This is a genomic window from Streptomyces sp. NPDC048600, assembly GCF_055587025.1.
In genome coordinates this window covers 283,212-340,882 of sequence record NZ_JBVJGZ010000007.1, presented here as the reverse complement: position 1 = coordinate 340,882, position 57,671 = coordinate 283,212, and the positions used below count along the sequence as shown (strand labels likewise).

Below are 57,671 nucleotides of genomic sequence, written 5' to 3'. Positions count from 1 at the left end.
CCGTGGGCTCCGACGGGACTGTAAAGAAAACGGCCCTGTCTCACTTTCGGTGGTCACCCAGGGTGACTGTTGTCCGAGGAGGATGCGGTGGCGGAGCAGAGCGAAGCCTGCTCGTCCGTGCATCTGGCGCGCGATGCGCTTGGTCTTGGTGTTGACACCCTCGGTGGGGCCGTTGCTGTATGGAAGCGTGAATGCGGCGTTGACGGCGTCGCGGTCTCGCTCCAACCCGCGCGTGAAGGCGTGCAGGTGAGGCAGGTCGGCGTCACAGACCTGGGTGACCCAGCGTGTGAGCGCGTCGGCGTTGTCGGCGTGAGGCGTGAGGAGCGGGGCGAAGTCCCGCACAGTTGTTGCCAGTTGGGTCATTTCGGCGCAGGCGGCGGTCAGTTGGGCCAGGAGCTCGTGTTGCTGGGTTTTGAGGTTGTCGGGCCTGGTCAGCAGCATCCGGGCGAGTCTGCGCGGGGAGATGTGGCTGCGGTCGGCGTCTGCGCGGCCCTGGTTGATGTACTTGTGTAGGAGGTTGAGGCGGCCGGTGAAGCCGAGCGCCTTGATCTCTTCGAAGAGGTGCTTGACGGGGACGCCGGGGTCTTCGGCCCGGCGATTACGCAGGTGCTGGCGGTAAGGATCGACCAGGCTGGCCCGGTACTTGGGGACGCGGAGCATGCGCTCGGGCTGGTCGGCTCGCGCGTAGCAATTGACGGTGTTCAGAGCCAGTTGCAGGCGGCGGGCGCATTCGAGCAGGCCCACGCCCTGGTCGAGCAGGCCGTGGACCTGGTGCCAGCGTTCCAGGGTGGTCTGGGCGCGGGGCCCGTCGTAGATCGGCGCCTCCAGCACTGCGGCCCAGCAGGTGCTGTGTGCCTTCACCTCGCTGAGGGCGCCTTCGCACAGGTTGTGCCACAGGTGCCACCGGTCGGCGACCTGAACCGCTTCGGGCAGTGCGCGGCGGATGGCCTCGGCGTATGTGGTCGAGCCGTCGCGGCACACGACCTCGACGCCCGGATGCCCGCGCAGCCAGGCTTCCAGCGTGCCGGCCGTGCGGTCGGGCAGTACGTCGATCCGCTCATGGGTCTCGGCGTCGATCACCAAGGTGGCATAGCGGTGCCGTCGGCGCAGGGCGAAGTCGTCGACACCGATCACGCGGGGCACGCGCCCGGCGGGCAACGGAATGGCACCAGGACGCGCAGGGCCGTGTGACGGGACAGGCCCGCCGCGAGTATGACCAGCAGACGTGATCCCGCCCGGCCCGCTAACTCCTTGACCACGGCCTTGACCTGCCTGGTCAGACGGGCCGTGCGTCTCTGGTAACGCTCCAGCACGCGGGGCACCTGCTCGCGGAAGGTGTGCCGACAACCGTGCGTGGGACACACCAGACGCCGCACCCGCACGCGAACCACCACCCGGCGCTCGTCGACCGGAACGTCGGCCACCGTCCGCCAGTGATAGCCGTGCACTCGTCCCGACGCCACCCCGCACACCGGGCAGGCCGCGGTCTCTCGCCGCGTCCGGGCCCGCACCACAATCCGCTCGCCATCGTCAACCACATCGTCCATGACCAGTGGCGACAGACCTGAAAACACCATCTGCACAAGCTCGTTGACATTCATCACGCAAAGTCAACGAGTCCCTCAACGCTCCGTTACCACCGAAAGTGAGACAGGGCCAAGAAAACGGTGTAACTCCGATCATGGAAGAGTGCACCTGTGACCAGCGAGAACATAGCCACGGCACCCGAGGTGGGAGTCGCGTCGGCGAGTGTTGACGACCAGTTCCTGAACGAGCTCGTGGCTCGGGCTCGGGCTCGGGCTCAGGCCGACGGCCTGCAGCTGACGGGCGAGGGCGGCCTGCTGCAGCAGCTGACGAAGCGGCTGCTGGAGTCCGCTCTCGAGGGTGAGATGAGCGATCACCTCGGCTATGACCGGCACGATCCGGCCGGGAAGAACGGTGACAACTCCCGCAACGGGAAACGCTCCAAGACGGTCGTCACGGACGTCGGGTCGGTCGAGATCGAGGTTCCCCGGGACCGGGAGGGCTCGTTCGAGCCGCAAATCGTCAAGAAGCGTCAGCGTCGGCTGACGGGCGTTGACGAGATGGTGCTGTCGCTGTCCGCGAAGGGCCTCACCCACGCCCCGAGTGGCGGCACAGCCCTCGCGCCGCGCGCCGACGAACGCGCCCAAGCCCTCCAGTTGCTCACCGACCCCGCCTGACCGGCATGAGCACCGATGAACTGGACGCGCTGAAAGCCAAGTTGGCCCCCGCCCAGGCAGCCGCGGCTGAACAACACCGCTACGTGCTCCGCAAAGGGCGACGCGTCGCCACCACCGGCCGCAGCCGATCACTGCTCTCCGATGCGGACGAAGTCCTGCTCACCGTCACCTACGCCAAGTCTGTCCACAGAAGGTGATGGGCGACCTGCTCGGGATGAATCCCGTCACCATCGGGCACGGCATCAAGGCCACCCGGAAGCTGCTGGACGAACGGAAAATCAGCATCACGCCCACCGTCGTGCGCTACTTCACCCGCGCCGAGGACCTCCGAGCCTGAGTCACCGGCAGCGGCCCGGCCGAGCACGCTCCCGCGACACTGACCCGCCAGGCGCTGACGGACCCGATTCTGACCGGTATGGGTCACGAGGCACTGCATGCCCTGCTCGAAGAATTGATCGTGCCCTATGCCGCCGCGATCGAAGAGCGCCGCCACCGCCAGCGCGGCGGCAACCGGCGCCCGGGCACCCGCGGCGGCGTCTTCCGGCAGAAGATCACCGACGGCGACCGGATCCTCGCCACGATCCTCTACCGCCGCCGCGTCTGCGGCCTCGACGCTCTCGCCGAGCTGTTCGGCGTCTGCCGCAGCACACTGTGGAACGCGATCCGTGATGTCCTGCCGATCCTCGATGCCCGCCACACCGACATCACTCCCGCCGACCACCGCCACCCCACCGCAGCCGACCTGCTCACCTCCGTCGGCGCCGATAAGCACCAGGTTGTTTCTTGACGGCTTCACGGTGAACGACACAGGTCTGGACGATCGTCGCAGGCCAGACCGTGTTCGCCGAACTCACACCGGCAAGAGAAGACTCCGAACCGCCCGAGACGAATACCTCCTACCAGGCCATCGTGCAGGCCTTCAACCAGTACCCCGACCAGGAGTTCCGAGCCCGCGAGCTGCACGAACTCCTCGGCATGCCCACTGACGAGGCCGCCGTCAACGTCACCCGCGCCCGCCTCGGACGCCTCACCCGCCAAGGCTGCCTCACCCAACCCGGACGAGGCCGCTACGAGAAACGGACTTAACGTCCACTGAGTTCGCTGCAGAACCAAGTCGAGTCACAGGCGTCGTCACCCCAAAACCGTCCCTCGCGCCCGACATTTCAGGCAGGATTGGAGCCTGCCAGGTCAAAGCGACTGAGGATCGACGGAGGAGCGCGTTGTGCGGCTGGAGCTTCGAGTGGAGGACGGTGGCGAGGGTAGGGATCTCGCGCGCTGGCTTCGGAATGACCCGATTGCCTCTCATGCCCAGTTCAGTGCACTGCCTGCCGAACCCGAACAGGGCGAGATGGGAGTCGGCGATGTCGTACAGGTCGTCCTGGACGACGTCTCGGGGCTCGGTGGCCTTGCCATCGCAGTCGTCGCGTGGCGGGACGCCAGGCGTCAGGGCCGGAACAGGGCCACCCCCACAGTTCGGATCCACTACAGGGATGCGACGGTCGACATTACCCACGACGACCCGGCCGAGGTCCGTCGCATCGTCGACACGCTGACGGCGTCCGGTGACGACACCGTCGACGAGGGTGCAGCGGGCTCGTGACCATGCCGGACCCGGCCGGTTCCCGGGCGATCCTCATCGGAGTGCACAATGCCGTCGACGGCCTGAGCATGAGCGCGCTCCCCGCGGTGGAGCGGAACCTGGCCGCCATGCGCCGCATACTCACTGACGGCACGGTGTGGAACCTGCCGGACCAGCACTGCTTCTCGGTACCGGAACCCGCCTACCCTCATGAGGTCCTGAACGAGGTGCAGCGCGCAGCCACCGAAGCGACCGACACACTGCTCCTCTACTACGCCGGCCACGGATTGTTGGTGGGCGACTCGCAGGACCTGCACTTGGCACTCACGGGCGTAGACCACGAGGACGATTGCCTGAGCTACGCCAGGGTGCGGACCCGGCTGCGACAGTCCGGAAGCCGGGCCCGGCGCACCGTGGTGATCCTGGATTGCTGCTACAGCGGCAAGGCCTTGAGCGGCGAGATGGGCACCGCGGCGGAGGAAGATCAGGGGAGGGTGTCGGCAGAACAGCAGGAACTGGCCAAGCTGGTGGCTGACAAGGCAGACATTGAGGGCGTCTGCGTGCTCACGGCCTCCGCCGCCACCCGCAAGGCGCTCTCGCCTGTGGGTGAGCAGTACAGCGCCTTCACCGGTGCGCTCCTTCACGTGCTGAGCCACGGAGTACCAGGTGGTTCGGAGTACCTCGACATGACCGCGATCTTTAGCGCCGTCAAGGCGCGGCTCGCCCTGCGCCCGGACTTGCCGGTCCCACAGTTCGGCACTCGTGAGCACGGCGCTGAAATCGTGCTTGCGCCGAACCGCGCGTACCACCCGCTGGAGCCACCGGACCGGGAGGCCGACGGCAGTACGGAGGCGCGCCCCGAACATGCTGTGCTCATTGCCGACCGCGGCCCCGCACTCGTGGCCGCCACGGGCGGGATGAGGAAGCGCAACCCTGAGATCCCTGGCAGCCCCTCGTGGCCGGAGCCTGCGTCCACGCCGCCCGGCTCGCTCCCTTCGGGGGTCACCGAAGCCCTGTCCCAGTTGCGCTTGGCCATGAAGAAGGACATCCGTGCTCGGGTGGAGGCACAAGAGCTGAACCGGCCGAAGCCCCTGGCACTGCGCTGGCAGGACCGAACCGCCCTGTTCCTCGGCCCGAGCCGGCCTGGCTCCGCCGCCTACACGGCGAAGCCTCTGGCAGGTGAGCTGAAGGCGTACAGTGCGGACGACCTCGGAGCCAGCGGGCTGGCCCAGGTCTTTACTGCCGAGGGCCCGCAGCATCTCGTCATCCTCGGGGCTGCGGGGAGCGGCAAGACGACCCTGGCCACTCTTCTCGCACGGGAGCTGCTCAAGGAACACAACGCGGTGCCCGTACTGGTATCGGTGGCCGGTTGGGATCCCGGCGAGCTGACCTCACCCGTTGAGGACGATTCAGCGACCGACTCCCACCAGCGCACCACCCGAGGTCGCACAGCCGAGGATTTCAGCACCTGGTTCGCTCGCCGCATTGCGGAGATCTGCCCGAGCGTCAAAGCCTACTGCGATCCGATGGACCTGCCACACGTCTCCCAGGTTATCCCCGTCCTCGACGGCCTCGACGAGATGCCCCCTCATCTGTACGCTGCGGCGATCACCCAACTGGACCGGTTCGACGGCAGGTTCGTCCTGACCTGCCGCAGTGCTGAGTTCGAAAGGGCGATCGGGCGCGTCATCCTGTCCAAGGCCCGGGGCATCGAGATCAAACGCGTAGAGCCTGAGGCAGCCATCCGCTACCTGGCCGGCCGGGAGCTCAACGCCCGGCAAGACCGATGGAAGGAGATCAGTAAGGCCCTTCGCTCCCAGAAGGAGGGTCCGGTCGCCGACGTGCTCTCCACCCCGCTGATGATCTCGCTGGCCTGGAAGGCCTACGAACGAACGGACACCAGCCCATCCGAACTCGTTGACTTGGGCGACGGGGCGACGATCAAGCACCATCTGCTGAGCCGGTACCTGACATCTGTCTACTCCAAGCCCCGCGAGTTCCGTCGTGCCTCTCGATGGCTGACCTTCCTTGCCGGCGAGATGGGGCGCCGCCAGGGCCGGGACCCAGAAATCTACTGGTGGCGGCTGGCCCGCGCGGTTCCCCACTGGGTGATCGTTTTGTTGCATGCCCTATCGGCCGTCGTCGTCGGGGCCGGGGTCGGATGGCTCAGCGTTGCCGTCGGTGAGGACTCCCAGCCTCTTGTTCCTGCGCTGTTCGCCGGCGCTGTGGCCGGTGGATTCGTGGGCTCGCTGTCGGGGCTGATTGCGGGACGGACGGTCCATGCGACCGAGACGCCGCGCTCAAGCGCAGGTGCCGTGGCACTCGCCAGCGTGCGTCGCGCAGTTGGTGCCGCTGCCGTGACCTGCGCGTTGAGCGCAGTGCTGCTTCTTGGGTTGCTCTTTGCTCTGCCGTCCGAGGCCGCCATCATCAACCACACGCTGTGGGAGTGGTGGGCGGACCTGCTGGTCAATCAGTTCAATGAGGTGGTAGGTCTCAGCGCCTACACGGTGCTCGGTATCGGGGCCGCAGTTGTCGCCACGCTGCTGGACTTGGCGCACAGTGGCGCTCCCCGTCACAGTGCGCCTCGTCTCGCCGGCCTGTTACCCGCGTTGGCCCGGGCACTCGGGATCGGCGTCCTGGTGGCTCTGGCTCTGCCCGCCATCACGGCGGCGGTGACGGGAAGCGTGGACCCGGGGGAAGTCTTCTATCCGTGCTTGGTGCTGGCCTCGGTCGTCACCGTGGCACTCGGGCTGGGGCGATGGCTCGCAAAGCCGATCGTCGCCGTCGAGGACCGCTCCCCGGTATCCGTCCTGCGGACCGATCGCAACGCTACGCTGATCATCGCCGGGGTAACGGGCGCCGTTGCGACACTCGTGGTCGCGGGCCTCATGGCGGGGAAGTCGGGTGCGGGCACTACGAGCATCGCATTCGGGGCCGGCATCGCGACAATCGCCGCATACGGCTCCGGCTCCGCATGGATCACCTTCGTCCTCGCTCGCGCATGGTTGATCGCCCGGGGTAAAGTGCCTGTCCGCCTGCTTCGAGCACTTCGCAGAGCTCAGGAGGCGGGGGTGCTGCGACCAGCAGGCGCCGCTTACCAATTCCGCCACGACGAGGTACGGAAACATCTCGCTCTTGCCTACGAGCGCAGCGAAGCCCCGTCCTCCACGACCGCCCGGTCGTCCAAGACCGGAGGCACTCGGCCCAGGCTGTCTCGTAGGCCCCGGCTGGACGCAGCCGCCCGATGTTCGGCAGCCCTGGTCGCCATGGGCTCTCTCGTGGGCGCCTCACTGTTCGTACGGTCGCAGGCCGTCGGTCAGGTCTACTCGGTCCCCGGACGTGCATCCGATGTCTCCGACCTGTGCCTCTCGCCGGACGGCAGCTACCTTGCCGTGGCTGAGTACGGCCTCGAACAGCCGTGGATCTACCGTATTGCCGATCATCAGGCCATCATCGAACCCGGTTCGCCGTCGTCGGAAGACTCGACGGCGAACCTCGCCTGCGACGGCGACAGCAGATCGGTGGTCTTCGCCGGCGAAGACGGAACAGTGCAGCGCTACGACCTCGCAACAGGTCGGTCGGCGGATCTGCCTGCTGCCAACATGCTGCCGGTAAAGTCGTATGGAAGTCCCCGGATTGCACTGAGCCCAGCCCAGGGGCTCCTGGTAATCGGGACCAGCACTCAGAGCGGCGACACCGCGATCGTCGTCGGGGGCCTAGACTCGCGGCGCGCAGCCACCCTGGAAACGACCTCCGAAGTATCGTACTCCAATCTGACGCTCAGTCCGGCCGAGCGGGTCCTGGCGAGCCTGGGCAGCGAGGGGCGTGTCTGGCTTTGGGACCTGCGAAAACCCCAGCCGAGCCCTGTCCCCCTTCAGGAGGACCTGGTCGGAGTAAAGGACTTGGCGTTCGCCCAAGATGGCACGACGCTGGCCACGGTTGGACCCGGCAAGGAAGTACGACTGTGGGATATCCAAACCCAAAAGTTGATCTCGCACTGGTCCGAGCGAGACACGGTGAGTCAGGTCGCCATCAGCCCCCGGGGCGACACTCTCGCTGTCGGAGACGAGTCCGGCAACATACGTGTCTGGGACCTGCGTAGCAGGCCGTACTCCGTCAAGGCCACACTCCCTGTCGGCGACAGCGGCTTCATGGTCATGGCCTTCGATGGCGATGGCCGCACCTTGGCTACCGCAAACCTGGGCAGCGACGTGACGGTGTGGTCACTGCCGTAGCCGGGCTCCGGTAGTGAGCCCTTTCCAACCTGCCGGTATGGTCAGGTAGTTGGCGTGACAGACGAGTGAAGCGCCTGGTAGACGGGTTCACGACCAAGATCACCCGCTCCGCCACAGGCTTCACATGCTTGTCTACCCGTCCGGACTGGACCTGTCCAGCTCCGCATCTTCGTTTCCTCACCGCGCGTCTCCGTGAACGTCGCCGCGCGATCGGCAGCCGGTGGCGCCGGCTGAACGCCGGCCGACAGGGCTCACCCTCGCCCACTTGCGCAACGGGCATCCGTACGCCCAGCTCGCGGCCGGATTCGGCATCGGGACCACGACCGCCTACCGCTACGTCAGCGAGGCCGTGCAGGTCCTGGCCGACCCGGCAGGCCGACTGCTGTGGTCCTCACCGGCACTGCCCGGCGCGACCCACGACGTCCGCGCCGCCCGCGAGCACGGCATCATCGGCACCCTCGCCGAGGCCGGCATCAAGTGCTGTGAGTTACGAGCACCCTTGGGCCGGGCGCCGCTTCCCGGTCGGCTGGTGAGCACACGGCGAGTTGGAGTACCACCCTGGGGGCCCTGGCCTGGTCGCGAATTTCGTCGCAGACACTTCCCTGTACGCGGGCCGGTACCGGCACCCAGTTCGCTTCGCTTCGTGCGCATTCGAACCGAGATGCACCCCATCGACATCCCGAAGTTCAGGGAGGAAGGCTGACGGAGCCGCACTCCTGGGCAGCACCGCTGGTCTGGCAGTCCGGAATGTCAGCGATATAGTGTATTACTTTCGTTCAACATTTGCCCCCACAGGTACTCCAGGCCAGCCAGGGCGTTTGCATGATGTGAGGCAAGTTTAGGGCTGCATGGCGGCCCGAGTGGCTCGTGCACGTGTCGGCGCCGCAAGCGGGGCAGGCGGCCGATCCGATGGCGCCGGGCTCGGGGGACACATGGCGCGTGGACGCGGTCAGCGGACAGGTGTACGACGGCACCGGGGTGCCGGCGAGGACTGAATGACACATGCCGCTGTGCTGGGAGTGCACGGGCGGCGTCGCCTCCAGGGGTGAACGGCGGTCCCCGCGCCCAGGGCGCGGCACTCGGATGCCTCGGCCTGTGCCCCGTCTCCCCAGGGCCCGATCACGACGCCGACACCCCGCGCGGCCGCGCGACCGGTCTCCCGTACCAGCGTCTGGCGGGGCTGCTCTCTGCGAGGAGACACAGCAGCGGGTGGAAGCCGAAGCCGCCCTCGTAGGTCGGGCGGCCTGCTCGTTCTCGGAGTCGCAGGCCACCAGCGTGGCGTCGAGGTCCACCACCAGGCCGGGAAGTTCTCGGCCGCCGGCCCGGACAACAGGTATGCCCTCGCCGACCTCGGCGGCCTGCATCCAGGGCGCACGCGAAGGCGCCCTGCCTCGACGGTCCCGATCCTGCGCGACGGGTGCGGCCCGGGGACCGCTACACGCCCTGGGGCACCCCGCCGCAACACCGTTAGGGCCCATCGCGACGAACGCCTCATCGTGCTCGCAGGCGCCGTGCACGTCCTGACCGTCCCGCCCCGACCATCAGGTCAGCAGCGCCCCCTCTCGACGACGGCCGAACGCTGGTTCTGGATCACTTTCCGTGCCAGTGCCACGGAGGGTCACCACGGCCGCAATCATGGACGGCCTCACGCTGCGAGGAGGACTCGCTTGCGGAGCAGGTCGAAGTTGGCGCGGCCGAACATCTGCCGCTTCAGCATCTTGATCTTGTTGTTGTGGCCCTCGACCGCGCCAGAGCTGTAGGGCAGGCTGAGCCCGGCGACCACGGCGTCGAGGTCCTGGCCAAGGCCGTTGACGAAGCCATGCAGGGCGGGCAGGTCGTCAGCCTGCACGTGCTCTATCCACTGACTGAGGTCGCGGCCCCGGCGATCGTTCATCAACTCGGCGAAGGCGCGAATGTGTTCGGCGGTTCTGACGAGGGCGGGGCAGCGGGCGAGGATCTGCTTGAGCCGCTGGGCCTGGTCGTCGTCGAGGCGGTCGGGGCGGCGGGTGATCCAACTGGTCACGTTGCGCACGGACGGCGCTTTGCGGGGCGGATCGTCGTGCGGGAAGGCTTCACGGAGCCGCTGCACGTACTTCTTCACCACGCTCTCGCCGCCGGGATAGCCGCGCTCGCCAAGTTCCTCGAACAGTCGGCGGGCGACGGTGCAGCCTTCGGCCCACCGCTGATGCAGGTAGGGCTTATATGGGTCGAGGATGCTGGTCCGGCGCGTCCACCGTCCGACCAGGAGCTCGTCCGCGGTGGCCGCATTGGCGAGCCGACGGACGGTGTTGCGGGCCAGGCCGAGTTGGCGGGCGATCGGCCGCAGCCCGAGCGCCTCACTCAGCAGGGCGTGGACTGCTGCGTGCTGTTCGCGTATCCGGTCGGACAAACGGCCCGATTGTCGTGGCTCATCGGGGGACCGCGGCGCAGGCTCCGGCTCCATGGGCTCGGCGGCGCGGACCGGGGCAGTGTTCTCCGGATCGCGCAGCAGGGCGCGGTGCTGGATGACCGTCTTCTCGACGGCCTCGGCCAGGTTTTTCCAGATGTGCCACCGGTCCGCGACGTGAATCGCGTCCGGGGCGCCGAGTCGTCCGGCTTCGGCGTATGCGGTGGACCGGTCACGGCAGATCACCTCGACGCCGGGATGGTCCGTGAGCCAGGCGGCCACCGTCGTGTGGGCCCGGTCGGGCAGCAGGTCAACCGGACGGCGCGTGTCGATGTCCACCAGGATCGTGCCGTAGTTGTGTCCCTTGCGCAGAGCGAACTCGTCCACTCCGAGCACCCGCGGCGTGTGCACTTCCGGCTCAGGCAGGCGGCGTATCAGCCGTAGGAGCGTCGACCGGCTCGCCCCGACCGTGAGCGATTCCGCCAGGCGGGCGCCGGCCCGGTCCGCCAGCATCACCGCTACCCGTTGCAGTACTGTCTGCAGCCCGCTGCTTCGCCTCCCATGCCGGAAGGTCAGCCCGTCGACCTGCTCGGCGAACGTGGCCTGCCGACAGGCACGGTCACGGCAGCGGAACCGCCGGACCTGTAACTCGATCACCACTGGACGCGCGACGACTGCGGTGTCGGCGAGGCGTCGTACGTGCCGGCTGTGCACTCGGCCCGACGCCGTCCCACAGCCAGGACACGCAGCCCGCTCCGCCGATGCACGGGCCCGCACGACCACCAACTCGCCGTCAGCCACAACGCTTTGGATCACAACGCCTTCGACCCGGTGGAACCACAGGTCCTGGAGGAGAACATCACGCACGGCCGTCCATGATTGCGGCCGTGGTGACCCTCCGTGGCACTGGCACGGAAAGTGATCCAGAACCACGATTGAGCCGACGCCGACACCCCCGGCTCTGCCAGTCGCGTGAACCGCCGTCACTCGAGACGGCTCACAGCGCCCGGAACGGCTTCGCGTCGGCCCATTCCCAGTACTGATCACCCTGAAGCCGCACACCCGTCCGGATCACCCGCTCGACGTCCTCGAGCGTGCTACTCCTGGCCGGCGGCACATCGATCGCCAGATGACGGTCTCCGCTCCACTCGCAGGACAGACCGCGGCTGCGCACGGCCGCCGAGATGCGAGCGACCCGGTCCATGCTCTCCGCCGCATCCCCCACGTCCGGCAGCACAGCCCTGCGGACTCTGTGACCCGAGGCGGCAAGCACAGCGGTCACCCAGTGCCCCGCGTCAACGGCGACCTCGTCCAGCAACGCCACGCCGTAGACCCGGAACGGAACGCACTGCAACCGATAGCGTCCGGAAACCAGCGGCTCGAGCCACACCTGCTCCACCAACCCGGAAACCCCGAACGGCGCCAGATCGACATTCGCAATACAGTTCCGGACTCCGATGCCTACGGGATCCTCGTGAGTCAGGTACTGAATCTCGGCCATACCACTCCCCATGCCCGTGCAACAGTCCATCCCGCCCGGTACGACACCTCACCGGGAGAGCTGCAGCGGCGCCCTCCGCCGGCACGCCGCAACGATCTGGACGGACGCCCTCTCCAGGCCGCCGACCAGCCACATCGTCACACAGCCCCTTCCCTTGTGCGCCTGACGATCGCCCGCCCGAAGCCGAGCACCGGGCCTGCTCCCGAAGCCCCCGACGAAGCGGCACGAACCGCTCAGGCGCGCACAGTCGTCAGCCGCGCACGAAACCGGCCGGACGCCTGAAGGATTCCTCAGGATGAGGCGAAGAACCCATAGGGTTCCAGCCTCTGCCCGGCGCCGCCCAGCCACTCGCCCGCATCGGGATCAAAAGGCACCGGTACATCCCCCTCAGCCTCCGCGATGAAGGGCATGTCCACCGTGTCCCAGACGAACGCATGAAGGAAGGCGGCGAAACCGCCGTCGAAACGGGCCAGGTCCGATCCGCGGCCCGGCCGCCCCGCGATGGTCCAACGGTCCGGGTCGTCGCCGGCCGTCACCCAGTACAGTCCGTCACCGCCCGTCGTGAACCCCCAGGGAAGCCACCCTCCGGGCTCGGGCAGGAGCGGCACACGAGGCGCCGATCCCGTCACCCCAGCCCGGACACGTGCATTCCGGCGCTCCTGAGCGAGATGCGCGGCCAACTCGGTGTTGCTGTTCGCGACTCCAGGCACGCAGACGATCAGGTATTCGTCGAACCCTCCCGGTCCGAACCAGTACACGTACTCCTTGTAGTCCGACGGAAGCCGGACCCCCAGGGCAGACTCGGCACGGTCCCAGTCGACGTGGAAGCGGCGCGGGGCGGTCAGCCCCGCATCCCGGGCCAGCCGCTCAACCCTCACCGTGCCACTCCCTTCCCACCCCTGATGCGCGCCGTGAACACCGGACGCTCATCCGGCCGGTGCGGGCACTCTAGGCGGCACCTTCGGACCCGCGGCATCCGGGCCCCCGACCCCGTGCGGCGGGCAGCGGGCAGCGGGCAGCGGGCAGCGGGCAGCGGGCAGCGGGCAGCGGGCAGCGGGCAGCGGGCAGCGGGCAGCGGGAAAGTACGGGCCACACTGTCCCGCCGTCATGACCGGGCAGTCAGACCAAACACCGAGGTCCGGCGTTCCGCCTGCCCTGCCTGGTGCCCGCACACCGGCGAAGCCTTCACCCCCACCGACCAGCACAGCACGTCCACGGCCAGGCACCTCTTCCTGCCCGGCACCTTGTTCGCGGCGTCCCGGCCCGCGGTCGTGGCCGGGACTCCTGCAAAGGCGTGGATGCTCTGCGTGTCCAGGGCCACCAGACTCGGGTCGGCTCATCGCTTCCGCTTCTCCCGCCGCTGCCAGCGCAGCAGGTCATGAATGTCCTGGCCGGTGCCCCTCGTCGCGCCAGAGACAGAAGTAGTACTTCACCGCTCCGGGCGGGGCATGTCATGGGAAAGGAACCCCCCATGACACCCCGTGCGGTTCTGGTAGAGGATCGCGTTCACGATCTCCCGCATCGCGTACTTGCCCTAATGCCCGCTGACCGGCGGATGCCGGGCCTTTGATGCCGTGATCACGGGTTCGACGAGCTCCCGCTCTCGTCGGTGAGATCGCTCGGGTAAGGCTCGCGGATGCTCATGCCATAACTCAGGCGAACCCCGAACTCCTGACCGGCAGCGATGCCTCAACGTCACACCGTCGAGCGATGACAAGACCGACGGACCGCCACATCCCGCACTCTGACAGCCGTCATCGCAGGAAAGCGGCATGTGGTGTGGGTACCGCGGCTTCTGCCGTTGGCCGCGAGGTCCCGCTGATGCGATCGTGGCATGGTACGCACGCAGCACATCGAAAAAGGGGTAGCACTGCTGTGCCGGACTCCAGCCCCCTCGAGCTCATCCGCCTGGCAGATGAGGAGCAGAGCGTCTCCCTGCGCATCATTGAAGGGATGAGCTTCTCCGGCTCCGACCGGTTTGATGCCCTCCGCGCAGAGATCGTTCTGAGCACCGCATTCGTCAGTGGTCGCGTCGAGCTGTACGTCAACACGTACGACCTCGACAGCTGGGCCGAAGCACTCGACTCGGTTGAGGCCGGACGGAAGGCGACCTGGCTGGAGAGCGGACGCTCACCACGGATCATGATCGACCCCACAGAGCACACCGAGAGCGGGTGCACAGAGGTGAGCATCTACGACGTCACGGGCTCGCAGGTTCTCGTGACCGTGCCCATTGCGACGCAGCCCGATTGGGCCGAGAAGCACCGTCGCCTGCTTGCAACGGTCAAAAACCGCTACCCGCTCCAGATGTGAGACGTCGCGGGAGGGCAGCGTGAAGCCCCTCCCCCGACGTCCGCTATGGCCCCGTCAGCGCGTTTTTCCCAACGATGGACTCGTTTGTTCCCCCGCTACCGAACGCATACAGCTGGGTCTCGTACGGAATGGGGGCATCGCCCTCGTACCGAGGAACACACAGGTAGTAGATGCGTTCACCGGCGATGCCTTCGGCGTCGCACCACCCCGCTGACCCGCTCCCAGAGATCGAGCCACACGAGCCCCGACCCGGGGTGGACATGAACCACCCGCACGCCCGGCCACTCCGGCATACAGTCGCCGCTGGCCTTCCGGTCATAACCGTCCCGGCAGTAGAAGACCGCGTCGCAGGCGAAAGGCAACAAGGCGCGGCACAGCGCGTGCGCGGCGGCGAGGACGGAGACGGCATCCTGCTGCCGGCCCCGCCGACCCTGCCCCTGGTCCGCGAAGCGCTCCACACCCCTGGCTCCCTCCCAGCGCCGACTGGGGTCCCCACCCGAGCGACCGGACGCCCGCTGAGGACAGGCGACCGATCACCGCCGCGACTGCGGCGCCGAGCGCCGTAGCAGCCGCCGAGTCGGCGTAAGTACCGGCTATGGATCCCGAACGAAAGCGTGCCGCACGCTGGGCAGGCCGCCGCATCGCCCGCCACCCCGCCCTGAACGCCAAAGTCGAAAAGGTACGCGGCGACCGCTTCCGCGCCGAGGCGCTCATCACCGACCTGGTCCATCACGCCACCACCTGCCGCCCACCCGACCCGGGAGTCGCCTGTGCCGACGACGGGTCGAATTCATCGCCTTTGAGGAGCAGGTCCGCGCAGCCCTTCGGAAACCGCCGCGCAAGGAGCCCGACCTGGCGCGGCGGGCCGGGCGGGCACCGTGCGACAGCTGCGCTACCGGCAAGTGCACCCGCGAGACCGTCTACGCGATCACGGACCTGACCTCGTCCGAAGCCTCCCCGCAGCGGATGTCCCAGCTGGCCCGGTCACAGTGGACGATCGAGAACCGGCTCCATCACGTCCGCGACACCACCTTCGCCGAGGACGCCTCGAAGATCCGCACCAGCCAAGGATCGGCCAGCCTGGCCACCCTCCGCTACCTTGCGATCAACGCACTGCGAGACGCGGGGCACCGCAACATCGCCGCTGGACTCCGCGAGGCGTACTACGAACCGTTCAACCGACCGCTCAAGCTTCTGGGCATCAGCTGACGAGCACCCAACAAGATCACCGCGACTTTGAATCAACCTTGACCGCCCGCCCGCGGCCGAGTTCCGGTCGGTGCAGCACTCGAGCCGCGGTCACGAGTGGTAGGTAATATTTACTACCACTATGCCCGGACTCAGCTCGTCAATATAGGGGTTGAAGAATTCGACGTACTCGTCATCCGTCAAGGAGTCTGGGGAGACCCATTCGCCGTCGAGGGTCAGGAGAGCGTCCCGCGCGAGGCTCTCAAAGGACTTGCGCCGCAGGAACCGTTCACGTCCGACGGCGAAGTCTCCCACCGCTCGCTGCCTGAAGCGGGCATGCAAGACGGGGTCTTCCAGCACCGCACGCATCAGGGGCTGAGCCGCGTAGCGTTGCCACGCTGGCCCTGGACGCCGGTCCGTTGCTTCCGGCTCCTCGGTGATGAAGTCTCCAGAGTCCGAGCGGGAGGAAAGTCTGCGGAAAGACATCGACGTTGCAGACCTCGTCCAAGTCCTCGCCGTCGCTGGGCAGGAACGACGCCTCGAAACCCTCCATATGGACCCGATACCAGGGCTCGTCCCACCCTCGCTCGATCGGTTCAGACGATGTGCTGCGGCTCATCGCGCGAGTGTCCCTGGTCGGGGCATCGATCTCAACCGAGATCCTCTGCCCTGCTGCCGCTGCCCGCGGCCAGAGCTGGGGACGTTCGTCCGTACGCAACTGGGGAGAAAAGTCCGTACGCCGACATGGGCCTCCGGCCTTCGGGTCCGGCATGACTTCCCCCCTTGTTGTTGATGATCCGGGGGGTGGTGTCACCGGGTCCGGAGGCATCGACGGACCCGGTGATGAGGGGCTTGAGTACCGGTTTCACCCGAGCCGGAAGAGCTCTCCGTAACGTGGATGTGGCAGCTCGGTGCCCAGGCAAGGCCGGACGAAAGCGTGATGGAGGGGCTGGCACGTGATCGACACCGGCGACATCGACGTCTTCCTCGGCCTGGACGTCGGCAAGGGCGAACACCACGCCACCGCTGTCACCCCGGTCGGCAAGAAAGCCTTCGACAAGCGGCTGTCCAACACCGAGCCCAAGCTCCGCGAACTGTTCGCCAAACTCCAGGCCAAGCACGGAACGGTACTGGTCGTGGTCGACCAGCCCGCCTCCATCGGGGCCCTGCCGCTGGCAGTCGCCCGGGACATGGGCTGCCCGCTCGCCTACCTGCCGGGCCTGACGATGCGGCGGATCGCCGACCTCTATCCCGGCGAGGCCAAGACGGACGCGAAGGACGCGTTCATCATCGCGGACGCGGCCCGCGCGATGCCCCACACGCTGCGGCCGATCGACGGCGAGGACGAGACGATCGCCGAGCTGGAGATGATCGTCGGCTTCGACGACGACCTGGCCGGCGAGGCGACCCGGGTCGCGAACCGGCTGCACGGCCTGCTGACGCAGATGCACCCGTCGCTGGAAGGAGTGCTGGGGCCGCGGTTGCAGCACCCGGCCGTCCTCACGCTGCTGGAACGGTTCGGGTCCCCGGCCCAGATACGCAAGGCCGGCAGGCGGCGCCTGGTCACGCTGCTGCGGCCGAAGGCGCCGAGGATGGCCGAGCGGCTGGTCGAGGAGATCTTCGCCGCCCTGGACGAGCAGACCGTCACCGTTCCGGGACCGAGGCGGCCGCGTTGATCGTCCCGAGCCTGGCCGCCTCGCTGACAGCCGTGCTCGACCAGCGGAAACTGCTGGCCGGGCGGATCGAGGAACTGCTGGAGGCCCACCCTCTTTCCAAGGTCCTGACCTCGATGCCGGGAGTCGGCGTCAGGACCGGAGCCAGGATCCTGATCGAGGTCGGCGACGGCAGCACCTTCCCGACCGCCGGCCACCTCGCCGCCTACGCAGGACTCGCCCCGGCGACCCGGAGCTCGGGCTCATCGATCCGTGGCGAACAGCCCTCCCGGAGAGGAAACAAGCAGCTCAAACGGGCCTTCTTCCTCTCCGCGTTCGCCGCCCTGGGTGATCCAGTCTCCCGGGCCTACTACGACAAGAAGATCGCCCAAGGGAAGCACCACACCCAGGCCCTGCTCTGCCTCGCCAGACGCCGGGCCGACGTCCTGTTCGCCATGCTCCGCGACGGAACCTTCTACATACCCCGGACATCCGGAGCGATGTGAAGGCAGCCAATCCCGTCAGCGGACCCCTACATCTGGTGGACCTCCACGGAGAACCCTTCTGCCAGTACGGAGTTCAGGTGCTCCGCATGCGCACCCAGCCATTGGCGAGCGCCAGAGAACTGTGCCGTCAGTTCGACGAGCACGTAGTCCTTGGAACCATCCGTCGACCCACCACAGACACAGCAACGCAGGCGCTCGCTCACCACGCCCGTCCACTCCGGTCCGTCCCCGCCCACTGCCACCGCCTCATCAGCATCCACGGGGCACATCGTTCCAGACGCCCTGAAACAGCACCCATCCACCTTGACCAAAGAGATAGGGGCACCCCCGGACAGCCAGCGGAAACCGCTACCACGCCCTGAACGTCACAAAGCAATGATGACAAGGGTTTCCCTCTTGCCGCCGGGCTCCAGATCCGATGTCTGGAGCCCGGGAGTTTGGGCACCTGAGGAAACGTCATGATCGATTGGCGCAGCGAAGCTCATCCCTTGAACCCTTAATGAGCCAATACCAGAGAGTCCCGTCTCATATCGAGCCATGCCTCACCGCCGCCTGTAACCAGGTCAACCCGCAGTGCTGCAACGATTACACGACATCACCCTTCCGAGTCAACAATAAGTTCATCTAGCCTGTCCACAGAAGCGGACTCACCGAGATCTTGAGCGGCGTTCACCAATCGTTCGTAGTACGCGGACGTAATGGGGAGTTCATCCTCGTAGATCCACGAACACATGGTATGGAAAGCCAACTCCTCCTCTCCCACTCGCATCAGGTGCAGCACATCACTGATGACCCCCTCTGAGACCAGAGGAGAATCTTCGAGGAGCTGCGCAATCACAGCCCTCACACGCTCGTATTTTTCCACAACCGCACACTCTATTTCGAGGTAGGAAATCCAGTTAGAATCCTGTCAGTTAGAGGCTCATACCTCACCTCTATTCGCACACCACGGACCGTTCCGAAGATGGCCTGAATAGCGGGTTCACCCTTTCTCGTGCGCAGGGTTCTCGCCGCATGTCTCGCAGAGCCAGTCTTCCATGTATACGTACTATTCGGATTAGTGGCGACATCGGCGATGGCATCGAGGATGTCATCGTCACTCCACCCTTCAGGGAAGTGTGAATTGCCAGGTTCGCCGCCGTGACGGTGCCCGTTGAGGATGTGATCGATGCGATCTTCGGGGACCAGGGCACGCCCAGTTCCACAGCTACTGTTGTGAACTAGAACCGGCGTAACCCCCGCCAGCACATAGTACGTGTGCAAACCCGCCACGGTCAGGTCGTACGTCTGCCCGGACTTGCGCAAGTGCTCAGCGTTCTCGACGAGTGCGGTCTTGCCGTCGGCTGTGCGCAGGGTCGCCCCCGCCGTGAGGTCACCGGCGTTGACCCATCCGTTTTGGCTGGGGCTCCAGAAGGGGTGGTGGTCGGTGGCGGTGATGCTGGAGTCGCCGTCGGGTGTGCTGATCGTGAGTTGCGTGTAGTGCTTGTCGTCGTCCTTGATGATGGTCGCGACGACTTCTCGTGCTTCTGTTTGGCCGGTTTCCGGATCGGTCGCGAGGACCATGTCCCCGACGTCGACCTGATCGATCGGCTTGCGGGATCCGTCGGCCATCGCGACCAGCGTGCCGGCGACGAAGCTGTGCCTTATCGGACAGACTGCCAAGGCCGCCGCGTCGGCGTGCTTGCCCTTCCTCAGGAGATTGGCCGTCTTCGCGATCTTCCCGACGGGGATGAGGCCGGCCACGGTCCACAGGCAGCCGCGGACACTGCCGTGGACGCAGTCGATCGCGTCTTGGATGCCGAGCAGTTCCAGGAGTGCCTGCGGGCCGCCGGGTCGGATCCAGCCCAAGTCATGTGCGGCGGCGCAGACGGGGCCGCTGGGTTCCATATTGCACTGGCCTTCTGACCATCTCATCACCTGTGCCTGGTAGTCACCGCGCATGCTCTCGTACCCGGCCCAGGTGTCCAGCTGCTTCTGCGTCGGCACCTCTCTGTCGGCCAGAAAGATGGGTGCGGGCTCGCCGTTGTCCTGGTTCGCGGTGGCGCCTCCACCTCCGCCTCCGGAAGCAGGGGTGGAGCGTACGGTGCCGTCAGGGTTGAGTCCGCCGTTGGGGTCGCCTTGGGTGCCGCCGTCGGGGCGGGTCCAGCCGTTGCCGTCGTTGCAGCTGTCGCACCACAGGCCGCTCGGATCACTGCCGGTGATGGGGTTGTTGTTGCTGTAGGCGTATCCGTTGATCTGCTGTGGATCGGTGAGATCCATGATCGGGTCAACGGATATGAATCGGGCTGTCGTGGGATCGTATTCGCGGGCTCCGAGGTGGGTCAGGCCGGTGGTCTGGCTGTCGTCGGTGCCTCCGACGTATCCCTTGGTGCCGGTCCAGCTGCCGGTCGGGGTGCCGCGGTCGCCGCCGAAGGGCAGGGTGCGGCGCTGGGAGAGTGCCAGATCGGTCGTCTTGATCTGCAGCTGGCCGGTGGCGAGGTGGTCGGCGAGGGTGATGGTGATGGAGCCGTCGTCGGACTGGACGGCCTGGTTGCCGCTGCCGAGGTCGATGTAGCGGGTCGCCTTGGTCGTGGTGGCGCCCTTGGGCAGCACGACCTCGGTGTTGCCGACGTACAGGGTCGTCTCGTTGGGGCCGCGGGCGATCAGCCGGTTGCCCTCGGTGTCGTATACGTACTCGGTGACCTCGGCCGGCTTGCCCTCGACGGGCTGGGTGACCTTGGTGACATGCCCCTCAGCGTCCCACTGCAGCGTCTGGGTGGTGCCGCTGATGACGCGGTCGGTGGTGTTGCCCGTGTTGTCGTAGAGGTAGCTGGTCTTCGAGGTGCTGCCGTTCGGGCCCTGCTCGTTCACCTCTGTGAGCGTGTGCGGCTGCGGGCCGTCGGCAGGCGGGTAGACGTAGGAGCGGGTGGTGTTCTTGGTGGTGTCGCCGCTCGGGTCGTGCAGGGTCTCGGTCTTTCGGTTGCCCGTCTTGTCGTAGGTGTAGGACTGCCAGTACGGCGCCACGCCACCGACGGCGGTCGTCGACGGGGTGGCCGAGCAGGCGGTGTCGCCCTCGGTCCACGCCTCCGTCAGACGGCGCAGGTGGTCGTAGGTGAAGCACTGGGTGTCGGTACCGTCACGGGACACGTCGGTGATCGACCGGATACCGCCCACTTGGTCGTAGTCGAACGTGCTGTGCCGGTCGACGCCCGCGACATCCTGCCGGTCCACACGGGTGGTGGCCAGGCGCTGGGTACCCCACTCGTAGGTGTTGGTCACCCAGGCCTTCTTCGCGCCCGCTGCGGTGGATCCGTAGGCGTACTGCAGTGGCTTGCCGGTGTTGGAGTAGGTCGTGTCGGCCTGGTATCCGTTGCCGAGGATCGACACCGGACGCAGCGCGGAGTCGTAGCTGTAGCTGTACGCGCCGCCGGGCAAGGAGCCCGCCGCCGAGTACGACACACCCGAGAGCAGGCCCGAGATGTTGTAGCTGGTACCCGCCTGGTAGGTGCCGGCAAGGGCGCCTTCGCTCGTCGGGATCGTCACAGCTGTGCGCACCGGCCGGTACAGCTGGTCGTACATCGTGACTGCGCTGGTGTACTCGTCGCCGTCCGCGTCGTACCGCGTCGCCGAGGCCAGGCGGCCCTTGGCACCGGCGACAGTGTCGTACGTCCACTTCGCGCGCAGTTTGCCGGTGGCGCTGGTGTCGCGCAGCTCGGTCTGACGGCCGAGGAGGTCGTAGACCCGGTGCAGGACCCGGTTTTCGGAGTCCTTGGTGGTGATGAGCTGGCCGCGGTCGTCGTACGTGCTGAGGGTGTCGCCCTGGTCGGGGTCTGTGGCCTTGGTCTGGTTGCCGAGCAGGTCGTAGTAGTAGTACCAGTCGTTGCCCGCCGGGTCGGTGACCTGGGACAGCTGGCCGGACGGCGTGTACTTGTACTTGGTCGCGTCGTAGGTGGCGGTGGCGCTGCGCGTGTGGTGCTGGCGCAACTCGACGACCCGGCCGCGGACGTCGGTCAGTGTGGTGGTGGCGGTGCCGCCCGTGGGCGGGATGACCGTGGTGCGATCGGCGTTGTAGGTGGTCGTCGTGGTGCCGAGGTCGGCGCCGCCGTCACCGTTGCCGGCGATCCTCTTGGTGGAGGTCTCGCGGTTCAGGCCGTCGTAGGTGTGCCAGGTCTGCGTTTCCACGCTCAGCGCGTCGGCCGGCTTGAACAGCTCCCGGTTCGGGGCGCCGGTGGTGTAGTAGGGCGCGAACTTCCTGGTGGCCAGGCCGCGATCGTCGTAGAACGTGTCCGCGATCAGCCGGCCACCGTCGGGACCGATGTCCTGGCTCTGGCGGGCGCGCTGCAGGCCGTCGTACAGCGTGTACGAGGCGACCTGGGCGCCGCCGTTGTTCAGAGTGAGGGTGCGGACGGCGGTCGGTTTGCCCTCGTCGATGAAGTAGTCGAACTCGTACGACGGCGTCTGGCCGGTCTTGCGGTCGGCGAGCCAGACCTGGTCGGCGCGGCCCAGTGCGTCGTAGGTGAAGTTCTGGGATTTGCCGTTGGTGTCCGTCTCCTGTGCGGGCAGGCCGCGCAGGGCTTCCAGCGTTGTGGTGGTCGTGTGCGCGGTGGTCGAGTCTCCCGCCTTGGCCGGCGGCGTGGTCGTCGTGACCGTCGTTGGGAAGCCGGTGGCCGGGGTGTAGGAGATGGTGGTGGTCAGACCGTCGCTGCGCGCGGTGCGCACCGGCGCGGTCGTCTCGGTGGCGGTGAGGTCCGCCGTGATGTCGGTGGTCGACAGCGCCCGGCCGTAGGCGTCGAACGTGGTGCCGGTCTCGAGGTAGGTGCCGGTGGTACCGCTGTGCTTGGTCAGTTTGGCCGTCGCGGTTTCGTCGCCCTTCGTCGGCGCGGCACCGTAGGCACCGCCGTCGTAGGCGCTCCGTACTTCGGAGACGACCTGTTCCTTGCGGTCCGGCGTGGTCGCACACGAAACCGAGACCGTCTCCACCCGTGAGGACACGTTGAGGAGATTGGCGGTGGCGTTGGTGGCGTACGTGGTGCGGGTGCACAGGTCGTCGGTGGTGACGGACGTGTCGCCCTGGTCGTCCACCTGGGTGACGCGGCCGGCGACGGTGTCGTGTGCCGTGGCGGCCAAGGTGGTACGCCACTGGCTGCCCGCTCCGTCGTCCAGCGACGTCCAGGTCCGCGACTCGCCGGTGCCAGTGAAGTTCGCCGTCACTGTGCCCCAGGAGCGGACCTTCTTCGCGGTCTGGTGGTACCAGGGCCGCTGGACGGTCTTCGCCAGTATCTTCCCGCCCGGGCCGGAGTACGTGGCGGTCTTGTAGGTGTAGCCGGACGCCGATTCATGGTCGGTGATGGGGTCGCCTTCGCCGGTGTCCAGCGTGACGCTTACGGACTTCGTCCCGCCCGAGGAGTTCAGCCGGTCCCCGTGCATGCCGCGCAGGAAGTAGCTGTCCTGCTGCGTCTTCATGTACGCGGCGCCGCCCTGGCCGCCGGTCTTGACGCGGACGTGGCCGTAGCCGCGCCACTGCGACCAGGTCTTGTGCTTCTCCTTTGTCAGACCGTCATCGTCGTCGTAGTGCCAGGCCGCGCCGTCCAGATACTCGTAGGCGGTCACCGCGTCCGGCGCACCGCCGGTGCGGTCCGTGGCGGTGACGGAGGTGACGACGTACTTGTTGAACCAGTGCTGCTCCGGAGCCTGGGTGTCCGAGCCGCCGAGCATCTGCGGGAAGCAGCGCGTGGTGTTCGTCTCAGGGGTCGGGAGGGAGCCCGCGGTGCAGGCGGCAGCGGAGTAGTTGGCGTCGACCTGGCCGCCGTGCTCGTCGGCGACGGTGGACAGCCGCGCCTTGATGAACGGTGCGTAGCCGTCCCCCGTGGTGTCCATGCGGTTGGCCAGCTGGGTGTAGGCCAGCGTCGTCTTCGGCAGCGTGATCGGGGTAGAGCCGGTGTGGCCGGTGCGCTGGATGGAGTCCAGCAGCAGCTGGTAGTCGACGTCCGCCTGGCCCCAGCGGTGGGTCAGGGCCCAGGAGTCGACCTTGCTGTACGTCGTGCCGGTCAGGACGGAGGTGGCGATGCCGGTCAGCCGCTTGCGGGTCCAGAACGTCGGCGAGTACCGGCCCTGGTCACAATCCGTGCCCGCCGCGCAGTTCATGTCCCAGGGAGTGTCGTACCAGTAGAAGGAGTCCGTGGAGATCGACGAACACGTCGTGCTCGCGTTGGGTATGCAGCGCTCGGAACTGGTGAACTCCACCTTGGCCAGAGCCTGGCCGTAGAAGGCGCGCAGTCCGTACTCGGCCCTCTTCAGGTAGCCGCCCCGCACGTACGGGGTGTCGTCCGTGGCCTTGAGGTTACGGCCGTAGGAGTTGGTCTCCTTGGCGTAGTAGTACGTCATGAGGTTGCCGTGCGTGTCGACGACGGCGTCCAGGTTCCACCGCCACGCCTGCTGGCACCACGATGCCGCGAAGGTGCTGGCCTTGCACGGCTCGCCGGTGTCGTCGCCGAAGACCGGCACAGTCCACGACGAGTTCGTCTCCTCCTTGCCTTCGGCCCACCCGGAAGGCCGGTTGTAGCCGAAGTAGTAGCGCGTGCCGTCGGGGCCGGTCACCCGCCAGTACTCTCCGTCGTTGTCACCGTTGGCTAGTGATGTGTTGCGCAGCCGCTTGACGAGTGTGCCGTCGTCCTGCTTCAGCTTGAACTCGTCAGTCACCCCCGTGGGGACGAGCTCGCCGCCCTTGCCGTTAAAGGCGATGTAGGCGTTGTCGTAGCCCCAGCACAGATCAGCCGGCTTGTTGATCCCGTCGGCGGCCGTCTGCCCGTCGTCCGCGCAAGGCTTGTAGCGCCGCTCGATGAAGCCTGGCGACAGCTCGAAACCATCCCCGACCCACGAGGACTGGTTGTTGGTGTTACCGGTACGGCCGTCGACCGAACCGGAAGAATACGACAGGCCGACCTTCGGGGTGAGCCCGCCAGGCACCTCGGGCACCGGGATGTCGTGCGACCAGCTGAAGTCACCGGTGTTGAGGTTGGTGCTCCAGGTCGCCGACGGCGACAGCGGGGTCGCCTTGTAGTCGCCGGTCTTGCCCGCGTCCCCGGCGGCCGCAGCCAGCACAGTAGGCGAGCTGCTGCTCACCGACACCGATCGGGCGGTGAGGGTCTGCGCCTCGGTGTTGTTGTCCGTGGGCAGCGGGGTGGCGGTGCGGCACTTGGGGTTTGTCGGCGTCGTCAGCGCACAGGACGGCAGCTCCATCAGCGTCAGCCGGGAGGCGTAGGCGCCGCCGAACGCCTCGGCGAAGGAGGCGTACTTGACGGTGGCACCGACCGTGCCGGAGGACGCCTTGTCCTTGGCCTTCAGCGTGAACAGCATCCCGTCGACCCCGGCCTTCGCCGCGGCCTCACCGCTGAGAACCTTCGCCTCGATCGTGCCGCCGGTCGCCGACTTGGTCCGCTGCGCGGGGGTGTTCAGCGAGACCGGCAGCCCACTGGCCGCGACCGCCGGACCCGCCTTCGCGGCAGGCTCCTCGAGCCAGACAAGGGCCGAACCCGCCTCGGGCCAGTCGGCGTTCGGCGCCTCCCGGGGCGTCCGCGGCCCCTTCTGCACCGTCCGCGGCTTCAGCTTCGTGACGGACGTGCCCGCCACCGGCGTGTCCGGCTCGGACACCCCGGGGCGTCCCTTGCCCGCCGCCTCGGCGGTCGGCGCGAACGCCGTCGCCTGCAACAGCGTGGCGACCATCACCGCCGCTGTTCCCAGGGCGACTCTGCGCCCCAGGGCTGCTACGCGCCTGGAGCGCGCTCTGCCATACATGAATGAACTCGATTCCTCATCGACAAGCGCCCGGCATGCCGAATTCCGGGCGCGGGACAACCACGAACGCCAACTTGCCTGCAGACAGGAGGGAGGGGACCGGAAGGCTCCGAGCCCCTCCCCTGCCGGGTCAGTCGCTCGGCACCCGGGTGGGGATGTCGAAGTAGCTGGCCGACAGAAACTCGATCTGCTCCTCCGTGAGCGCGCCCTGGAACACCCACACGTCGTCCACCGCGCCCGGGAAGTACGAACCCGCGGCGGTGCCGGAGCCCATGCGGCCGACCTGTAGCGACGTGGCCTTGAACGTGAGCGCGTTCTCCGCCCACGGGACCAGGTCCTCGCACCCGGCGACATCCGCCTCGCCGTCGCCGTTCTCGTCCTTACAGGCGACCTCGGCGAGGGTGCCGTTGACGTAGAGACGAGCCTCTTTGGTGAAACCGTCGTAGGCCAGGGCGATGTGGTTCCACTGACGCGCGTCATAGAACTCACCGTGGTTGACCTGCACCACGGTGGCCGTCTGGGCCGGGTCGTCGGTGTCGGCCATCGCCAACTGCCAGCGCCCCGGACTGTTCTGCGGATCCTGGGCGTCGGGCACGAACCGCACAGAGAACGCGGTGCGGTTGGCGCCCGCCGAACTCACCAGAGCAACCGGGCTGCTGGGCATGGCAGCAGCCTGCGCCCACGCGGTGAGGGTGAAACTGCCGGACGTGTCGACCGGGACCCTGTCCGCGGTGGCGTAGCCACTCGTGCCGTCCAGATCCATCGCAAAGGAGTCAATGGAACCGGGAACGGTGGCCTTGACGGCACCGCCGCGCAGGGTGAGATTGTTCGAGGTGGCGGTGTCGCTCGGTGTGGTGGCAGGCGTGGTGGCGGAGGTGCTCTCGAACTTCCACCGGGCCCTGACCTCCGGGCGCTGCCGGAACATCTGCTGGACCTCCTCGGCCGAGACCGGTCGGTCCAGCACCCGCACGTCGTCGATGGTGCCGGGGAAGAAGAGCTGTGGCGCTCCGCCGAAGGTCACCGCACCGATGTACATCGACTGGTCGGCGTAGAAGGGGCTGGTCTGCGTAGCGGTGCCGGCCTTCACACCGTTCACGTACAGCGTGAGTGTGTTGGCCACGGTGTCGTGCACCCCGACCAGATGCGCCCACTCCCCTGCCCGCGCCACCGCGCCGGGGGGCTGCTGCGCCCGAACGATCGTCGCGTTCGTCGAGTCGGCCGAGTACTGGGCGAACACCCACTGCTGGGAGACTGAGGAGTAGTAGAGCTCAAGTCCCGGACGCTCCTTGCCGGCCTGTGCCACGACCACACCGCTCTGGGTGGTGCGGTCCAGCTGTGCCCAGGCGGACACAGTGAAGCTACGGAAGGTGTTCACATGTGGGGCAGAAGTCTGCCCAATCTGTCCGTAGCCGGAGATGCCGTCGAAGCGCGTGGCCTCCCCCGCGATCCCCTCCACGCCCGTGGTGACCGTGCCGTGATACACAGCCGGCAGCACGCCGCCGTGCCCGGCTATCTCTGTTGCCCCTGCTTCCTCGTCCATGGCGAACACCGCGAGCGCGGGCTGCCCCGGGTCGCCGACGGTCTGCTTCGCATGGAGTTTGCCGACCTCGTCCGCCGCGAGCCACCGGTTGAAGATCTGCACGTCATCGATCACGCCGGGGAAGAAGCTGCTCGAGACCCCGCCGAGTGAGGTGGCACCGAGCCGCAGGCCGCGACGGGCGTCCCAGGGTGTCGACCAGGCCTTCTCGCCAACCAGTTGGCCATTGACGTAGAGCCGCAGCAGGTTCAGGTCAGCATCGTAGGAGCCGGCCACGTGCGTCCACTGGCCCACCGTCACCGGGGCAGGCGTGGCGGCCTGGGCTCTGATCAATGTGGCGTTTGCCGTGTCCGCGGAGTGCTGGCTGAACACCCAGCCTGCGGCCGACGAGTAGTACAGCTGGAAGCCGGCCTGGACAGATCCCGGCTGTGCGGCCACCACCACCGATCCGGTGGGCTGCTGATCGAACTTCGCCCAGGCGGCCACGGTGAAACCCTGCGCGGTGTTGACCGGGGAGAGGTCGGTGGTGGCATAGGCGTCCGTGCCGTTGAACTGCACCGCCTTGCCCGTGACACCATCCACGCCCGCGGTCGCGCCACCGGTCAGCCTCAGCGTCCGCGGCGGTGTCGATCCTTGCGCCGCATTCGATCCCGCACTTTCGTCCATCTGCCAGGTTGCGCGGTCCGGCTGACCTGCCTTCACCCGGAAGTGGTAGGTGAAGGGTGCGCTGTTGCGGCCGGCGGAGTCGAACGCCTGGGCGGTGATGAAGTTGATGCCCGGCTTGGCCGGCAATATCTTCACGATCTCCGCCGCCCCACCGGAAGTCGTGATCTTGTTGGTCGGCTTCGGGTCCTCGTTGATGCCGTACGAGTACGAGGTCACATCGGCATCAGCTGCGTCGATGGTGAACGAACCGTACTGTCCTACGCCGTCGTACCAGGGGGCTTCAGGGTCAGCCAGGTCGGTCTTGGGATATTCGGCCGATGTGACGGTCGGGGCGGCCGGCGCGTACTTGTCGTACACGAAGTAGCAAGCCGACGGGTCGCCGGCGTAGGACCACGCCGAGTACTGCGCCCCGTCATACACCCGTGCGTACCAGCTGACCGTCTTGCTGTCCGGGATGCTCGAGGGCAGACCGATCTTGAACGACGACCCTGACGCCTTCGATGACGTCCGTGCAGGACTCCAGGAACCGCCGTCCCACTTGGCCTGGAACTGGACCGAGACGCTGTCGCCGTCCGGATCTGTGACGTTGGTTGCGAAGATCTGCCCCAGCGTACGCACGCGCGGCGCATTGGAGGGTGTCTTGCACGTGCCGCCGTACTCCATCGTCAGCTGGGACATCTTCAGCTGAGGCGGCGGACGGTTGTACTTCACCCGCAGATACGCCTTGTCCGAGAACCGCTTCCACGCATAGGCGTCGGTCTCGCTCGCCGCCCGCAGACCGAAAGTCATGGTGGACTCACGGCTGTTGGCCGCCGCCTGCACCGCCGACTTCACATCGAACTCGGCATCCGCCGCGCTGCAGCCCGAGAAGCCGTAGGCAAACGAGTCCGAGGCCAGCTGTTTCACCCAGAATCCGGAGGCGTTCTGCGAGTTCCAGGTCGTGGAAGTGGAGATCCCCTGCGTCTGCCACAGTTCGACCGCACGGTCCGAGCACGAGGCGGACCAGGTGTTGCGCACCACGAACTCGGCCGACAGGATCGACTTCCCGGCAAACGCCGACACGGGCATCCGGTAGAAGAGCCGCTTGGTGTCATGCGGCTGGCAGTAGTACCAATTGCAGTACCCCATGCCGGCGTCGGACTCGCCGTTGAACTTCCACTGCGGCGACGACGCCCAGTACTTCGACGCCATCGTCCACGCCGAGGCACGCGGCGAGTACCACTGCGGATCGATGAACACCGGGTACTCGGTGTCCACACCCTTGAGCACGCCCTGATCGGGGGTGAGCACCAGCTCGTCACCTCCCGCCGGAAGCTCCACGCCCACCGGGGCCAGTTTGCCCGACTCGCCCGCTCCCGGCTCATCGGACGCACTGCCTGCTTCCGCAGTGAGGGCACGCGTCTTCAGCGCCGTCGAGGCTTTGCCGTTACTGGAGTCCCACATCATCGGCTTCGGCGCCTCGAACACAGTGCCGTTGGCGCCTTCGTCGACCGCGTCGAGACCGCCCCGGGCGTTCTCCTTGATCTGCAGCCCGTCGGCCTCCAGTCCCAGACGCAGCTCGGCAAGCTTCGGGTTCGCGGCTGCCTCGGCAGACTTGACTACGAGCAGCTGCGTGAAGCCGTCCTCCTGAGCGGTCATGCGCAGGTCGACGTCTGGCAATACGTCGGGATAGGTCGCCACGGCACCTGCAACCTGCGGCTGCGGCAGTGCAGAAGGCCACGACAGGCTCATCGCCCGCCCAGCTCGTTCCAGTCGCACCAGAGGATCGTCCGAACCGCCGCCGGAGAACTCGAGATGTACAGTGCTCGCCTTGGGAACGACAGCACCGTCGGGGTTCGTCATCAGCTCGGTGTCGACACGCTTCCAAGCACCCTCGCTCCGCGTCCACCTCGGCCGCAGATGCTCGCGCGCTTCCAGGTTGCCGTCCGGAGTTGCGAATACCTCGCTGGTCTCACGGCGCAAGGACAGCACCTCGACTGGCGCGCCGGTGTCCCCGGCCTTCGCCAGCGCTGCCGCCTCATCCATGACGCCCGACGGCGCATCAGCGGCGGCTGCAGAGGCCGTCGCCGCCACCGGTATCGGCAGCACCGGCAACGCTGACAGCGCCAGCGAGGCGACAACACCACCCAGCAACACGGCTCTTGTTCTTCGCGACCAGCATGCAGACGCCCCGCCCCACCACAAATTCACAGTTCCCATCCCCAGAACACACAACTCACAGATGCAGAGAGTTAATTGGCGGTAGCCAAATCCGGTCAATCAGATGTGGGGCAGGTCACGGAAACATGTCTGGATATACACTGAACAGCCGAAACGCGTCCTCGACCGCTCGTCAGTCGAACGGCCGTTCGCGGCCTATCTGCCGCTCCAGCCTTCCTGCGCCGCCAGGTCGCTCCCAATGCCGCAGGCCGAGCCGAACCCGGCGAAGGCAACCACTGAACCGCGCCGGGGGGAGCGCTTCGGATCCGGTGGAAGCCCGCTTAACGAAGCCCGAGGTCACCACGCCGCCACCGTCCCGAACGTAGTCACCATCACAGAACCGCCGTGCACACCATGAAGAGGGATTCAGGCAGGCGAAGAGTCTCTCTTGCCGTAGCGTAGGAGAAACATTGGCGCCCCGGCCCGCTCAATGTGAGGGCGGCGGTACGACCGCACCCGGTGCGGCGCTGCGGCACATCGGGGGAGCGCGTCACGGGAGGCTGTGGATGACGGAGGAGGGCGACCCGCAGCAGGAGCTCGCGCGACAGCTTCTCGATCTTGTGGAGACGTCCTACCGCCGGACATTCACACTCGAAGGGCTCGCCACAAGGGTCAACCTGTCCCGCCGTACAGTGACTCGCGCACTGGACCCGAACTCCGCCAGCCGTACGGCCCGAAAGACGATCGAGGCGTTCGTCGAGGCGTTCTGCAAGGCCGATGCGGAGCGGACCGCCCGCCTTACAGCCTTGCAGGAAAGGGCGTGGAGTGCCCCGGTACGGGAAGCGCCGGACGGCGTGAGGGCAGGGGAGCAGCCGGTGTCGAGGAGACGTCGCCGTGGGCGGAGTTCGCCAGGCCACCGGACGGCCTGGCAGACGATCTGCTGGTGGCCGAGTTCGCCTGCGACATGGATCTGCTCACCCGGGACTTCGTCGGCAGGCGCGGTTTCGCGGAGGCCGTGGACAGGGCGATCGCCGACCCCGCGTTCCGTTCCGGCTACGTGCTGGTCACCGGCGAGCCCGGCATCGGCAAGCCCGGCATCGGCAAGTCCTCCCTCATAGCGCACCTGGTCCGCACGAGAAGGTGGCTGCACCACTTCAACTCCGTGTCCGGCTTCTCGACGACGGAGGCGTTCCTGCGGAACGTCTGTGCCCAGGTGATCATCCGTCACCGGCTCGGGCACACCGCCTTGCCCACTCGGGCCGGGCAGAACAGCATGTTCCTGCGCGGGCTGCTCGGCGAGGCGGCCCGGCAGCAGGACCAACCCGTCGTGATCGCCGTCGACGCGATCGACGAGGTCTCCGACACGGACCGGCCCGCGGGCGGCAACCGCCTCTCCCTGGCGGCTCGGCTTCCCGACAACGTCTACGTCGTGGTCACCTCCCGGGGCCGCAATGTCTACGAGCTGGACGCACAGAACGTCCGGCACATCGAGATCGAGGACCGCAGCGAGGCCAACCTGGCCGACCTCACCCTCTACGTCACCGCGTTCGTCGAGCGCAACGCCGAACGCATGGCTCCCCTTCTGAGTTCCGCCGCGGAGCGCCGTGTCGACTTCACCGCCGCGTTCGTCGAACGCAGCGACGGCAACTTCCTCTACGCGGCCAGGGTTCTGCCGGAGATCGTGAGCGGCCGTCTGCCGGGGATCGACGACGTGCGTGCGCTGCCGCTGGGGCTACGGGAGTACTACAGGAGACACTGGGCCACGATGCGTGCCGCGGACCCGCGCTCTTCGACGAACTCCACCGCCCGGTCATCGAAGCCCTCGGCATGCTGAATGAGACGTCAGCCCAGGTCATCGCCGACACCTGGGACCTTCCCGTGGACCGGGTGCGTCGCGCGATCGGGATCTGGCGGGAGTTCCTCAACGAGGCCGGTCCCCATGCCAGCGTCCGGCGCTACCGCATCTACCACAAGTCCTTCCTCGACTTCCTGTGGGCCGAGGTGGACCTGCGAAGTACCCAGCGGCGGATGGTCGAGGACAGCGTTCGCCGCGTCGCCGCCCGGACAGGCGACGGTGGTGAGCACGACCTGGAGGATCTCGACAGCGACGATGAATGAGTTCGACGATCTCAGCGACACCCTGGTCCCGACCCTGGAGGCGCTGTCGGGGACGAGGCTGGGCGGAAGCGACCTCGACCACCGCGAACTCGTGCGATGGCTGCGGCTCACCTGCGACGGCACCACGGGCCCGCGCCTGTCCCTCCTGGACCGGCTGGAGCGCCTCGGCCGCAGCCGCGCGTTGCCGGACACCCTGAACGCGGCACTGCGGGCATCCCGACTGGACCAGGCACGGACAGCCGTGGCAGCCCGGGTCCGCTACGCCCTGCTGCTCGCGTCGCTGCCCGGACCCGTCTCCCGGCTGCCTCCAGGGCTGCTGCCGCGCCTTCTGCGCACGGGGATCTGGACGGCGGACCGAGCCCGAACGGCAACGGAGCAGATCACCGATCCCCCTGTGCGTACGCGGCGGTTGGCGGAACTGGTCCGCCATTCGCCCGGCGACCACGCGCTGGCAGCGGCCGTGCGGGACGCCGCCGGGCAGTGTGATCCCGCGACGGCCGGCGGACGCGAGGTGATCCTCAACGTGCTGCCACTGCTGCCCCGTCAGGAACGGGTGACGGCGGTGGAACGCCTTCTGCCGGCCGTCGGCCGTGACCGTCTCGCCGCCCTGCTCCTGCTCGCGTCCTCGTTGGAACCCGAGCATGTGCAGGAGGCCTTCGGCCGTGTCCGCGACGGCGTCGGCCTGACGGCGGACGACAAGCTCACCGCGCTCGCGCTGCTCTACCCCGTCCTGGCCCCGGAGCACCGAGCGTCGGTGCTGCCGGGCCTGCTCGCCGCGGCGGTCCCGGACGCCGCCGCCGCTCCCGCCGCCGCCCTGACCGCGCTCCTGCCGCACACCGATGGCGCCGCGCATGCTGCCCTGAGGGCCTTCGTCCTTGCCCGGCACAGGGTTTCCCGCCGCGCAGACGCCCGTTGAGGGAACGGGCGACGGCCTGGCTGATCCACGGTGTCGCCGTGCGCCGGTTCGTGCCGGCCGTCGTCGCCGGCGTGCTGCTCGGCTGGAGGCTGGAGTCCCGCGGCCGAGCGCACCTGGAGGAATTCCTGCCGCTGGCGGCCATCACCGCCACGGACGCCGGCCTGCCACGGCGCTGCGTGCGTGTCGCGGCCGTCGCGTGCGTCTTCTCCGCCCCGGAGCGCTACCCGGACGCGTTCCCCTACGCCCACTCCGCTCTTGCTGGCGAACTGGGCCGACTCGGTGGGCTGACGCAGGTCCGGATGGCGGTCAGCACCTCGTCGCCGTGGCTGCGGTACCTCCTGCGGCGCCTGGTACCCCGCTTCCTGACATGGTGGGGACGCCGGGAGGGCATCACCCCCGCGGAGGATCGAAGCGCGGAGATCATCGCCCGCATCGCCCTGGCCACGGACCCCGAAGAGGCCGAAGACCTCCTCGCCCGGACCGAAGCCGCGGATGCAAGCGGGCTCCTGGAAGACGACGTCAGGGGTGACGCGGTCGCAGAAGCGGCGGAGCGCCTTCCCGATCACGCCCTGGCCCGTGCCGCCGCGCTGCTGGAGCGGCACAACGACCCTGCCGCACTGATGCTGGTCGTGGTCGCTCTCCTTCCTCATCTGGCGCCCGCCGACCGTGCCGCGTACGCGATCCTGGTGCGAGAACAAGCAGCCAGGCTGCGCAAGAGCGCCCCCGAACTGGCGTGCGGGATCCTCCGGGAGGCAGGGGCGTACCTTGGTGACGAGGCGGCGGCCGCGCTGGATCTGCTCCGGGCGATCGGGCGTGACGCCGACGCACCCCGAGGCACATCGGACTCGGACCCCTCGTACCTGCTGTCCGACGTGGCCGACGCGTGCGTGGCCCTTCTGCCCGCCCTGCCGCCCGGTCGGCTGCCCAGGGCGCGGCGCGTTCTCGCGCGCTGCCCGGCGAGCGCCACCAGGGCACAGGGAATCTCCTACCTGGCGGCCGGCCGACGCGCGACGCCGAAGCTGCCCGCGGCAGTTCGGCAGCCGCCCGCACGCAAGGGCCGGTCCCGGGCGAGAGGGGCGCTGTGGGCCGCTCGGGAGGGTCTCCGGTCGGTGTTCACCGTGGCCGGCCCGGTGGAGACCGCCGTCTGCCTCGCCGCGGTCGCGCCTGCGCTGCCGCGGCAGGCCGCCCGCCTGGCACGCACTCAGATCCTGCGACTGATTGCGGGAGCCTCCGACGTGACGTACGCGGGTGGCGAAGGGATCGCCGAGGTGCTCGTGGACGTGGTCCGGCAAGAGCCCTCGCGGGCTGACGACGCTGTCGCCGTGGCCCGCTCGCTCAGCGCAACAGGGCTGCGGGTGAAGGTACTTACGATGCTCCTGCCGCAGCTGCCCGCCTCCGCGCGGCAGCCCGTACTGGACGAGATCACGGGCTCCACGCTGAAGCGCCCCGGCCTGACCGACTACGGCAGACTCGTCACGCCCGCTCTCCTGCTGCCCTGGACCCAGCCGCCGGAAGCCCTCGTCGGGCGGCTCGCCGAAGCCGTCGACCCCTCGTGGAACGCCGCCACCCGGGCCGCCGCCTACGCGGCGATCGCCGAGCACGCCCCCGTCGCCATGCGCTCCACTCTCCTCGACGAGGGGCTGACAGCCGCGGCGACGGTGCCGGAGACGCCCGACCGCGTGGAGTGCCTGGGCCGACTCTCTCGCGTCGCCGCGGACACCCCTGGCTACCGGGGCGCGGAGGCCTGGACGCTGCTCATGTGCGAAGGGGCCCGCAGGTCCCGCGGCGAACTGGCGGCCGACCTGCGGGCTCTCGCCCCTCTGGCTGCCCGGATCGGGGGGCCGAAGGCCGCTGCGGCCATCTGCCGTGCCCTGCTGGACGTACGCCGAGTCTGGCCTTGAGTCGGCGAAGGTGCGGTGTACGTGGTGCAGCGCGAGGCGGGATCGTGGCCTTTGCCCTGCCCCACCGGCCCTGGGCACCACCGGGGTGGAGCGCAAAAGTGCCGGTCCCGGAGGAGGAGGCTGCTCGGCCGCCACCGAAACCGGCTCATCCTGGCTGTCAACGGGGCATGAGCAGGACGATGCTCACCAGCGCTACGGCCAGGCGTGAACTGAGCGCGGCAATGGAGAGACAAAGAGCAAATGACGCACCGGACATGACGACTCCTCCGATAGATCGACCGGAGAACCGAGCGTCGCAACCTTCCGGTACACCGCACGGAAAAGTGCACAAGGCCGCGCGAGTGCTGTGCGCACAGTGCGCGCACTGCGCATGCGCCGAACTCCTGCGCGACCGTTGTGGCGTCAGTTTAGGCTCAGCGGTGTGTCGGCCATGATGTGGGTGAGCTTCTCCGGGGTGCGGATCACGTAGACGTCGGTGACGAGGCCGTGCTGGACACGGATCGGCAGGACACTGTTGATCTCGCCGACGACGCGAAGCAACAGCGGGGAATCGCCGTTGACGGTGGTGGGTTCGCTGGTGACCGGGCCTTGCTGGGCGTCGAGGCGGGCGGCGAGGAGACGGACCACCTTCGAGGGGACACCGCCAGCGTCACTGATCATGGCGACGCCCGGGGCGAGCACGCCTTGCAGGTCATTGGTCTCCACGGCGTGCTGGAACGAAGCGAGGGCGGCCCAGGCCTGGCGCGGGGAGACCACCTCGCGTCGTCTACTTCGTCGCGAGCGGCGCCTGTCGGCACCTGGCCAGGCCAGAAACCCCTTACCCAGTATCCGGCGCATGGGCTGTAAGATCACCAGACTTTCGATGAGGCGGATTCGTGGGCCGACGGCCTGCGCCACCGGGGAGTGGTGTGTCCTGCCTCGTACCCTGGGGAGGGGCATTTTGTCTCGTCATTCTGCCGCCCGCCTGCGTGTGGCCGCCGCGGTGGCCGTGTCGCTGTCGCTGACCGTCGGCCCGATTGCCTGGGAGGCGCAGGCTGGCTCCGGCACGTTCGGTGAGACGACCATCCCCGCGACACTGCGCGCCACACCGGGCTACGGCTGGGTGGCCAGCGTTGGACCTTCCGGGTTTCTGCACTACCCGACCACCGCGGGTGGCCCGTCCGGGCTGGAGTGGACCGGCGCCGACGGATCGACACGCAAACTCGAAGGCACTCACGCCGCAAGCCCGTTGGAGTACTACGGAGCGGCGTCAGACGTAGTGGCCCTGCGGTCGTCCACGGGCCGGGACGTCCTGCTGCGGAACATGACAACGGACGTGACGACCACCGTGACCATTCCGGCCGGACAGACCTACAACCGGACGCTCGGAACCACCGTGGTGACCAAGGGGCGCGTCACGACCGACGGGCCGTGGACCGAGTTCCATCTCCTCACCAGTGAGAACGGCACCACGGTCGACCGGCCCGTGACCGGCCTCCCCGAGGGCTCCTCCATACTCTTCGCCGGACGGGCCGGCCTCGAGGGGTTCATCGCAACGCTGCAGATCCCCGGACAGACCTCCAGCCTGTACGTCTGGATCGACCTGAGCACCGCGCAGGCAACCGTCCTACCGTTCGTCGGCGGCATTTACACGAGCCCGGTGGTGACCGCCCGTCACCTGGTGCTGCCCCAGGCGGGCGGTGTGCGGATCTACGAGCAGGGCCAATTCGACACGCCCGTACGCGAGTTCCAGATCGGCCTCACCGATGCCAGGGTTCTCGGTCTCGTCGGCGACTCCCTGATCGTCGGCCGCTACGACTCCGCTCTCGGTTCGAGGAGTAGTGGAGCGCCGGTCTGGAAGGTCGTGGCCGTTCCCTTCGACGGCTCGGGTGAGCGCACTCTCCTCGCCCGTGCGGTGGCTGACCCCATCGCCGTCCGGCCGGACGGCGGGATACAGCTCCTCGGCGGGCAGTCCGCGCAGGACTACGGCTACCAGGCCATCACGGTGGCGGCCGACGGCGCGCCGCAGGCGACCCGAGTGCTGCGGATCGCGCCGGTCCCGATGCAGATCCAGCAGCTGACGCTCGATCACGGCACAGTCCGGACAGTGGAGAACGGCGACGGAGCCACCCTCCCCTACCGCCGGCAGCTCACCGGCTCCGCCCCCGGCTACGGCGAGCGGACCGGCGCGGGCAGCCTGCCCGACTGGCACGACAAGTGCAGCGTCGTCTACGGGCTTTGCCCGCAGCTGCATCCCACCGGGGACGGGCGGACCGTCTACCGCGGTGTGGTGTACGACGACGCTGTCGGCGACTGGAAGCCCCGGCTGTTCGTCGTGGGCGGTAACGAGGCGTTCCCCGGCACCACGCGCGAGACGGGGCTGCAGGATTCCACGAACAGCTCCGACCCCCAGATGAGGATCCTCGGCGCGTCCGGAAACCTCGTACTCATCGCCGGAACACCCGCGGGCGGCAGCGAGGAACTCCGAGTCGTCGACATCGACACCGGCAAGGTCCTGCACAAGGAGCCGTACCGCACGAGCGCGCTCTGGGGCACCACCCTGTTCACCGCGACCCCCAACGGCACGGTGACCGCCAAGGACGCCCGCACCGGAGCCCCGCTGGCCTCCTTCCCGACGGCCTCCGGCTGCACCAACACGTTCGAACTGCAGGCCGTCGGCCGGTGGCTGTACTGGAAGTGCGAAACCAGCGCCGCGAACGCCGCCGGTGTCTACGACCTCCAGGCCAAAAAGAGCATTCCACTCGCATCCGCCGGACAGGCCTGGCTCGGAGACGGTCTCGTGGCCGTTCGCAACGGTCAGGGACTGGCCGTCTACGCACTGCAGAGCGGTACGGCTGTGCGGCTGTGGGCGACCGACGCGGCGGGGCTCGTCGCACTCGACCCACGCGACAGCGGCCTCGCCTACACCACGGCCGACCAGAACGTCCACGTCCTCGACACCGGCCAGCCCGCAGCGGCTCTGATCTCCCCCTACCGGACTGTCACCACCCGCGCCGAGACAGATGCAACCCCTGTCTACTGGCGAGGGGAATGGTGGCTGTCTGAACCGGCCGCCTCCTGGAAGCTCGACGTGCGGCACAAGGTCACGGGCCGCCTGGTGGCCACACGCACCGGCGGAGCCGCCGAGTACTCGATCGCCGCGAAATGGGACGGCCGCGACACCACCGGCGGACTGCTGCCCAACGGCTCGTACAACTGGACACTGACCGCTCAGCCCGCCGACGGGCAGGGCGCGCCGCTCGTCCAGACCGGCACCCTCGGCCTGACGGGCGGCACAGCCGTCTGGCGGGACCACGTCGGTACCGCGTCGCTGCCCGACGGCATCGGCGACCTCCTGACGACGAACTCGTCCGGGCTCCTCACGCTTCACCGCGGCGACGGCGCCGGAAAGTTCTCCGGGACCGTGTCGTCGAGCGGCTGGCCGACGACGGCCCGAGCGGTGCCGGTCGGCGACCTCAGCGGCGACCGCTGCGCCGACGTCCTCGTCCGGCCCAGCGACGGAACGCTTCGGCTGTACAAGCCCGCCTGCGGCACCGCGCCGAAGCCGACGACGTCCTACACCGCGCTCGGCACCGGTTGGAACCAGTACGACGTCATGACGTCCCCGGGCGACGTCACAGGCGACGGCCTGCCCGACCTGATCGCCCGCAGCAGCTCCACCGGCTCGGTGTACCTGCACAAGGGAACCAGCACCGGCAAGCTCGCCGCACGCGTGAAGCTCGCGGACAACTGGAAGATCTACAAGAAGGTCGTGGGCGCCGGCGACCTCAACGGCGACGGCGTCGGCGACCTCCTCGTGCAGGACCAGTCCAACAACCTGTACCGCTACACCGGCAGGGGCAACGGCACCTTCACCGCCCGCGTGAAACTGGCCGCCAACTGGGGCGCAACGTACAACACGGTCGTCGGCGTGGGTGACATCACCGCAGACGGCAGGGCCGACCTCGTCGCCCGCGACACGACCGGAAACCTCTACCGGCATTCGGGCACCTGCACAACGCGAGTGAAGATCGGCACGGGTTGGCAGGTCTACAAGTCACTGTCCTGACTCACATCCGCACCCCTTCGCCGTGCGGGGTCTGCCCCCGGGCAGACCGCTGCGCGACCGGCAAGATCCAGCAAAGCGACGCGGCGTCGGCCGCCGGTACATCGCGGGAGTGCTTGGCCGGAACCGGTTGCGGCCGGTACAGATTTCACCGGCACAAGCAGAATGCGGATTGACGGCCTACGCGCGGCGAGTGATAGTCGCGCGGCCGTGAAGGGGTCCTGCCGCACGGGGTCAGACGAGAACCCGGCGGAAGGTGCCGAGCCCAATCGCGCGGTGACGCAAGGCGGAGCAGGAGTCGGTACGACACGTCAACAGGGGTGCCTACGGTCGGCCCAGCGCGAGACATGCCTCCCGGCACTGCTGAGCACGGTCAACCGCGACAGTGCCCCGGCTGTCGTCCAGGCCCCTGTCCTTCGCAGCGGGGACAGGATTTGAACCTTCGACCTCCGGGCTATGAGCCCAGCGAGCTACCGAGCTGCTCCACCCCACGCCGGTGACGCCGCGAACGCAGCCCTCGATCTTTTCGCCTCGAGCCTGATACTGACCCCACCCCGGTACCTCCCGGCTGAGCCAGGGAGCTTGCGGCCGAACCATCGCGCCAGCCGCCCCTCCCCCGCGGATAGGTCCGCGTCGGCCGCGCCTGCTCCCACAAGTCGAGGCACCCCTCACGCCGAAGTACCTCCGCAAGCCGACTAACATCATCCACAGCTTCGGTTCCCTCAACTCAGGGACCGGCGTTCCACCAGGGGGATTGACACATGGACAAGCGTGCCGCCGCGACAGTCGTCGCCTCACTCACGATCCTGTGCCTGAGCGCACCGACGGCCACCGCGGAGACCCGCCTGGGCGACACCCAGATCCTTGCCGCGTCCGTCAACGGCGGCAAGGCTCTCGTGTTCGGCACTGCCGCACAGGCGTCCTTCCCCGTGTCCGTCACGGCCAGTGACCCCGACGGCATCGACTACATCGACGCCTGGCTGTACCGGGGCCCCAGCACCGCACCGACCGCCGGCCTGGCAGCGCCAACAGACCCGGCATGCACGGCGGTTGACGGCACCACCACACGGTGCACCTTCGGATTCGTCATGGGCGAAGCCTGGCTGCAGAACGCCGACGCCGGAACCTGGCGCCTCCACGTCAACGCAAAGGCCAACGACGGCGACTACCACCGCAAGACAGCGGCATCCGTCAGCGTGCTCCGCAGCGCGAAACTGACCGCCAACGCCGCCCCCGAACCCGTGACCAAGGGCAAGCCGATCACGGTCACCGGCGCCCTCAGCCGCGTCAGCTGGGACGACTCCGCCTACCACCGCTACGCCGGCCAGCCCGTACGCCTGCAGTTCCGCACACCCACCGGCACCTACACCACCGTCAGGACCGTCACCGCCGGCCCCACCGGTTACCTCAAGACCACCGTCACCGCCACGCGTGACGGCTACTGGCGCTACAGCTACCCCGGCAACACCACCACCGGCCCCGCCAACGCCCCCGGCGACTACGTCGATGTACGGTAACCCGAACCTGGAAGTGACCGCGCTCGCGCAGGAGGCGGGCGGAGAAGCGCTGACAACTGTGGATCGCGATCACGCAGCGATTCGCAACTTCTCGTACTCGGCATGGACTTCGCACGGAGGGCGGTAGCCCACCGCCGAGTGGAGGCGTTTGCGATTGTTTCAGAATTCGATGTAGCGAGTGATGTCTTGCCGGGCGGCCTCGCGGGTCAGGTAAGTGAACCTCTTTCATCCTGTGCGGGAGGGTGAAATGTGCAGTTCAGCGGGTGTGGTGACGAGCCAGGGCCCCTCGTCGTTGGCGTGGTGATTCCACTCAGCACACCGGCGACCGAAGGGGCCCTGTTGGTTCCGTATCCTGTCATGCTCGACGTCCCGCACGACCTCGTCGAGCATGTTGCCTGGCTGCTGCATGAGCATCGCCTGGCCCGCAACACCCGCTGGCGCAAGCTCGGTTGCTTCAAACAAGCGTTGCTCACCCTCGTCCACCTCCGCAAGAACGAGACGTTTTCCCCGCTTGGAGCAGGTTTCGGGATACCCCAGGCCACGGCCTGGCGGCACGTGGACGAGACCTTGGACGTTCTGGTGTCCTGGGCCCCCGGCCTCACAAGGCCCTCACAGGCCTCGGTGAAGGCGATCACGTCATCGTTGACGGCACCCTGATCCCCACCGACCGAGTCCGCGCGGACGAGCCGTACTACTCGATGAAGCACCGCAAGCACGGTATGAACGTGCAGGTCATCGCCCGTTCCGACGGCACACCGCTCTGGTTCTCCCGTGCGACGCCGGGCCGCACGCACGACCTGACGGCAGCCGGTGCCCATGGCATCGTCCAGGCCTGCCTCACCCGGCAGATCCTTGTCCTCGCGGACCGTGCCTACCAAGGTGCCGGCGCCACCTTCCGCACCCCGTACTACCACCACCGCGAACAGCCCCCGCAGTACCAGCAGTTCAATCGCGACCATGCCCGGCTGAGAGCCCGGGGGAACGCGCCTTCGCTCAGTTGAAGTCCTGGCGGCTGCTAAGACGAGCCAGATGCTCCACACGCCGCATCGGCACCGTTGTCCAGGCCATCCACACCCTCCTGATCTGCACAAACACAGGATGAAAGAGGCTCAGTGGATGCCGTAGTCGTGGGGCTTCTGAGCCTGGCGGGGGCCGCTGCCGCCGCATGTCCGTCTTCACCCCGTACGCCACCGCGACCTTCGTCTTTGCGCCGCCGGGCCAAAGTCGCTTGATGGAGGGCTCGGTGGAGGGGGTGGAGGGGGAGGGGGTGGTGCGATCGCCTCAGCAGGGGTCGGGCCGAAGGAACTAATCAGCGCCTGCGCCTGGCTGTCGACGAGTCTGGTGAAGAGCTGTTGAGCATAACCAAACACGATTGCCCAAGCGATGATCTGTGCAGATGAATCCAGAGCAGAAAGCCCGGGGATAAATCCTCCGCGCATGAGAAGAAGACCAAGGACAGCCGTAAGCGCCCCGGTCGGTAGTTTCAGAGCGGCGAGTACCACCGGGATATTGTACGGTGTCGTCGCCCCTCTCATCTTATGGATCGATGTAACTGCAGAAATACCTGCAGCGACAAGGCCGGCGACCTCGACGACGAGATAGTCTACCGGCGTGGCCGTCACCGATAGGGCACGATTGATATCTGAATTGAAGGTCCAGTCGCTAGTCATTCTCACCGGGCAGACAACTTCATACCCAGCCCGAACGGTACCCTGCGGCGGAGTAAAGCAAAGAGGCAGGACATCGTATGCTACTCCTCCCAGCAGGGCTACGAGCGCGGCCCCCAGGACAAGGGCGAAAGTCACCCACACAACGATGTAGACGAAGCTTCGGATACGCAACGCCTCGCGGATGCTCTCCTTGCGTGCGACACCGACCGCATCAAGGACGGTTTCAAGATCGGCGGCCGTGAGGGTGTTGGTCGCGGAAATCCTTTTATTGATTAGCTCGATCTGCACTCTTCGGGGGTCACCCGCCGGAAGGTGATCTCGCACGAAAGCGAGAACACCGGGCATCATCGGAATTACCTCTTCGGGCTCTGACAGCCGAAGCAGGAGATTATGTGCGGTGTCTAGGTGAATCTGGCCAACGGTGACATGCGCCCCCATTTTGTACCACCTGGGATGCCCTCGAGAGGAAACCGCCTCTCGGGCCTTTCGAAGCTCCAGCATGGCCTGGCGCGTCAGAAGTTCGACTCTTTGATTTCCGGGGTGCCTCGCGACCCTCTCGTCCAGCAACACCTCTAGTTCACTTGCGCGAGCCCGGATTCCCTCTCGTAGCTCCCACGGGCCAAATTCTGACCGTTTAGTATGGAGCGGCACGTCATCTGCCATGTCCCGATTGTCAGCCACCACCCCCAGGGTCCTGGCGCATGACGTACCAAATGCACTCGACGGAGGTGGACAAACCGTCAGTTGGGCTACGGTGCCCCGCCAGGGCGCCCGCAGTCCGACTTCCAGAGCAATCCTGCGCCCAGAGAACACCTGAAATGCTGACCTGCCGCAACGATCGCCCGCCAGCCCGCCGGCGGGCGCATTGGCGACGACCCCGCCCACGACCGCAGCCCACGACCTCGACTCGCCGGCTTCACCATCGAGGACACCCTCACCCCGACGAGTACTCCCCCGCCAACGCACTCCCCCACACCGCGCCGGGCCTCGCTTGCCGCGCCGGCCCCTGCAGTTCGGCGGATGCCGGAGCGGTCCGCGCAAGACTTGCGCCCACGGATGACTGCCGCCGCGCCGGTCCGCCGTCCGGCTCCGGCGGGCGCTGCACCGGCGCGGGGTCCGGCGTCCGGTGTGCAGCGGCTGCTCGCGCAGTCCGAGCGCAGTAAGGGTGGTGTGCGGTGAGGGTGCCGATCCGTCACATGGCCGGGCATCTGGTGTGGTCGACCCACGCCAGCGTGTGGGCCGTCTACCGCCTGCACCCCGGCCCCGACACACACGGCCGCCGGGCCAAGGTGCGAGAGAAAACGCAGCCGGGCAACACTCTGTTCGGCGCACACCGGCAGGCTAACGCCCCCATCCGTCAGCTCGCGGAAGGAAGATGCTCGCACGCCAGCGGTTCAGTACGCAGCCCGCGCGTTTGCACGTTCTCACCCCGGCCGTGCGGGCTGCGACGCTGCTACGAGCGTCAGGGGCTTGGTGCTCAGGCTGGCACTTGCTGGCTGTCTCGCCGCACGGTTGCGGCGGAGTCGCTGCGCGCATACTAGGTGTAGCAGTACCGTTTTGGGCGGGGGCATCGAAATGGGGCGGACATGCTCGGGGAAACATTAACAGCGCTGGCCGCAGCGGGTGGGACCGCAGTGGTGCAAGCGGCGGGCACGGATGTGTGGGTGGATTTCCGGCAGCGGGTGGCCGGCTGGTTCGGCTGGTTCGGCTGCGGAGATGCTCAGCGCGAGCACGAGGAATTGGGGCGGCTCGACCAGACCGTGGCCGTTCTGGCGGCGGCCGACCTCGAGGAGCTGCAGCGGGTGCGCGACCGCCAGGAGGCAGCCTGGCAGACCCGCTTCGAGATACTGCTGGAAGGCCTGGACCAAGATATGCGTGAGCGGGCCGCTGACCGGCTCCGCGCCCTGCTCGGCGGGTACTCCCAGTCCACTGGGGGAACATCGTCCGGGGCAGGCGGACTGGCCGTGGGCGGGAACATGACTCTCCGAGCCGACCGCGGCTCGCTCGCCACGGGAGTGCTTCATGGAGGTGCTCACATCGGCCCCCCTCCGGGGCCGGATCCGTCCCAGGGCTGAACGGACCGGCCTCTGACAGCCCTCGAGATCCCAACTCCTTGCCACGCGGAGGCCTAACCGCCTGGGCCGACAACCACAGCCTCTCTATAGGTCATGTCAGCCACGTGACCTACAACGAGTCGACGTCCGGCGGACCGGGCCGTTCGGTCAGTACTTCGTCATCAGCGGCTCCCGGACGGCCGATCAGCCAATTCGCCGATCCCCACTCTCTCGAGGTACACCGGGTGATCGATCTCGGTCCCTCCGAGGGAGGCTGGCTGGGACTGCCGCTCTTGCCTCCCTACATCACACGCGCGCACGACGCCCGGCTGCATGATCTCGTGCAACGCGCTGTTGCGGGTGTGAGCCAATTGACGGTGCTGGTAGGGGAATCCTCATCCGGCAAGACTCGGGCTTGTTGGGAAGCCGTGCAGGGCCTTCCGGCTGGGTGGCGGCTATGGCACCCCTTCGCCCCCGGCCGACCAGAAGCCGCTCTGCGTGACCTGGCACATGTCCGCCCCTGTACGGTCGTGTGGCTCAACGAGATCCAGCACTATCTGCTGACAGCGACGAAGGCGCTGGGTGAGCGCGTCGCCTCAGGACTGCACTCCCTTATGCACGATCCTGACCGGGCTCCCGTGCTCGTGCTCGGAACGACCTGGCCCGAACACTGGGCCGCTCTCACGACCCCGCCCAGGGACACGGAGGCGGACCACCACCCCCACGCTCGTGCCCTACTCACCGGCACGGGCACAGCCCTCGTCGTGCCCGACCGCTTCGGCGAAGCCGACCTACGGTCGCTGCGGACGGCGGCATACAGCGACCCTCGTTTGGCCTACGCCGCCGAGCACGCAGAGCACGGACACATCACCCAGTACCTCGCCGGCGCACCCGCCCTGATCAACCGCTACCGGACCGGCCCTCCAGGCGCGAAAGCATTGATTGAGGCAGCCATGGACGCACGGCGTCTCGGACACAGCCCAGCGCTGCCCCTCGCCCTCCTCGAGGCCGCCGCGAACGGCTACCTCACCGACCACCAATACGACCTGCTCAGCGACGACTGGTTGGAACGCGCCCTCGCCTATGTCGCCGCACCCTTGCACGGCACCCGCGGCGCGCTCACTCCTGTCCGCCCCAGCGGGACGGACCCAGCCTCGGCCCACCACCCCCACTACCTGCTGGCCGACTATCTCGAGGACTACGGCCGTACCGCGCGTAGCATCACCACAGCCCCCGCTTCCCTGTGGTCGGCCCTCACCGAACACGCCACCCGCACCGACCTACCGCTGCTCGCCGAGTCTGCCGACCACCGTGGATTGAAGAGAACGGCGCTGCAACTCTGGACCGCAGCCGCCGCAGCTGGCACCAGTAGATCCACCGCCTATCTCAAAGTGGCGCACATCCTGGTAGAGGCAGGCCGCGCAGAGGAAGCATCGGCATGGTTCCGGCGCGCCTGCGAACTATATTCTCACGTGCCGGAAATGAGTAACCCCGGCTTGTTGTGCTGGGTTCAGGACAGGCTGACTTACGCCGGATACCCCCAAGAATCAGAAGTAGACGACACCGCATATCGGATAAGTGTCGCGACAAACGGCAACAGATTCGTATTGGCTGCTTTCGTAGCGCGACTCCGTGAGACACAAGAGATGGATTCGATTCTCTCCTGGCTGCGCACTGCCACTGAATCAGGAAACCTCGACGCCACCCACACCGCCATAGAAATACTCATTAAAGCCGACCGAACCACCGAGATCCGCAGTTGGATTCAGTCCGCCGCCGAAAAGGGGCACTTCGAAGCAGCGGCTCAAGCGAGCTACGCCGCAGCCGAACTGCTGCAGGAAGCTGGCCGCATTGACGAAGCGCTCACATGGTACAAGCACGCTGCCGACAGCGGCCACCCGGAAAGCACAGTGGACGCAGGTTTCAAAGCGGTCAAAATATTGAAGGAGCACGGCCGAATCGACGAAGCCCTCTCTTGGTACCAACGCGTCGCGACGGCTTCTGGACTCCGACCGTGGAATCGCGGCATGTCCTGCCTCGCAACCGTTGAGGCGGCCAAGATGCTCCAGGAGGTGGGCCGGTCGGGGGATATGCCCGCCTGGTTGTGGCAGCGTGCCGAAGCAGGGGATCCCATGACCATGACCACACTCGTCGAGATTCTGGAGGAGGCCGGCAAGGAGGACGAGCTGCTCGCCTGGCTTAAGAAATGCGCGGAAGACGGCAATCCATTCGCCATGTGTTTCCTGGCCCATGGCTCCATTTCTGGTGTGGCCAAGAACTGCGAACTCTGGATTGAACGCGCCATTACATACCTCCAGAGCCCTGAGGGGACACACTCCCTTCAGCAAAGAATGAAAGAGTATGACCCTGAGGGAGATATCTTTGCAGGATTTACGACACTAGGAGTGGCAGTGGAGCTCCTGGAAAAGTCGGGTCGCGCCGATGAGGCTGCTACCTGGATACGGGACCGCGCCGAGGGGGGTGATCCTGTCGCTGCCAAAGAACTCGCCTCGAGGCTAGAGAAGGCGGGGATCATCACCAAAGCACTGGCCTGGTATCAGCAGGCTGCAGAATGCGGCGACCATTCCGCGATGTACGAAATGGCCAAACTTCTAGGGAAATTGGGACGAACAGAGGAGGCCATATTTTGGTACCGGAAAGGCGCAGAAAGAGAGCGATATTTCCGGATTACCGACGAGATTGCCTCGCTGCTCGAAGGGCACCGCCCCCACGAAGCTGAGAATGTCAAGCGATACGGATTGGAACCCGACGGCTCGCTGTCCAAATGGTGGGAGGCATTGCCGCCACGGTGAGGCACTCGCGCCACACGGCAGGACTTCGAGAAGCGGCAATTTGATCAGACACTCATGGGGTTCTCGTCGAGGACGTAGTGGACGTGCGGGCCGCCGAAGTAGCCGCGGACGATGTGCGGTTGGCGCTGTCGTCTGCGGAAGAAGCGGCGGGTCTCCGCAGCGAGTTCGGACTGGTCGCGGGCTCGGTGCTGCTTGGGCAGGCTGTGTTTGAGGTCGGCGTTGACGAGTTCGTCGGGGTTGAGTACGGGGGAAGGACGTGGAACTCGACGTCGTCGCGGTGGGCGGCGAGCCAGTCGCGGACCTTCTTGGACCGGTGAGCCGAGTGCCCGTCGACGACGAGGTGGACCTTGCGGTCGAAGTGGCCCGGCCAGCCGGTCCAGGCAGCACATCACCGCGGCGGTGAAGCTCTCGGTGAAGACCATGAAGTGCCTCCGGCCCCTGGTGCTGATCGCGGACATCGCGTTGACCGAGATCCGGTTCCCGCTCCGCCGCACGACGGGAGTCCTGCCCTTCTCTCCCCAGGCGCGGCCGGTGACCTGGTCGGAGCGGATGCCGACCTGGCCGGCGAAGAGGATCTCAGCGGCCTTCGCCTCGCGCGGATCTTGGGCCAGGTCTCCTGGTGCTGGCGCCGGACGGCCTCGGAGTCCTGCTCGACGGCCGCCTGTCGGGGCGCTGGAAGGACAGCCCCCAGCGTCGCAGGTACGTGCCGACCCCCGGTTCGGTCAGCCTTACCCGGTACAGCTTCGCGATCAGGTCACCGATCAGTCGCCGCGCCCACACCCGCCCTGTCAAGCCCGTCACAGGGCCGGTGATCGAGGACCGCCTGCCGCACGGCGGCCTGTTCGGCCTCCCCGAGCACCTGGTGCACCCCGACCGGCTTACCCCGCCGGCGCATGACCAGCGCCTCCCGACCGCCGGCCCGCCACTTCGCCCACCAGATGTCGACCGCCTTCAGCGACACCACGCAGACCACCGCCACGTCCTCACGGTCCCGCCACGCCACCAACGCGGCCACCGCCCTCAACCGAAGGGCCTCCTGCGCCGACGGCGACAGATGCCGCGCGTCCCCCACCAGATCGCTCACACCCGACCAGCGCCCCAGAATCCAAACTGTTTCTGATCAATAACGGACATTGGTCCTGGGCGAGAGGATCCTGCCGTCCTGGCCGAACGTCGAGCTGACGACTCCTGCAGTCCGATCGGCATCCGCATCGTCGAGGAAACCGGAGATGTTGTAGATGTCCCTGCGGGCCCGCTCGATCTCGATGGAGGTCGTCTGCCAAACCGCCCTGCCCGAGGCGACCCGGTCGGCACCAGGTTCGCGTGATCCACAGGGTCACGTTCGCCCGCTTTTGAGACCCACCGACATCCTGAACAAACCCAAATTCGGACGAGCGGGAAAAGTCGTAGTTCTACCTAGTTATACCTCATGAAGCGGTCACCTTTGATGCACTTCCCATCCTCACATAGATGTCTTACGATCATGATCGATCTGGCCCCTTGGAACGTAAGGACGCATTGTGGGAAATCTTGTATCAATTCTCAGGAATGTGGCTACGGTCGGCACCGCCGCCGCTGCGGCCGTAGTCCTGACAGCCACGCCCTCCCTCGCTGGAACGGACGTCACCGTCTCTTCATACGTGTGCACAAATGTGGCCTGCGCATACGAGGCCGCAAGAGCAACCTTCATTTCCGACGGAGACGACTGGAAGGTGTGCGACAAATACGCCGACGGCGACCGTGCCAAGATGTCCGTCACCTATACCAACGGCAACGGCAGCATCGCGACCTCCTACTTGGAGGCCACGGGCGGCGCCGGCACCTGCGTGACGGGCGGAGTCGGAGTCAACATTCCAGAGGGCAACCGGGTGACGGTTAAGGTTTGGCACCAGAACGGCGCTGGCGGGACGCCGGAGGACGTCGAAACCGGCTACGGCTACGCGTAAGCGCGGCTGGTCGCGTCCTCCTCACCGACGAACGTTCGCCGCAGCGGTGACGTGGACCGCGTCGGGCAGAGCGCACCGGATGGCCTCGGCGTAGGTCGCCGAGCCGTCACGGCATACGACTTCGATGCCCGGATGCTCGCGCAGCCAGGCTTCCAGGGTGTCGGCCGTGCGGCAGGCAACATGTCGATCCGCTCGTGGGTCTCGGCGTCGATGATCACGATGGCGTACCGGTGGCGCCGACGCAGCGCAAAATCATCGACGCCGATCACCCGGGACAGCCGCTCGATGGGCAGCGGGATCTGCAGCAGGGCGCGCAGGGCCGTGTGACGCGACAAGCCCACCGCGAGTATCGCCAGCAAACGCGCCCCGGCTCGGCCCGCTGACTCTTCACCACGGCCTTGACCTGCCTGGTCAGGCGAGTCGTACACCGCTGGTACCGGTCCAGCACTCCAGGCACCTGTTCGCGGAAGGTGTGGCGGCAGCCGCGGGTGGGACACACCAGACGCCGCACCCGCACACGGACCACCACTCGACGCCCGTCGACCGGCACATCCGCGACGGTCCGCCAGTGATGGCCGTGCACGCGTCCCGACGCCGCCCCGCACACCGGGCAGGCCGCGGTGTCCTGCGGAGTTCGTGCCCGCACCATGATCCGCTCACCCTCGTCAGCCACGTCCTCGACGACCAGTGGCGAAAGGCCCGAAAACACTGTCTGCACAAGCTCGTTGACATCCTTCACGTGAAGGCCAACGACCCTGACCACCCTCCGTCACCACCGAATGTGAGACAGGGCCGTTCTCTTTACAGTCCCGCCCTCGCCGCTTGACAAACGACATTAGGAATCACTGCCAGCACAGCAACCCTCGACGATCCACGGCTAACCGCGCACGAGGTCGTAAAGGGTGTTGCACAAGGCTCTGAGCTGGGCATTTTCTGACGCGGAGGGGTCCTTCGGCCCCGGCTGTCCGATTCAGCTGGGGCCGACGAAGCGAGGAACTCCTCGTGGCTTGCGAGGCGAGGGCAGGGTGGTCTATCGGGGTAGTGGTGCGCCCTCGGCGAGCAGCCGCAGTGTGGACATGGACGGAGTAAAGGCGTACACCATGCCCATGGTCTTGAGGAAGCCGCGCATGTCCACGGTGCCCTGGGGGCCGGTCTCGCCCAGTTCGAACCGTGCCTCGCCTCCGGAACCGCAGACGTTGTCTCTGCCGGTGGGTGCCCCGGGCTCCCCGGGCGTGAAGTCCGCGGCGTTGGCCCATCGTGCCTGAACATGCTCGAACTGTTCCTCGAGCGATGTGCCGTAGCAAACGAACAGCAGGCCGCGCTCCTGCCCGTCATCGGGCTGACCCGGTGCGAGGGGCGGGCCGTACGGGATGCCGCGGCGCAGCATGCGGTGGCTGCGCGTGTGGATGGTCGGGTCGGCATGACGTGGGTTGGTCTTGCGCGTGTGTGAAGCGCAGGGTGTGTCCTGGCCGCGCGGGTCGTTCCGGTAGTCGAAGTCGTTGAGATCGCTCCCGATACCGGCCACCGGATCGGACGGCCTGGCAAGCGGCGTACCGTCTGGATTCCGGCCGACCACGCAGGCGGCGAGCCCGTCGAAATCCAGCGCGGGAGTGAAATTCTTCGCCGCCTCCGCAATGGCCGCGCGCCAGCTCGCCACGTCCTGGTGGAGACGGCGCACCACCTGGAACGAGCCGTCCTTCATCCACGTCGGCCCGGTGCGGTTATTGCTGCCCTCCTCGCACGGGTATCCGAAGACGAACTCGCCGGGCGCGATGAGTTCGGCCCCCAGCCGATTCTCGCGAAATCCGGGTTTCCGGGGGTCCTCGCGATGGAACTGACCGACTCCGGGCTGGGAGACGCCGTCTTTGAAACCGAAGTGCTCATGTCCTCGAAGCTCGCCCGGCAGGGTCTCGCCGTTGTCCTGGCCCACCAGGATCATGCCGTGGGCATTGTCCGCCGCGGCGATTTTCTGCAGCTTGTTGTCCAGGTCTTCCTTGGTGTCCGCGGCAACCACCACGACCGCGTGCACGGTGTTCTCACCGGAACCGAACACCCACTGAGCCGGGTCGTCGCCCACGATCGTGGCCCGCCCGTCGGCGCCCGCCCGCAGCGCCTCGAAGGCGTACAGATCCTTCTCGACCTGCTCGGCCTGGACCGAGACCTCCATCAGCCCCTGATAGGTGAGGGACAGCCCCACCCAGGTCGCACCTTTGTCAGGGTCGTGGCCGTAGGCGCGGCGGGAGAGGGAGAACGCCTCGTTGAAGCCCTCCACTTCGGCGGTCACCGAGACGGTGTTCAGCATCACCGAGAGCCAACCGCGTGCGCGGGCCGCGTCCGGGAACCGCAGGTAGCGGAACGTCATGTAGTCCTTGTGAAACGCGGCCAGGATATTGCCCTGGATCTCCGTGGACGTGCGCAGCGGCGGCGTGGGCAATCGCTCCACCTCTGCCGTGAGCGTGGGTCTTGCTGGGCTGGTGACCATGCTGACTCCTTTCCCTGGACGGCCTGCTGATCGGATACGGCGGAAGGCACCGCGCCGGCGGTGCCGATTGTGGAGTCGAACAGCCGCACCGTGCGGTGCTCGATGGACCGGAGGCGCTCAAAGGCGGCGCCTGAATCGGACCAGCGGGGAGATCCTTACCTCTCGCTCCAGGCCGACTATCCACTTTCCTGCGGACGGTGGCCGCCCATATCGGTGATGCCGGTGACTGGGCCGCTGGGCGGTGACCTTCCACCGGCGCCATCGCCCTGTACCAGCGGTACGGCTTCACCGTCGCCGAGTCATGGGACGACCGAGACGACCTGGTGTGCATGCACCACGCCCCATCACCGGCCACCACCCAACACTGACGACCACCACAGCCACCCGGGGGAACACCGGCAGCGCTCACAGCGCCCCGAAAAGTCGTCCGCGCGTCCCGGTGCCCGGTGGCCCGGCCGCGGTCCGTCTCGGACTCCGCGGAGTCCGCCTGACGGCAGGGGGATCTTCACCGGGTGAAGGAATACAGCCTGTCGACTTCCCGGAAGTCCGCGGATTCGTAGAGAGCGTCGGCTGCGGTGCGGTCCCGCTCGTCTCCGGGCGGAGCGTCGTCGTCCACGTACAGGATCACCTCTGCCGCGCCCATCCGGTGCAGCGTGTCCAGGGCGGTTCCCAGCAGGGCCCGGCCGATTCCCCGGCCGCGTGCGACGGGTTCCACGCCGATCCACCGCAGTACTCCGACACCGTGGACAGGGCTGTCGATGGTGGCTTCGGCGGCCATCTCGTCGTGGTCGGTGACCTGCAGATGCCGGGTGGTGGGGGTGAGCGTTCGGGTGGCGTGGTGGTCGAGGCGGGGAAGGTCGTGGGCGGGAAGGGCACGGTGCATGTAGCGCCACAGGGCCTCCCCGCTGAATCCGGCCGCCGCAAGGGCCTGGCGGGTGGCCGGGCGGTGGCGTGCCGGGAGGGCTTCCAGGCCGAGGGTCAGGGCGGTGGCGAAGCCGAAGGCGTCGAGGGAGCGGGGGCCGGGCTCCTGTACGGCGTGGTCGATCAGGGCTCGGGCGGTCGTCCCGTTCTCACGGCAGTGCAGCCACAGGATCACGCCGTGGCTGTCCTTGGGCCGCGCCGCGCAGGAAACGACGCCGAGGACGGTATCCGACGGGTCGACGGCCACACACGTGACGGGACCCTCGAGGTCGGACCACCAGTGCGCGTCCGTGGTGGAACGGCCCTCGAGAGCGTCCTCGAGCATCGCCGGGGTTGCGGCAGGCTGGCCGGCCATACGGTCGGCATTGATCAGATTCAGCACTGCTGTCCGGCCGGCCCCGGCGTAGGGGCGCAGGATGAGGACACGTACAGGAGTCACACTGACGACCCTGCACAGCATTCCGCTCCCGTGTCCAACAACGGCAGAGACATGGACGCATCGGCGCTTGCGGCCCTGCCGTGCGCGCCCGGCACAGCAGCTCACAGCCCGGCTGGCATCGAGGTGCCGCCGTGGTCCACCACCCGGCCCCGGACGCGCACCGACACCGACACCCCATGACAACTCTCGAGGACCCCAGCGCCCGGCACGCACTGCCACACCGCCCCCGCCACCGAACACACGGACCGCGCCGAACAGCGCACGGTCGGCGGTGAGGGCGGCGCACTGCTGCTCCACCAGCCCGAGGGCCACAGCACGCGAACTCCTGAAGTTCTCCCGGACCGCCGCCCCCGCCCAGCCCCACGCCCCGCAGACGGAAACTCGAACCCGGCACGAGACCGGCCGTCCCGACGACAGGTGCGTCAGCGTCGTCGTCGGGCCCTGGGAAGACCGGGCGCAGATCGAGACACGAGCACCCACACTGATCAGTGACGCTCTGTAATAGGCGCTGGCGCTGTCCGCCGTGTCAGTGTGCTCCGGTCCTTGGCGGGGTCCGGCCAAGATGCCTGCGAAACCCACACGGCATCCCGACGTCGGCTTCACCAAGCCCGTCCCGGAGAACGACACCGGGTCACTGTCCTGCGGGCGTCCCTTCCGTCCGCGTGACGGCGAGTCGGATTTCGCCGAAGTAGGCCAGGTCCCAGGCTGCGACGCGGGTGGTGCCGGGCAGGTCGGGTCCTGCGGAAGAGATGCCGGGGCGGTCCCACGGCCGGTCCAGGTACGGGGACCAGATGTGCGCACGAAGCCGGGGATCGCGGACCCGGGCAAGGAGGCGGTCCCGCTCTGCCGCCGCCTCAGCCGACAGTTCCCGCTCGCCGTCGAAGAGGCCCGGTGCCAGTGCCAGGGCCGCTGCTTCGTCAGGGCCGGGCCGCAGCCGGTCGGGGCCGTGCTTCCCGCGGATCGCGGTCAGCAGCGCGTCCCGGAGGGTGCCGTCGGTGACGACGCGGAAGGACACGCCGACGGTGAACGTGCCGTCCTCGAGACCGGACACGATGTCGGCCGGCCCCAGGCCGTGCCCGGTGAGCACGGTGGCCAGTTCATCGCCGGTGACCGTGCGGCATGCCTCGGCCACCAGGTTGGAGCCGGGCCGTGCGCCGAACGCCCGCGAGAGGGCCGATTCCGCGGCGAAGTCGAACTCGAAGACGGAGCGGGCGAGGTCCAGGCTCCAGTCGAGGGCGAGACAGATCTGCAGCAGCGCGGGCCGGCCGCCGTCGCCGTCCGGCCCCCACGTCCGCCGCAGCGAGTCGGCGTCATCGAGCGTTCCCCACACCCACTGGTCGTAGACAGCGCTGTTGACGTAGTACAGGCCGTACTCGGCTCCGGGGTCGAAGCCATCCACCGGCTTGCCGAGCAGCACCGAGAACGCTGCCGTCAGATCCTGCTCCCACAGATCAGTCATCCCGATCATCGTAGTCGAGCAGCCCAGGCACCCAGACACACAGGACCATCTGCGGCCGGCCGGACGGCGCGGTCAGGACGGGACGGTGAGGTCGAGGCGGATGCAGTGCGGCTGAGCTCTCCAAAGGGCATACGGGCCCGGGCTCGTCGGCGCTCGTCCCGACCGGTCCCGGAAGTCACCCCGGGCGAGGCCATAACCTACAACCGCAGCCGCGCCGCAACCGCCCTCCACCGCAGGCCCGACCTGTCCCTGTTGTGCGAGAAGCACACCTGCACGGCGGCTTCCTCGACAGCCTGCGCGAGATCAGCGCCCGCCCCTCACCCTGTCGGCGCCACCTTGAAAATCCCGGTAGGTGACACACTCTGGTCAAGCGCCGGTCTCGTCAGCCGAGGTGATGGCGCTCAAGGCCCGGGCGGGTTCCCGGAGAGCGGCCAGCACGGTGGTCGCCGGGTAGGGCTGACCCGAGGTCAGGCCCGTGGGGACGGGGGCTATCGGGATCAGGAGGTCGGCCTCCTCGCCGTGCAACCAGATGGCGGTCAGATTGAGCGCGGGGACCGTCAGGAGGCGGACCCGCATGTCCTGGCCGGCCACCTCGGGGAGGTCGGCGGCGGTGCGCAGCGCGGTGACGGTGCCGGTGACGTACGGGCCGCGGTTGAAGAGGGCGAAGCGGTGTTCGCCGGTGTCGGTGAGCACCGTCATGGCCGAGGAGACGACCTGTTCCTGGTCGCTCAGCAGGTAGCGCCAGCCGGTGAGCCGGGCGGCGGCCATCGGGTCGGCCCCGAGGACGTCCGGCAGGTCCAGGACGTAGACCTCGTGCGGATCGGTGGGAGTCAGGTCGGTGGGGTCCGCGGCCCCGCCCAGGGCGGACAGGTTCGCCCCGGCATGGGGACCGACGGCGCGCAGCTTGCCGCTCACGGCCTCGGTGGCCTCAGCGGGCGGTTCGGAGTGTTGGAGAGGCATGTCGACCCCCATTCACTTGGTGAAGTAGGTGTGCGTCCAGGAGCCGGAGCCGAGGTACGCGGTGGTGAACACGTCGTAGTCGACGTCGGAGACGCCGGAGACCGGATCGTCGACCTCGATCAGGTCGCCGGGAGCGAAGCCGGTGATGGCGACGAAGTGGGCGCCGCCCGCATTCCAGGCGGTGCGGGCGCACACCGGCTGGCCCGCCCGGATCTCACCGTGCAGCTGTTCGCGGGTCACGGTTCCGCCGGTCATGGTGTCGAAGTGTCCCACCCGGCTCAATGGCGCGTCGAGCACGTGGGGCACGTTGCATGGGCCGGATGCGCCCGAGCCGCAGCAGTCGTCGCGCGCGAGCTCGCCGCTGGCCACGGCGCACTGCGTCCAAGTGCTGCGGGCGTCGTAGTAGCGTGCGATGCTCACGGACGTGGCGGCCCAGCACCAGTTGGTCTGGGTCTGACTCTCCATCACGAAGTTGAGGCGGACCGTGGGCTCGGGCAGCGACTCGTTCCAGAACGTAGTCCACACGCGGTTGTCGAATCCGATCACGAACACGTCGAGCTGCCCCGGGAACCGGGACACCGCGTCGACCCGTTGCCGCTCGCGATCGAACACCGCGCCGCCGGGCAGCGGGAAGAAGTCCCCGTTCCAGCCCGAGTGCTCATTCCAGAACGTCGTCCACACCCGATTGTCGAAACCGATCACGAAGACATCCAGCTGCCCGGCGAACCGGGAGACGGCGATCGCCTGCTGCTTCTGATGGTCGAACACCGCGCCGCCGGGCAGCGGGAAGAAGTCGGCGTTCCAGCCCGTCTGCTCATTCCAGAACGTCGTCCACACCCGATTGTCGAAACCGATCACGAAGACATCCAGCTGCCCCGGGAACCGGGACACCACCGCAAGCTCCTGCTTCTCGTGATCGAACACCGCCCCGCCCGGCAGCGGGAAGAAGTCCCCGTTCCAGCCCGAGTGCTCATTCCAGAACGTCGTCCACACCCGATTGTCGAAACCGATCACGAAAACGTCCAGCTGCCCCGGGAACCGGGACACCACGGCGACCCGTTGGTGCTCCCGGTCGAACACCGCGCCGCCGGGCAGCGGGAAGAAGTCCCCGTTCCAGCCCGAGTGCTCATTCCAGAACGTCGTCCACACCCGATTGTCGAAACCGATCACGAAAACGTCCAGCTGCCCCGGGAACCGGGACACCACGGTCACGTCCTGTCTGTCGCGATCGAACACAGCTCCGCCAGGAAGCGGGAAGAAATCAGCATTCCAAGCCATGGCATCCTCCGGGTATCCGTCGGTGCTCCTACCGCGATGGTCCTGTGGCCCCGCTCCAGAAATCACCGATTGCGCCCGAGACATTTCGGAGGCACGATCCCTCCACTGAGCCTTGTTGAGATTTGTATGATCAATCGCCTCTCGGCTCAACGTCTCAACAGGTTCGGGCAGAGACAAGGGGGTAATTCCAGCCTGCCCCCGGCGCAGACTTTCCGCATCCCTGCCCCGGCAAGGTACAGCGGGGGTGCCTGGCCCAGCCTGAGCCGTAGAAGACCGATGGAGTGGCCGGACACGTCGTGATCGCAGCCGCGGTCGGCCAGGGCCACGTCCGGGCGGCGCCGCGACCGACCGCGCTTTGCCCCGCACCGGCGGCACGGCCTTGAGGAGCGGGATCAGCCGAGTCACGTCGTTGCGGTTGCCGTCGACCAGGGTGCCGGCAAGCGGGACGCCGACGGCGTCGGCGATCAGGTGGTGCCTGCCGCCCGATCCGCCCCGGCCGACGGAGCTTCGTCCGGTCTTGGAGCCTCCTCCCACGCCCGAACGTGGGAGCCGTCGACCGCCGCCCGAGAGAAGCCCAGGGCGTCGCCGCTGCGGATCTGGGCGAGCAGGACTCCGTGTATCCGGGACCGGACCCGGCCCGAAGTCCATTCGGGAACCGAAGCCAAGTCCCTGCGGCAGATGTACCCAGACGATCCCGATGTGCAGTACGCACTGGACGCCCTCGAACACCAGTTGCTCCGGATGTCGCCTGCGTCCCGGATGCCGGGTCCGACGCTCCCCACAGCTGGGCATCGACTCCCCATGGCTTCGGCCCCGCCACCCCGCACCCCCAACCCTGGTCTGAGGAGTCGTCATGCCGCGAGCACTGCGCCGCGCCCTGCGACCGGCCCGTGCGACTGTCCGCCCGCCCCCTGGACGCCCTGACCATGCCCTACTAGCTCGTCGTTGGGCCATATGAGTGCAGCGCGGCGAGGACATGCGACAGATGTGATCCCTCACTTCGCTCCCGCGGAGATGCGGCTCTGTCCGTACTTGGTGATCCTTAGGACGCGGGAACGAAGCGATCACATCTCCGAGACCTGTGGGACGTCGCGACCGGCAGGATGCGCACCACCCTTAGCGGACACAACGGCGAGGTATTGGCGATCGCCTTCAGCCCCGATGGTCGCACACTGACCAGCGGCGGGTACGACACGACCCTGCAGCTATGGGACCTGACCACCGGCAGGAGCCGCACCCTGACGAGAAGCACGCAGGCCGGATCCCCGCCGGACTGGCATCGTGGGAACACACTCGACTGGCATGCGGCAGGTGGCACCGTGCACGAACCCGTCATCGACTACCAGGCTGTCTTCCGCGCCCTGCCTGCCGGCATCGCGCTCCTGACGCCCGAGCTGGTGTATGCGGACGTCAACGAGGCGTATCTCTCCCTGTCCGGGCGGCCCCGCGATCAGCTCATCGGCCGCTTCCTGTTCG

34 protein-coding genes, 1 tRNA gene and 9 pseudogenes (1 of these 44 only partly in view) are annotated in these 57,671 nt (G+C 67.5%); 21 read left to right on the top strand and 23 right to left on the bottom strand.

The genetic code is table 11. The annotated features are described in order from the left end of the window. Window positions 1-72: 72 nt before the first annotated feature. A pseudogene (locus tag ACZ6SQ_RS13000) lies at window positions 73-1,601 on the bottom strand (ISL3 family transposase); the annotation flags it as partial. A gap of 165 nt (window positions 1,602-1,766) precedes the next feature. Between ACZ6SQ_RS13000 and ACZ6SQ_RS12995 the strand changes: the two are divergent. From ACZ6SQ_RS12995 to ACZ6SQ_RS12970, 6 genes and pseudogenes are all read left to right on the top strand, one after another. After that, a pseudogene (locus ACZ6SQ_RS12995) lies at window positions 1,767-2,117 on the top strand (transposase); the annotation flags it as partial. Then, window positions 2,103-2,988: pseudogene (locus ACZ6SQ_RS12990) on the top strand (helix-turn-helix domain-containing protein); the annotation flags it as partial. The pseudogenes ACZ6SQ_RS12995 and ACZ6SQ_RS12990, both read left to right, overlap by 15 nt. 50 nt (window positions 2,989-3,038) lie before the next feature. Continuing rightward, the gene (locus tag ACZ6SQ_RS12985) at window positions 3,039-3,287 is read left to right on the top strand and encodes a hypothetical protein (RefSeq protein ID WP_469560218.1); all 249 of its coding nucleotides are present in this window, start codon (window positions 3,039-3,041) and stop codon (window positions 3,285-3,287) included. A 136-nt stretch (window positions 3,288-3,423) separates the two neighbouring features. Then, window positions 3,424-3,801, top strand: coding sequence for an effector-associated constant component EACC1 (locus ACZ6SQ_RS12980; RefSeq protein ID WP_469560216.1), 378 nt, complete (start codon window positions 3,424-3,426; stop codon window positions 3,799-3,801). Window positions 3,802-3,803: 2 nt separating this feature from the next. After that, window positions 3,804-8,015, top strand: coding sequence for a caspase, EACC1-associated type (locus tag ACZ6SQ_RS12975; RefSeq protein WP_469560272.1), 4,212 nt, complete (start codon window positions 3,804-3,806; stop codon window positions 8,013-8,015). A gap of 124 nt (window positions 8,016-8,139) precedes the next feature. Beyond that, window positions 8,140-8,496, top strand: a pseudogene (locus ACZ6SQ_RS12970) (helix-turn-helix domain-containing protein); the annotation flags it as partial. A 1,164-nt stretch (window positions 8,497-9,660) separates the two neighbouring features. On the opposite strand, the gene ACZ6SQ_RS12965 reads toward ACZ6SQ_RS12970, so the two are convergent. The 3 genes from ACZ6SQ_RS12965 to ACZ6SQ_RS12955 all read right to left on the bottom strand — a co-directional run bounded on the left by ACZ6SQ_RS12965 (window position 9,661) and on the right by ACZ6SQ_RS12955 (window position 12,780). Continuing rightward, window positions 9,661-11,268: an ISL3 family transposase gene (locus ACZ6SQ_RS12965; RefSeq protein ID WP_469560213.1), complete on the bottom strand. Its 1,608-nt coding sequence runs from the start codon at window positions 11,266-11,268 to the stop codon at window positions 9,661-9,663. A 130-nt stretch (window positions 11,269-11,398) separates the two neighbouring features. After that, the gene (locus tag ACZ6SQ_RS12960; RefSeq protein ID WP_469560210.1) at window positions 11,399-11,902 is read right to left on the bottom strand and encodes a DUF4265 domain-containing protein; all 504 of its coding nucleotides are present in this window, start codon (window positions 11,900-11,902) and stop codon (window positions 11,399-11,401) included. Window positions 11,903-12,192: 290 nt separating this feature from the next. Then, window positions 12,193-12,780 carry an SMI1/KNR4 family protein gene (locus ACZ6SQ_RS12955; protein ID WP_469560207.1) on the bottom strand — a complete coding sequence of 196 codons (588 nt, stop codon included), beginning with the start codon at window positions 12,778-12,780 and terminating at the stop codon, window positions 12,193-12,195. 997 nt (window positions 12,781-13,777) lie between these two features. On the opposite strand from ACZ6SQ_RS12955, the gene ACZ6SQ_RS12950 reads away from it, so the two are divergent. Further along, a complete protein-coding gene (locus tag ACZ6SQ_RS12950) occupies window positions 13,778-14,215 on the top strand; it encodes a DUF5959 family protein (RefSeq protein ID WP_469560204.1) in 438 nt (145 codons plus the stop codon). 176 nt (window positions 14,216-14,391) lie between these two features. On the opposite strand, the gene ACZ6SQ_RS12945 is transcribed toward ACZ6SQ_RS12950, so the two are convergent. Further along, window positions 14,392-14,673: a hypothetical protein gene (locus ACZ6SQ_RS12945; RefSeq protein ID WP_469560201.1), complete on the bottom strand. Its 282-nt coding sequence runs from the start codon at window positions 14,671-14,673 to the stop codon at window positions 14,392-14,394. Window positions 14,674-14,839: 166 nt separating this feature from the next. Here ACZ6SQ_RS12945 and ACZ6SQ_RS12940 point away from each other — a divergent pair, with 166 nt between their 5' ends. Then, window positions 14,840-15,424: a transposase gene (locus tag ACZ6SQ_RS12940; RefSeq protein WP_469560269.1), complete on the top strand. Its 585-nt coding sequence runs from the start codon at window positions 14,840-14,842 to the stop codon at window positions 15,422-15,424. Between the two features lie 90 nt (window positions 15,425-15,514). Here the strand turns inward: ACZ6SQ_RS12940 and ACZ6SQ_RS12935 are convergent, their stop codons facing one another. Continuing rightward, complete coding sequence (locus ACZ6SQ_RS12935; protein WP_469560277.1) at window positions 15,515-15,889, bottom strand: hypothetical protein; 375 nt, start codon at window positions 15,887-15,889, stop codon at window positions 15,515-15,517. Window positions 15,890-16,359: 470 nt separating this feature from the next. On the opposite strand from ACZ6SQ_RS12935, the pseudogene ACZ6SQ_RS12930 reads away from it, so the two are divergent. Further along, window positions 16,360-17,561 (top strand): annotated as a pseudogene (locus tag ACZ6SQ_RS12930) (IS110 family RNA-guided transposase). A 26-nt stretch (window positions 17,562-17,587) separates the two neighbouring features. Here the strand turns inward: ACZ6SQ_RS12930 and ACZ6SQ_RS12925 are convergent. From ACZ6SQ_RS12925 to ACZ6SQ_RS12910, 4 genes are all read right to left on the bottom strand, one after another. Then, on the bottom strand, window positions 17,588-17,821 hold the full coding sequence (locus ACZ6SQ_RS12925) for a hypothetical protein (RefSeq protein WP_469560198.1): 234 nt from the start codon (window positions 17,819-17,821) through the stop codon (window positions 17,588-17,590). A 335-nt stretch (window positions 17,822-18,156) separates the two neighbouring features. Further along, window positions 18,157-18,426 carry a MafI family immunity protein gene (locus ACZ6SQ_RS12920; RefSeq protein ID WP_469560196.1) on the bottom strand — a complete coding sequence of 90 codons (270 nt, stop codon included), beginning with the start codon at window positions 18,424-18,426 and terminating at the stop codon, window positions 18,157-18,159. Window positions 18,427-18,437: 11 nt separating this feature from the next. Beyond that, window positions 18,438-25,262 (bottom strand): polymorphic toxin-type HINT domain-containing protein, encoded by a 6,825-nt coding sequence (locus ACZ6SQ_RS12915; protein ID WP_469560192.1) that lies wholly within the window; start codon window positions 25,260-25,262, stop codon window positions 18,438-18,440. Between the two features lie 202 nt (window positions 25,263-25,464). Then, a complete protein-coding gene (locus ACZ6SQ_RS12910) occupies window positions 25,465-29,562 on the bottom strand; it encodes a LamG-like jellyroll fold domain-containing protein (protein WP_469560266.1) in 4,098 nt (1,365 codons plus the stop codon). A 934-nt stretch (window positions 29,563-30,496) separates the two neighbouring features. Between ACZ6SQ_RS12910 and ACZ6SQ_RS12905 the strand changes: the two genes are divergently transcribed. Genes ACZ6SQ_RS12905 through ACZ6SQ_RS12890 form a run of 4 tightly spaced genes read left to right on the top strand, consistent with a single transcriptional unit; the run spans window position 30,497 to window position 34,611 of the window. Further along, on the top strand, window positions 30,497-31,510 hold the full coding sequence (locus ACZ6SQ_RS12905) for a P-loop NTPase family protein (protein ID WP_469560189.1): 1,014 nt from the start codon (window positions 30,497-30,499) through the stop codon (window positions 31,508-31,510). Beyond that, window positions 31,504-31,794, top strand: coding sequence for a hypothetical protein (locus tag ACZ6SQ_RS12900; RefSeq protein ID WP_469560187.1), 291 nt, complete (start codon window positions 31,504-31,506; stop codon window positions 31,792-31,794). Before ACZ6SQ_RS12905 ends, ACZ6SQ_RS12900 begins: the two co-directional genes overlap by 7 nt. Next, the gene (locus tag ACZ6SQ_RS12895; RefSeq protein WP_469560184.1) at window positions 31,787-32,710 is read left to right on the top strand and encodes a hypothetical protein; all 924 of its coding nucleotides are present in this window, start codon (window positions 31,787-31,789) and stop codon (window positions 32,708-32,710) included. The genes ACZ6SQ_RS12900 and ACZ6SQ_RS12895 overlap by 8 nt, the downstream gene beginning before the upstream one ends. Window positions 32,711-32,748: 38 nt before the next feature. Next, on the top strand, window positions 32,749-34,611 hold the full coding sequence (locus tag ACZ6SQ_RS12890) for a hypothetical protein (protein ID WP_469560181.1): 1,863 nt from the start codon (window positions 32,749-32,751) through the stop codon (window positions 34,609-34,611). Window positions 34,612-35,013: 402 nt separating this feature from the next. On the opposite strand, the gene ACZ6SQ_RS12885 is transcribed toward ACZ6SQ_RS12890, so the two are convergent. After that, on the bottom strand, window positions 35,014-35,508 hold the full coding sequence (locus tag ACZ6SQ_RS12885) for a sigma-70 family RNA polymerase sigma factor family protein (RefSeq protein WP_469560179.1): 495 nt from the start codon (window positions 35,506-35,508) through the stop codon (window positions 35,014-35,016). Between the two features lie 43 nt (window positions 35,509-35,551). On the opposite strand from ACZ6SQ_RS12885, the gene ACZ6SQ_RS12880 reads away from it, so the two are divergent. Then, window positions 35,552-38,659 carry an FG-GAP-like repeat-containing protein gene (locus ACZ6SQ_RS12880; RefSeq protein WP_469560176.1) on the top strand — a complete coding sequence of 1,036 codons (3,108 nt, stop codon included), beginning with the start codon at window positions 35,552-35,554 and terminating at the stop codon, window positions 38,657-38,659. Window positions 38,660-39,075: 416 nt separating this feature from the next. On the opposite strand, the gene ACZ6SQ_RS12875 is transcribed toward ACZ6SQ_RS12880, so the two are convergent. After that, window positions 39,076-39,149, bottom strand: a tRNA-Met gene (locus ACZ6SQ_RS12875). 268 nt (window positions 39,150-39,417) lie between these two features. Here ACZ6SQ_RS12875 and ACZ6SQ_RS12870 point away from each other — a divergent pair. After that, complete coding sequence (locus ACZ6SQ_RS12870) at window positions 39,418-40,173, top strand: calcium-binding protein (protein ID WP_469560173.1); 756 nt, start codon at window positions 39,418-39,420, stop codon at window positions 40,171-40,173. Window positions 40,174-40,470: 297 nt separating this feature from the next. Then, window positions 40,471-41,275 (top strand): annotated as a pseudogene (locus ACZ6SQ_RS12865) (transposase family protein). A gap of 73 nt (window positions 41,276-41,348) precedes the next feature. Here ACZ6SQ_RS12865 and ACZ6SQ_RS12860 read toward each other — a convergent pair. Then, complete coding sequence (locus tag ACZ6SQ_RS12860; protein WP_469560170.1) at window positions 41,349-42,506, bottom strand: hypothetical protein; 1,158 nt, start codon at window positions 42,504-42,506, stop codon at window positions 41,349-41,351. Window positions 42,507-43,507: 1,001 nt separating this feature from the next. Between ACZ6SQ_RS12860 and ACZ6SQ_RS12855 the strand changes: the two genes are divergently transcribed. Together ACZ6SQ_RS12855 and ACZ6SQ_RS12850 are read left to right on the top strand one after the other, a co-directional pair. After that, on the top strand, window positions 43,508-43,918 hold the full coding sequence (locus tag ACZ6SQ_RS12855; RefSeq protein WP_469560167.1) for a hypothetical protein: 411 nt from the start codon (window positions 43,508-43,510) through the stop codon (window positions 43,916-43,918). A 509-nt stretch (window positions 43,919-44,427) separates the two neighbouring features. Next, window positions 44,428-46,710 carry a tetratricopeptide repeat protein gene (locus ACZ6SQ_RS12850; protein WP_469560165.1) on the top strand — a complete coding sequence of 761 codons (2,283 nt, stop codon included), beginning with the start codon at window positions 44,428-44,430 and terminating at the stop codon, window positions 46,708-46,710. A gap of 44 nt (window positions 46,711-46,754) precedes the next feature. On the opposite strand, the gene ACZ6SQ_RS12845 is transcribed toward ACZ6SQ_RS12850, so the two are convergent. The 4 genes and pseudogenes from ACZ6SQ_RS12845 to ACZ6SQ_RS12830 all read right to left on the bottom strand — a co-directional run bounded on the left by ACZ6SQ_RS12845 (window position 46,755) and on the right by ACZ6SQ_RS12830 (window position 47,794). Continuing rightward, the gene (locus ACZ6SQ_RS12845; protein ID WP_469560163.1) at window positions 46,755-47,132 is read right to left on the bottom strand and encodes a hypothetical protein; all 378 of its coding nucleotides are present in this window, start codon (window positions 47,130-47,132) and stop codon (window positions 46,755-46,757) included. A gap of 6 nt (window positions 47,133-47,138) precedes the next feature. Next, window positions 47,139-47,261, bottom strand: a pseudogene (locus ACZ6SQ_RS12840) (IS630 family transposase); the annotation flags it as partial. A 25-nt stretch (window positions 47,262-47,286) separates the two neighbouring features. Next, the gene (locus tag ACZ6SQ_RS12835; RefSeq protein ID WP_469560161.1) at window positions 47,287-47,490 is read right to left on the bottom strand and encodes a helix-turn-helix domain-containing protein; all 204 of its coding nucleotides are present in this window, start codon (window positions 47,488-47,490) and stop codon (window positions 47,287-47,289) included. Continuing rightward, window positions 47,465-47,794 carry a hypothetical protein gene (locus ACZ6SQ_RS12830; protein ID WP_469560159.1) on the bottom strand — a complete coding sequence of 110 codons (330 nt, stop codon included), beginning with the start codon at window positions 47,792-47,794 and terminating at the stop codon, window positions 47,465-47,467. Before ACZ6SQ_RS12830 ends, ACZ6SQ_RS12835 begins: the two co-directional genes overlap by 26 nt. A gap of 436 nt (window positions 47,795-48,230) precedes the next feature. Between ACZ6SQ_RS12830 and ACZ6SQ_RS12825 the strand changes: the two genes are divergently transcribed. Continuing rightward, on the top strand, window positions 48,231-48,656 hold the full coding sequence (locus ACZ6SQ_RS12825) for a hypothetical protein (protein WP_469560156.1): 426 nt from the start codon (window positions 48,231-48,233) through the stop codon (window positions 48,654-48,656). A gap of 45 nt (window positions 48,657-48,701) precedes the next feature. On the opposite strand, the pseudogene ACZ6SQ_RS12820 reads toward ACZ6SQ_RS12825, so the two are convergent. The 6 genes and pseudogenes from ACZ6SQ_RS12820 to ACZ6SQ_RS12795 form a co-directional block, all read right to left on the bottom strand. Beyond that, window positions 48,702-49,395: pseudogene (locus ACZ6SQ_RS12820) on the bottom strand (ISL3 family transposase); the annotation flags it as partial. Window positions 49,396-49,686: 291 nt separating this feature from the next. Beyond that, window positions 49,687-51,138 carry a Dyp-type peroxidase gene (locus tag ACZ6SQ_RS12815; RefSeq protein ID WP_469560153.1) on the bottom strand — a complete coding sequence of 484 codons (1,452 nt, stop codon included), beginning with the start codon at window positions 51,136-51,138 and terminating at the stop codon, window positions 49,687-49,689. A 505-nt stretch (window positions 51,139-51,643) separates the two neighbouring features. Beyond that, window positions 51,644-52,498: a GNAT family N-acetyltransferase gene (locus ACZ6SQ_RS12810; RefSeq protein ID WP_469560150.1), complete on the bottom strand. Its 855-nt coding sequence runs from the start codon at window positions 52,496-52,498 to the stop codon at window positions 51,644-51,646. A 631-nt stretch (window positions 52,499-53,129) separates the two neighbouring features. Continuing rightward, on the bottom strand, window positions 53,130-53,957 hold the full coding sequence (locus tag ACZ6SQ_RS12805; protein ID WP_469560148.1) for a hypothetical protein: 828 nt from the start codon (window positions 53,955-53,957) through the stop codon (window positions 53,130-53,132). 366 nt (window positions 53,958-54,323) lie between these two features. After that, window positions 54,324-54,917, bottom strand: a complete 594-nt coding sequence (locus ACZ6SQ_RS12800) for a hypothetical protein (RefSeq protein WP_469560145.1) — start codon at window positions 54,915-54,917, stop codon at window positions 54,324-54,326. A gap of 12 nt (window positions 54,918-54,929) precedes the next feature. Next, window positions 54,930-56,372 carry a DUF8189 domain-containing protein gene (locus ACZ6SQ_RS12795; RefSeq protein ID WP_469560142.1) on the bottom strand — a complete coding sequence of 481 codons (1,443 nt, stop codon included), beginning with the start codon at window positions 56,370-56,372 and terminating at the stop codon, window positions 54,930-54,932. Between the two features lie 926 nt (window positions 56,373-57,298). Here ACZ6SQ_RS12795 and ACZ6SQ_RS12790 point away from each other — a divergent pair. Both ACZ6SQ_RS12790 and ACZ6SQ_RS12785 read left to right on the top strand, forming a co-directional pair. Next, window positions 57,299-57,397: pseudogene (locus ACZ6SQ_RS12790) on the top strand (WD40 repeat domain-containing protein); the annotation flags it as partial. A 117-nt stretch (window positions 57,398-57,514) separates the two neighbouring features. Beyond that, a protein-coding gene (locus ACZ6SQ_RS12785; RefSeq protein ID WP_469560264.1) for a PP2C family protein-serine/threonine phosphatase crosses the window boundary here: on the top strand, window positions 57,515-57,671 show its start. 1,076 nt of this gene lie beyond the right edge of the window; 157 of the gene's 1,233 nt are visible here — the first part of the coding sequence; it begins with the start codon at window positions 57,515-57,517; its stop codon lies off the right edge, out of view.

What these genes read in the sequence shown, in the direction of transcription:
- ACZ6SQ_RS12870 (WP_469560173.1), top strand. Translation starts at nt 39,418, where the DNA reads ATGGACAAGCGTGCCGCCGCGACAGTCGTCGCCTCACTCACGATCCTG.
- ACZ6SQ_RS12895 (WP_469560184.1), top strand. Translation starts at nt 31,787, where the DNA reads ATGAATGAGTTCGACGATCTCAGCGACACCCTGGTCCCGACCCTGGAG.
- ACZ6SQ_RS12860 (WP_469560170.1), bottom strand. Translation starts at nt 42,506, where the DNA reads ATGGCAGATGACGTGCCGCTCCATACTAAACGGTCAGAATTTGGCCCG.
- ACZ6SQ_RS12805 (WP_469560148.1), bottom strand. Translation starts at nt 53,957, where the DNA reads ATGACTGATCTGTGGGAGCAGGATCTGACGGCAGCGTTCTCGGTGCTG.
- ACZ6SQ_RS12915 (WP_469560192.1), bottom strand. Translation starts at nt 25,262, where the DNA reads ATGGTCGCCACGCTGTTGCAGGCGACGGCGTTCGCGCCGACCGCCGAG.
- ACZ6SQ_RS12910 (WP_469560266.1), bottom strand. Translation starts at nt 29,562, where the DNA reads ATGGATGAGGCGGCAGCGCTGGCGAAGGCCGGGGACACCGGCGCGCCA.
- ACZ6SQ_RS12900 (WP_469560187.1), top strand. Translation starts at nt 31,504, where the DNA reads ATGCTGAATGAGACGTCAGCCCAGGTCATCGCCGACACCTGGGACCTT.
- ACZ6SQ_RS12975 (WP_469560272.1), top strand. Translation starts at nt 3,804, where the DNA reads ATGCCGGACCCGGCCGGTTCCCGGGCGATCCTCATCGGAGTGCACAAT.
- ACZ6SQ_RS12815 (WP_469560153.1), bottom strand. Translation starts at nt 51,138, where the DNA reads ATGGTCACCAGCCCAGCAAGACCCACGCTCACGGCAGAGGTGGAGCGA.
- ACZ6SQ_RS12800 (WP_469560145.1), bottom strand. Translation starts at nt 54,917, where the DNA reads ATGCCTCTCCAACACTCCGAACCGCCCGCTGAGGCCACCGAGGCCGTG.
- ACZ6SQ_RS12960 (WP_469560210.1), bottom strand. Translation starts at nt 11,902, where the DNA reads ATGGCCGAGATTCAGTACCTGACTCACGAGGATCCCGTAGGCATCGGA.
- ACZ6SQ_RS12845 (WP_469560163.1), bottom strand. Translation starts at nt 47,132, where the DNA reads ATGGTCTTCACCGAGAGCTTCACCGCCGCGGTGATGTGCTGCCTGGAC.
- ACZ6SQ_RS12935 (WP_469560277.1), bottom strand. Translation starts at nt 15,889, where the DNA reads ATGTCTTTCCGCAGACTTTCCTCCCGCTCGGACTCTGGAGACTTCATC.